The sequence below is a fragment of the Collinsella aerofaciens genome (assembly GCF_039062315.1).
In the GTDB taxonomy this organism is placed as follows: Bacteria; Actinomycetota; Coriobacteriia; order Coriobacteriales; family Coriobacteriaceae; genus Collinsella; species Collinsella aerofaciens_BG.
Genome location: NZ_JBCJBG010000004.1, coordinates 41942 through 99200, shown reverse-complemented (window position 1 = coordinate 99200; position 57259 = coordinate 41942). Strand labels below are relative to the sequence as shown.

The following is a 57259-nucleotide window of genomic DNA, read 5'->3' as shown; positions in this document are numbered from 1 at the left end:
ATGGCACTCACAGGTTTAAAGTCGGGAATGGGGCCAAACAAGATGCGCCCCGCCGCGGCCAACGCCGCCAAAACCAGCGTTGGCATAATCTGGCGCAGGCCCGGTCGCGACGCCTCGTAGCCCGCAAAGAACAACGCAAGCGCCAGCGCCACCACGACAAGCATGGCAAGCGCCGCCTGCTCAACGCCCGCCAGCAACGCCGCGGCCATTACCGCCGGCACCGCCAGCAGCAGTGGGATCTCCAGTTTTGCTAGTAGGCGCGAGACGCAATAATCCGTCATCCCATCACGCCCTGTAGAACACGTTGTCGGCAAAAAAGTCGGTCGGCGGCTCCATGCAGGCAATCTCGCCGTCGAACATCATGGCAATGTCATCGGCAACCTGCTCGGCAAAATCCAGGTCGTGCGTGGCCATGATGACGGTGCCGCCAGCCTCTGCATGGTCACGCAGAGCGCGGGCAATGATGCGGCGGCTGGTCAGGTCCAAACCCTTGGTGGGCTCATCGAGCAATAGCAGCTCGGGGCCAATCAGAAGCAGCTTTGCCAACGCAAGCAGTTGACGTTGTCCGCCCGAAAGATCGTACGGGTGGCGCCCATCCAGGCCCGACAGCCCCAGGCTCGCCGCGCGCTCCCGCGCCACAGCCTCGTCATATCCGCAGGTCGAAGCCCATTCCATCAGCTCATCGCGCACCGTCTCGGCAACCAGCAACGCCTTGGGATTCTGAGGCAGCAGTGCAGCCGAGGCCGCCGCGCGCACCATACGACCACGCTGCAACTTGACCGTCTTGGCCAGCACCGAAAGCATTGTCGACTTGCCGCAGCCGTTACCGCCCACAACCGCATGCACCGCGCCAGCCGAAAACGACGCATCGAGCCCGCGCAGCACCCAACTGCCCGCGCGATCGTAGCGAAACCAGCTCCCTGCCAGGGTGGTAGCCGACCCAGCGTGCATTTTTTGGAGTATTCTGCTTCCATCCGTGCGCGGGAAGGCTTCCGAGCCGTTCTCGAGCGACGTTTGCGCCACAAATTCGGACGATTTGTCCAATTCCGAACTTTTTTTCGCGCTCGATACGTCCCCGGGCGGCTCCAGAGAGCCCAAATTGTCCTCACGCCTGCTGAATACTTTTTTATTTGCACATCGGATGGCACCCCACCCCAACATGTCATCGGAAAACAGCGATTCTCGGCGTCCCAAAGAAGCCATGTCCGCCACTTCGCGCACGCGACCGCCCTCAATCCGGTACGTACACGTCGCATACTCGAGCATCGGGCGCGGCTGATGCGTCGCCACGACAACCGTGCAGCCCAGCTCGCGGTTCACGCGAAACAGCGCGTGCAGAAAATTCTTCTCGGCAACGGGATCGAGCTGAGACGCGGGCTCGTCGAGCAGCAGCACGCGCGGGCGTAATGCCAGCACAGCCGCCAGCGACAGCAGCTGTTTGCGTCCGCCCGAAAGCGTATCGGTGTCGCGTTGGAGCCAATCTTCCAGCCCAAAGAAATAGCTGGTCTCAGCTACGCGACGGCGCATCTCATCACGCGCTAGCCCCAGGTTTTCCAGGCCAAACGCCATCTCGTGCCACACGGTTTCGCACACGATCTGGTTCTCGGGGTCCTGAAACACATAGCCCACACGCTCCGCGGACGCCCGGACATCCATGTCGGCAACGCTCTCGCCCAGCACGAACAGCTCGCCAGCGCATTCACCCGTCGGCGAAATCTCGGGCTTGAGCAGCGAGAGCAGCGTCGACTTGCCCGACCCGGTACCGCCAACGAGCAGTGCAAACGCACCTTGGGGGACAGACCAGTCGAGCCCGTCGAGCACCAGCGCCTCAGCCCCGGGGTAGGTAAAGCTCAGGCCCCGTACCTCAATCGCGGGTACATCAGAGCCGCACGCCACGCCCGTTACCGAGCAGCTATCCAACTGGGTCATCAGCCAAACCTCTTCTCGTCAATCGCGTACAGCACGCAGGGCAGCGCCATCCAGGCCGCATATACGACATAGCCCAGCCACGGCGCCGGCACCGATAGTTGCGGGTAAAACGAATACTGCGCCATCGCGGTCCACGCCACTGCCGTCGTGGCCACGCCAAACAGCGCAAGCCCAACCAGCGCGGCAACATCGCCGCGCCCCAGCCGATACCGCGCGTACGTCGTGCGGCGTGTCGCGGCGCCCCACCCACGGGAGCGCATGGCGTCCGCACGCTCCAGCGAATCCTCCATGCCCCAGCCCATCAGCACGCTCGATGCCCGCAGGCGCGAGCGCACGGGGTCGGCCGGCGCGCGGCCAGGCACATCAATCGCATCCTGCACCGCCAGCACCGTACGACCGCGACGCAAAAACTGCGGGATAAGCCGCATACACATCGAAATCATGAGCGCGATCACCGGCGCGGCGTTACCCAAAAGCGCAAGCACCTTGTCGTAGCCAAGCGTCGACGCCGCGGCCTCAAACCACAGTACGCTCGCCACAAACAGCCCGCCCATGCACAGGCCGTAAACCATGCTCTCCAGATACACCGCACGCATGCCAATACGGAACAGCTCCGTCGAGCCCGAGGCGCTAAACAGCGGATTGAGCACCGCGATGATCAAAATCACCGGCAGCTGCCAGCGAAGCGCCCCCAACGTGCGCGCGGCGCCGCGCGTCGCAAGCCCGTACGCCAACCCGCCCGCAAGCGACAGCGCAATCAGCACCGGTTGCATCGAGAACATGGTGAGCCCCAACGTCAGCACCATGTAGAGCGCCGGCACCGCCGGATGCGACATCGAAAATGCCGCGACGGGCTCGTTGCCCGATTCCTCTCGCATGATATCCACGGGCACCTCCCATCCCCTTGCGCAAAACGCCAACGCCGCAGCGCCGCCGCCATGCACAACCAGCGCAAACACCACGCCGGCGGCAGCGACATCGGCCGTCACGCGCCAATCGTTACGCGCTCATCATATGCCTGCGGTATCATATTGTGCCGTGTATCGTTTCCAAACACACGTCTCTATAACGTAACAGGAGATCACATGGACGCAACCGCAATTATCCTCGCCGCCGGCGAGGGCACCCGCATGAAGTCGAACCACTGCAAGGTTTCGCACAAGATCCTGGGTAAGCCCATGGTCCAGTGGATCGTCGACGCCACCATCAAGGCCGGCTGCAGCCGCGTCGTGGTCGTCATCGGCAGCCACGCCGACGAGATGCGCGCCCTTATCGACGGCGCCTACGCCAACAGCGCCACCAAGGTCGAGTGCGTCGAGCAGACCGAGCGCCTGGGCACCGGCCACGCCGTAAAGGTCGCGCTCGAGGCCTGCGGCATCACGCAAGGCCCCGTCGTCGTGCTCAACGGCGACCTGCCGCTCATCACCGCCGACACCGTCGCCAAGTTCGCGCAGACCGTCGCCACCGGCGAGCTCGCCTGCACCGTCATGACCATGACCCCGCCCGACCCCTTCGGCTACGGCCGCATCAAGCTGGGTGCCGACGGCCAGATCGAGCGCATCATCGAGCAGAAGGACTGCACGCCCGAGCAGGCCGCCACGCTGCTCGAGTGCAACGCCGGCTGCTACGCCTTCGACGGCGCTCAGCTTGCCGCGCATATCGACGAGATCGGCAACGACAACGCGCAGTCCGAGTACTACCTGCCCGACATGCTCGAGATCCTCAAGGGCCACGGCCAGGCGGTCTCCATCTTCCACTGTGACGACTACCGCGACGGCCTGGGCGTCAACAGCCGCATCCAGCTCGCGCAGCTCACCGCCATCGCGCGCGACCGCATCAACGAGCACTGGATGGCCGAGGGCGTTACCTTCATCGATCCCACGCAGGCCTGGATCGGCCCCGATGCCGTTATCGGCCGCGACACCGTCGTGTGGCCGCAAACGCACCTGATCGGCCACGTCACCGTGGGCGAGGAGTGCCAGCTCGGCCCCAACAGCCGCCTCACCGACACCACCGTCGGCAGCGGCTGCACCATCGATGAGACCATCGCCATCGAGGCCGTCATCGAGAACGGCGTCGACTGCGGCCCGCGCGCCTACCTGCGCCCGGGCACCCACATGCTCGACGGTTCCAAGGCCGGCACGCACGTGGAGATCAAGAAGTCCACGATCGGCGAGGGCTCCAAGGTTCCGCACCTGTCCTACATCGGCGACACCACCATGGGCTCCGGCGTCAACGTGGGCGCGGGCTCCATCACCTGCAACTACGACGGCGTTCACAAGCACAAGACCGTCATCGGCAAGGACGCCTTCATCGGTTCCGACACCATGATGGTCGCACCCGCTCAGATCGGCGACGGCGCGCTCGTTGCCGCCGGCTCCGTCATCACCGAGCCGGTCCCGGCAGACGCGCTCGGCCTGGGCCGCGCCCGTCAGGTAAATATTGAGGGCTGGGCCGCCGATTACCGCCGCCGCCTGCACGAGGACGACGAGGCATAACGTTTTACCAAGCACAAAAGGAGCTGTTCCCATGGGGACGGCTCCTTTTTCTATCGTGACCTGCGCGACCGGATGAGTGGTCGGTTCGTGTCCGTTGACGGTAAAGACGTTATCAAGACTCAATAAGCCCCGTCGCGCGGTTACAATGCAACAAGGCATCTATATGGCATTCGATGTATAAAGGAGAAGGGTAATGCCGATTAATGATCCCGAGAAGTCGGAGAATATGCGCAAGTCCATCCGCGTGTATTCCGGTTCCTCCAACCGTCCCCTCGCTCAGAAGATCGCTGAGTACCTTGGGGTCGAGCTTTCGGGCCTTACGCTAAAGCAGTTCGCCAATGGTGAGATTTACGCCCGCTACGACGAGACCGTCCGCGGCGCCGACGTCTTCCTGATTCAGTCCGTGGCCGGCGGCAACGTCAACGACATGCTCATGGAGCTGCTCATCGCCACCGACGCTGCCAAGCGCGCATCCGCCCGCTCCATCACCGCCGTTATCACCCACTACGGCTATGCCCGCCAGGACCGCAAGGCCGGCCCGCGCGAGCCCATCACCGCCCGCCTCGTCGCCAACCTGCTCGAGCGCGCCGGCGTCGACCGCATCATCACCCTCGACCTGCACCAGGGTCAGATCCAGGGCTTCTTTGATATCCCGGTCAACCACCTGTCCGCACTGCCGCTGTTTGGCCAGTACTACAACGCCATGAACTTCGACACCGACAACCTGGTCGTCGTCTCCCCCGACGTGGGTCGTGCCAAGGCCGCCAAGAAGCTGTCCGACATGCTCGGCTGCGACCTGGCCATCGCCCACAAGGGCCGTCCGCGCCACAACGCCGCCGAGGTCATGGGCATCATCGGTGACATCAAGGGCAAGACCTGCGTCATCAATGACGACATGATCGACACCGCTGGCACCCTGTGCGCCAACGTCAAGGAGCTCAAGGCCATGGGCGCTGGCGACATCTACGTCTGCGCCACCCACGGCATCTTCTCCGGTCCGGCCATCGAGCGCCTGAACGACGCCCCGATCGTCGAGTGCGTCGTCACCGACGCCATCCCCGTCGAGGTCGGCGGCAAGATTAAGACCATCTCGGTCGCCGAGGAGTTCGCTCAGGCCATCTCCGCCGTTTACCACGAGGAGCCCGTCTCCACGCTCGTCGGCGGCGACTTCGCACTGTAGTCGCTCGACCCTCGCATCCCTCCGGAAGCTCCGGACACACCTGCGGGGTTATCACGCGAACGTCCTCGCCGCTTTGCGGCTGCGGGATGTTCGCTTTGATAACCCCTCCCGGCGTGTCCGGGGCTTCCTGCTGTCTCGGGGCAGCTGTTTTCTGAAATGACTTTGCTGCAACCTTTCCTCGCCTTCGGCGGGCGTGGTAGCCTTTGTCGTTGACTGAACTTTTATGTGTAACGAAAGGACGAACATGGCAGCTGCACAGCCGCTTAAGATTCGCATGGTTGCCGGACTTGGCAACCCTGGCGATGAGTATGCCGAGACCCGCCACAACGCCGGTTTTAAGGCGATCGACGAGCTGGCCCGTCAGGCCGGCGTCACGTACTGGAAAAACCAAGCAGGCGCCGAGGTCGCGCTCATCAACATCAACGATGCCGAGGAAGAGAACGGCAAGCGCCAGATTGTACTGGTCAAGCCGCAGTCGTACATGAACACCTCGGGCGGGCCCATCTCCAAGCTCTGCCGCGAGTACAAGATCAAGGCCGAGGAGCTGCTCGTCATCCACGACGAGCTCGATATTCCCGCCGGCGACGTGCGTGTTAAGGTGGGCGGAGGCCATGCCGGTCACAACGGCCTGCGCTCCATCATCGACAAGATGGGCAGCCGCGACTTTAGCCGTATCCGCACCGGCATCGGCAACCCTCCCGGCAAGATGGCCGTGGCAGACTACGTGCTCAAGCAGCTGCGCGCCCGCGAAGCCGAGGATTTCCAGGACACCTGCGCCCGCGCCGCAGATGCCGCCGGTCTGGCCATCGTCCACGGCGTAATCTACGCCCGCGATCACGTAAACGGCGCCGCTTCCGCCAACGGCAAGCACTAAAACCTACCATTTAGAGATGTTTATTTTGGCAGGTTTCATCTGCGGAAACGCCGCGGCGGCTGCGTCGCAATAAACCCTGTGCCGCTATACATATGCAACGCTCCAAAGGGGGCCGGCCTCACCGAAGCGCGAGGCCGGCCCCCTTTGCCGTTTTGCCTGATAAAACCTGCCAAAATAAACCTCTCCCCCTTTGGCAGGTCGAAGTGGATAAACCCTGCTCCCAACCGCCGAAGACACACGTAAGTGACATGTCCATGAGGGTATAATTTGCACCGTATGTCTGCACAACGCCTGTGCGCGTACGGTTTTACTCGGGCTACCGTCCATTTCCGTGGAGGCACGGTTCGGCAGCCCTAACAAGAGAGGGGTTCTATGTATAAGATCCTGGAGAAGACGCAGTTCTCGGAGAAGGTGTTCAAGTTCCGCATCGAGGCGCCCGCAATCGCCAAGCATGCGCACGCTGGACAGTTCCTCATGGTTCGCGCCAACGAGACGGGCGAGCGCGTCCCGTTTACCCTGGCCGGCTGGAACGGTGACGAGGGCTGGGTCGAGTTCATCTTCATGGTGATCGGCAAGACCACCGAGATGCTTTCCACCTACGAGGCCGGCGAGTCGCTGCGCGACGTCGTGGGCCCGCTGGGCGTTCCCACCGAGATGGCCGAGGGCCCCTGCGCCGTCATTGGCGGCGGCGTCGGCCTGGCAATTGCCTTCCCGGTCGCCAAGCACCTGGTCGAGACCGGCCACGAGGTGCACGCCATCATGGGCGCCCGCACCAAGGACCTCCTGCTCATGGAGGACCAGTTCCGCGAGCTCCTCGACGAGGACCACATCCACATCACCACTGACGACGGCTCCTACGGCGAGCAGGGCGTTGTCACCGCTCCGCTGGAGCGTCTGCTGCAGGACAAGGCCGTGAGCCAGGTCTTCTGCGTCGGCCCCGTTCCGATGATGAAGTTCTCGACCCTCACCGCCCAGAAGTACGACACCCCCATCACCGCGTCGCTCAACCCCATCATGGTTGACGGCACCGGCATGTGCGGCTGCTGCCGCGTCGAGGTGGGCGGCGTGACCAAGTTCGCTTGCGTCGACGGCCCCGACTTCGATGCCACCCTGGTCGACTGGGATGACCTTCGTGCCCGCCAGGCCGCTTACCGTTCCGAAGAGGGCGAGTCCCTCAAGGCCTATGAGGAAAAGAGCTGCGCATGCCACTAGTTAACGGTCGTTTCGTTGCCGATATGAAGTCGCCCCGCACCCCCGATAACGAGGAGCCGGCTGCCGAGCGCGCCTGCGACTTCCGCCCCGTCGACAAGGGCTTCACCGAGGAGATGGCGCTGGCCGAGGCCGAGCGCTGCCTCAACTGCAAGAAGCCGTTCTGTGTTGAGGGCTGCCCCGTCAACATCAACATTCCCCGCTTTATCGAGCAGATCCGCGCGAAGGACTTCGGCGGCGCTCTCGATACCATCCGCGAGGACTCCATGCTTCCCGCCATCTGCGGCCGCGTCTGCCCGCAGGAGAACCAGTGCGAGGGCAAGTGCATCCGTGGTAAGAAGTCCGAGCCCGTGGCCATCGGCCAGCTCGAGCGCTTCCTGGGTGATCGCCCCGAGCTCGCCTCCACGCCCAAGATGGCCCCCAAGAACGGCAAGAAGGTCGCCGTCGTCGGCTCCGGCCCGTCCGGCATCACCTGCGCCGGCGAGCTCGCCCGTAACGGCTTTGACGTTACCGTCTTTGAGGCATTCTTCACCGGCGGCGGCGTGCTGGTCTACGGCATCCCCGAGTTCCGTCTGCCCAAGGCGGTCGTCAAGCGCGAGATTGACGGCCTGGAGGACATGGGCGTCAAGTTTGAGTACAACTCCGTCGTGGGCAACATGGCCACGGCCGAGGAGCTGTTCGAGCAGGGCTTCGACGCCATCTACGTGGCGACCGGCGCTGGCCTGCCCAAGTTCCTCAACGTCCCCGGCGAGAACCTGCCCAACGTCTTCTTCGCAAACGAGTACCTCACCCGCGTGAACCTGATGAAGGCCAACAAGTTCCCCGAGTACGACACCCCCACCAAGCACGGCAAGAACGTCGTTGTCTTTGGCGGCGGCAACGTGGCTATGGACGCCGTCCGTACCGCCAAGCGTCTGGGCGCCGAGCACGCCATCATCGCTTACCGCCGTACCGAGGACGAGATGCCCTGCCGTCGTGCCGAGCTGCACCACGCCAAGGCCGAGGGCGTCGAGGTTCTGCCGCTCGTTTCCCCGCTCGAGTTTGTCGCTGGCGAAGACGGCTCCGTGTGCGCCGTCAAGGTCCAGAAGATGGAGCTCGGCGAGCCCGACGAGTCCGGCCGTCGTCGCCCGGTGCCCATCGAGGGCGCCATCGAGGAGATCCCCTGCGACGTCGCGATCTCGGCTATCGGCACCAACGCCAACCCCTTCGCAAAGAAGATCGGCGGCAAGATGGAGCTCAACAAGTGGGGCTACATCGTCGCCGACGAGGAGACCGGCCAGACCACCGATCCCCGCATCTGGGCCGGCGGCGACATCGTCACCGGTGCCGCTACGGTCATTCTGGCGATGGGCGCTGGCAAGAAGGCCGCCGCTTCCATCACCAAGAGCCTGCTGGGCGAGTAATCACCCTCAGCGCTAGCCATTAAACGGCAAAGTCCCTGTCGAGCACACGCTCGGCGGGGACTTTTTCTATGCCGGCCGTCCCACCACCACAAAGGTGCCTGTCCCCTTTGTGGTGGTTTTGGTCGGTTAGCCTTCGAGTTGGGCCACCTTGTAGCGGTAGGCCGCGGCGATGACGTCCTTGCAGCCTTCGCGGCCCAGCTTGGCGCGGTTGACTACGATATCCTTACCGCTCGTCATCTTCCATTTGCCGGCACTGTAGCGCTTATAGAACGCCTCGCGCGCCTTCTGCTGCTGTTTGACCAGCTTGGCGCCCTTCTTTTTGTTAAGGCCACGCTTTTTGCGCACAATCTCGACGCGGTCCTCAAAGGGGGCTGTCACCAGCACGGCAATGTGGTTGGGGTTGTTGCGCAGCAGATAATCGGACAGACGACCCTCGATAATGCAGCTCTCGGTCTCGCCCAGATCCAAAATCACCTGGCTCATCTTTTGGAACAACTTATCCGAGTACGAACGCGCATCGTAGCGGTCGGGTAGGAACGCCATGTTCTCCACGGCCAGACGCTCGTCGTAGGCGGCCATCTTATCGAGCGACTCGCCCGCGCGCAGCGATGCGCGCACCAGCAGCTCGTTATCGTACAGCGGAATCCCCAACTCGTCGGCAAGCATGCGACCAATCTCGTGGCCCTCGGCGCCAAAGTCGCGCGCGATGGTAATGACCACAGGATTCTTCTTATTCTCCAGATCGCTCATCGCGATTCCTTTCTAGCAAATGAGAAATAGGCGATTCCTGATTCCCATTTTGTCACTTACGACCGTCCTGGTTTCCCAAGTGCGGCAGATTGCCCCGAAAGAGGAGCGCCGCGTACTAAATGTACGCAAGCGACGATTGAGGGGCAAGGTGCCGTGCTTGGGGAAGCAGGACTATGCGGCCACGATGCGGCGCTGATAGGCTCGGACCAGCAGCGAGATACCAAAGTTGAGCACAAAGTACATCGCAAACACCAGGCCGTAGAGCATAAGCACCTGCGACAGATCGATCGCGTGGGCCATCACAACGTTGGCCGTGTACATGAGCTCAGCCACGTTAATGCCCGAAAGATACGAGCTGTCCTTGATGACGGTCGTGCACTGGCTAAACAGCGCCGGAATGATCGTCTTAAACGTCTGCGGCAAAATGATGTAGCGCATGGTGGCAAAGAAGCCAAAGCCCTGGCTCTGTGCCGCCTCAAACTGGCCGCGCGGAATCGAGTTAAGGCCGCCGCGCACAATCTCGGCCATAACAGCGCTGGTAAACAGCGTAAAGGCGATGGTCGAAATCACAATGTCCAAACCCTGCACCGTAAAGTAGATAAACAGGATCCACAGCAGGTTTGGCGTGCAGCGGAACAGCTCGATATAGGCGCTCACCAAAATACGGAACGGGCGGGGCGCATAGCTCTTAACGAGCGCCAGCACCGTGCCAAAGATGAGCGAGAAAAAGATCGACAGCGCCGAGATCTCGATCGTCTTAACAAAGCCGCCCCAAATGTAGAGCAGGTTGGTCGCGTTGAAGATTTCCATGCGCTAGGCCTCCTCTACGTTGTCGAGCCCCAGCTCGGCCAGGCTCACGCCGCGCGGACGCTCCTTGGAGCGGCGCTCGAGCCACTGCACCAGCATGGCGAGCGGAAAGCAGATGATGAAGTACATAAGGCAGCAGACGATATATCCCTGCAGGTAACCGTACAGACTCACAAAGTTGTCGGAACGGTACATAAGGTCGCCGCCGGCCACAAGCGCCAGCACCGACGTGTTCTTGACCAGGTTGAGCGCCTGGTTACACAGCGGCGGCAGAATGATCTTGAACGTCTGGGGCAGCACGATGTACCAGTACGCCTGCGCACGGGTGAAGCCCTGGCTCTGGGCCGCCTCCATCTGACCGCGCGGAACCGCCTCGATACCAGTGCGGATGACCTCCGAAATGTAGGCCGCGTGATACAGGCCCACGCCCAAGAAGCCCAGCACGAACGGCGCGATGCGCACCGGCTGGTCGGCACCGGTTATGGCCTGCAAAAACTGCGGACCGGCCATGTACATAAAGAGCACCTGCACGGGCAACGGGGTGTTCTGGTAAAACTCAACGTACACGCGGCTTATGGCACGCAGCACACGCGAACGGGTGGTAGAGAACACACCCAGCAGCGTGCCCAGCACCAGCGACAGCAACAGACCGGCAACGACCACCTGTAGCGTCACGCCAAAGCCCTCCCAGAAGGGCCCCATGTTTTGAAATGTCGTCGACCAACGGTCGGCGTCAAATAATCCTTCGAGCATTTGATTCCTTCCTTGGACGATGCGCCTATACAAGACCCCAGGTCTTGACCTCTTGGTCGAGCCAGCCGTCGGCCAGGCGATCGCAAATCACCTGATCGACCACGGCCGAAAGGTCGCAGCCCTTCTTGGTCGCCACGCCGTAGCCCTGTTCGCCAAACTTGACCTCGGGCTGCAGCAGCTCAACGGTCTCGTTCATGTAACCGGCCAACGTGGAGCGGTCCATGGCAAAGACGTCGATATTGCCGGCATCGAGCGAACTCTTGATGATGGGGTAGCCGCTAAAGGCCCTAAACTCGGGCTTGCAGCTAAAGCCGTTGTCCTTGATCATCTGCTCAATCAGTCCCTGCGTGGTAGCACCCTGGCTCACGCCAATGACCTTGCCGTCCAGATCCTCAATCGAGGTAAAGCCCGAACGCTTCTTGACCATGAGTCCCACGTAGTCGGTGCGGTACGGCGTCGAGAAATCCCAGCTCTTCTTGCGCTCGTCGGTGATGGTGTAGGTCGCCGCGACCACGTCAAGCTGGCCGTTATCGATCAGCGGGCCGCGCGTCTTGGGCGTTACATCGGTAAACTCGACAAGCTCCTGGGCGCGGGCCTCCTTGTAACTCACGCCAAAGACGGCAGCAGCGATCTGGTAGCACAAATCAACTTCCATGCCCTCAAAGCGGCCCTTGGCGGTGTCGTAATAGCCATAGCCGGGAACGTCCTTCTTAACGCCGGCATTCAGATGGCCACGTGACTTGATGGCCGCAAGCTTGGACCCCTTGTCGGAGCCCTCGCCGCTGGTGGAGTTGCCGCAACCGGTAAGCGCGGTCCCCGTCAGCGCAAGCATGCCGGCGCCAGCCAGCTGCAAAAAGTGACGGCGCGACACGGCCGCCCTCGTCATATCCGTCATGTCCATCACCGCGCCTAGTGCAGAATCTTGGACAGGAACTCGCGGCAGCGCGGGTTCTCGGGGTTATCGAAGAAGTGCTCGGGCGTGCCCTCCTCCAGAATGCGGCCGTCCTCCATAAAGATGACGCGGTCGGCCACCTGGCGCGCAAAGCCCATCTCATGCGTCACGCAGATCATGGTGATGTCCTCCTGCGCGAGCTCAATCATAACGTCCAGAACCTCCTGGACCATCTCGGGGTCGAGCGCCGAGGTCGGTTCGTCAAACAGGATGATGGGCTGCTTGGTGCACAGGGCACGGGCAATGGCGATGCGCTGCTGCTGACCACCCGAGAGATTCTGCGGATACTCGCCGGCCTTATGAGCCATGCCGACGCGCTTGAGCGCGGCGATGGCAATCTCGGTCGCCTCCTCCTTGCTCTTCTTTTGCAGCTTGATGGGTGCGAGCGTCAGGTTGCCGAGCACCGTCATGTTGGGATACAGGTTGAACTGCTGAAACACCATGGAACTGTACTTGCGAGCCATCTCCAGGTGATTCTTTTTGGTGAGCGGCGTGCCGTCGATGACGACCTCGCCCGACGTGGGCTCCTCCAGATAATCGACGCAACGGATGAGCGTCGACTTACCCGAACCGGAAGGCCCGATCATTACGAGCTTCTCGCCGCGCTTGACGGTGAGATTGATATCTTTGAGCACATGCAGGTCGCCAAAGTACTTGTTGAGATGCTTGATCTCGATCATGTCTGCCATGAATGTCCCTTCCCTGCGTTTACACGAGTTGAACTATTGTACGGAAAGAACCACGTTTCCGCAGCCCACACTACATTCCCGTAAAGAACCCGCAACCTTTAACCCACTCATTGGGGACAGACTTAAATGAGTACCTGCTCATTGGGCACTCATTTAAGTCTGTCCCCAATGAGCGCCCAGCCCAGCAAAAAGGGGCGCGACCATGACGGCCACGCCCCCTCAACATCAACTATGTACCGCTCGGCCCTTACGCAAGCTTTGCGCCGACGATCTTTGCCGCGGCCGGCTTGTCGAAGTTGCCGCCGGTGGCCTTGCCGAGCGCGCCCATGACCTGGCCCATCTGCTTCTTGGACGTGGCGCCCAGCTCGGCGATAACCTGCTCGATCAGGGCCTCGAGCTCCTCGCCCGAAACCTGCGCGGGCAGCAGGCTTTCCAGAATCTTGACCTGCTCGGTCAGGTTGTCGGTACGCTCCTGGTCGGTGCCGGCCTTGATGGACATCTCCAGCGTCTCGCTCGTCTGCTTGATCAGACGCTTGATCATGCTGTTGACGTCTTCCTCGGTCACATCGCGGCGCTCGTTGACCTCGATATTCTTCACCTCGGCCTTAACCTGGCGAATGATGGACAGGCGAACCTTGTCCTTGGCCTTCATGGCCGCGATCATTTCTTTCTGCAGCTCTTCGTTGGTCATCTGCAAATCCTCCTCAATAGCGTGGGCGGCACTCGCGCGAGCACCGCCCCATGATTACTCAGTCGTCGACGAATCGTCGGTCGAACTCTTGGTGACGCCCTTCAGGCTGACGTTGTATGGCACGTCCTTGGGCATGGGGTTGACGGTAATGTCGGCGTCCTTCTTGTACTGCTCCAGCCACTCGCTGTACGCGGTGCTGGCCGCCTGCGTCTTCACCACGTTGGAAACGTATTTCTTGATGGCCTTGGGCACCTGGTTGATGTCATCAACCTGATTATCGACATGGAAGTAGTCGGTGCACTTGATGACGTGGTAGCCATAGGTCGACTCGACGACTTCGCTCACGTCGCCCTTGTTGAGCCCCTCGAGCGCCGTCTGGTAGCTGTCGACGAAGGTAGTGAGCTTATCCCAACCCACATCGCCCTTCTTCTCCTTGGAGCCGGTGTCGTCGGAGTACTGCTCCACGGCATCCTCAAAGCTCAGCTCGCCGGAGTTGATCTTGTCCAGGCACTCCTGTGCCTTGGCCTTGGCAGCGGCCTTGTCCTCGTCGGAAGCATCGGAATCAACCTTGATCAGGATGTTCGACGAGCGGCGGGCATCGTTGTAGTTAGACAGGTTCTCGTTGATGTAATCGACGATCTCGCTGTCCTTGGGCTTGCTCGTGGGCGCGACGGCATCCTTGAGTTTCTGCTGCGCCAGGCTCTCCTTGAGCGAATCCTTGTAGGTGTCCTCGGTATAGCCGTAGGTCTTGAGGGTCTTCTTAAAGGCCTTGGCACCGCCCGCGCTCTTGCACGCGTCCTTCCAGGCCTTCTCGACCTCCTCGTCCGACACCGTCACGCCGTTCTCCTTCTGTGCCTGTTGAAGCAGAATCTGCTGCGTGTAGGAGTCGATAAGTTGCTTGCGGTACTTCTTGGGCGTGAGGTCGTTGTCAACCAGATACTGCGCCCAGTCCTTGTCCTTGGTGTAGCCGTAGGACGTGCGCATGCTCATGATCTGCTTGGTCACGGTGTCCTCGGTGAGGTTGGTGCCGTTGATAGTTGCAGCAACACCGCCGGTCAGCTTGTAGCCCGAGGTGTCCTCGGCCTGCGACATAAGGCCGGAGCACGCCATCGCCGAGACGGAAAGCAGCATCGCCAGCACGCCGATGACCACCAGGACGATCTTGACGGTCTTAGACACGTACGTCTTGCGCTGCTTCTTGCGAGAGCTGGAGGCAGCGCGGGCCTGCTGCTCGGGCGTCGGCGCGGCCTCGGAGTTCTTTTTCTTATTTGCCATAGTTGGCCTTTCGCATAACGAATCGAACAAACGCCATTGTGTCACAACGCAGCCCCCGCGGCACGCTTGGTGCATTGGGGACAGGTTAATTTGCACCATTTTGGTGCAAAGGGGACAGCTCTGGCAGCCGGCAGTTAGGGACAGTCCCCAAGTGCCGACTCAGCCCCACCTTAGAAGTGGCGGCGGATGGCGTCGACCATGCCCTGGGGCGTGGTCTGGCCGAGTACGTCGGCTGCGGCATCGGCGTCCATAAAGATGTTCATGAGCGCCTGCAGGGCCTCGACCTGGCCGCCCGGCTCGGCAATACCCAGATTGATGACGATCTGCGCCGGCACCGGAGCGCCCATGCCAGCCATAGCGTTAAATGTCACGGACGTGGCGGGCTTCACCACCGCGATATAGGGCTTGGCCACAAACCCCGGATCGGTATGCGGAATGGCAATGTTTGCCGCCGGCATGGCAAGACCCGTGGGATAGGCATCCTCGCGCGTGCGAACGGCGTCGAGCCAACCGTCGGCAATGTAGCCACGTGGTGCAAGCTCGCCCTCGAGCCGCGCAAACACCTCATCCGGCGTCGCACACTCCCAATCAAAAAACACCAGCTCAGGCGTAAACAGAGCTTCGTTATCCGCCATGCGCTCACCTCTCTCACCTAGTCACCTGCGACGTTCTTGAATGACTAGTCGTTAAAGACCGTCCCCGATGACTACCCAAAAACAAAAGGTGGCCACGCGCGCCTTGGCGCCAATGACCACCCTGACTACTCGGCTAAATTGTACTGTGCGCCGCTAGCCGCGAGGCGCGTCAATTGCGACCTTGCCGCTCTCCAGCACGTGGACGCGGCCGTCGGCGAGCATTTGCACGACCTCGGGATACAGCACGTGCTCAATCGCGTGGATGTGCTCCTCGAGCGTGTCGACATCCCAGCCCTCCTCAACAGCCAGCGCACGCTGGGCGATGATGGGACCGTTGTCGTAGATCTCGTTGGCAAAATGCACGGTCACGCCAGTTACCTTGACGCCGCGCGCAAAGGCGTCGCCAATCGCATGCGCACCGGTAAAGCTCGGCAGCAGCGCCGGATGCAAGTTGACCACGCGGTTGGGAAACGCCGCCAACAGAGGCGTGTGCACCATGCGCATGTAGCCGGCCATGGCCACATACTCGCAGCCGCGCTCGAGAAGCTCGTGCGCGATGATCTCGTCGGCGGCAATAGGGTCGGCATAGACATCCTTGGACAGTGTGAGCGTCTGGATGCCCGCGCGCTCAGCGCGCTGCAAACCCTTAGCCGAAGGACGGCTCGACACCACAAGCTCAATCGACGCATTGAGCTTACCAGCGGCGATCAGATCGATCAGCGCCTGCAGGTTGGTACCCGAACCGCTGATGAGCACACCGAGCTTGAGCGGCTCAGCCGTATCGGTGCCGGTCGGACGGGTGTAGGGCACAAAGCCCAGGCTCTCGGCAGCAGCCATCTGCTCGTTAGCGCTCATCGGAGTACACGACCCTACCGGAACCCTCGACGCACTCGCCCACGCGGAACGGCTTCTCGCCCAGCGCGACCAGGGCCTCGGTAACCGCGGCCTCGTCCTCGGGGGCGACGATCAGGCACAGGCCAACGCCCATGTTGAAGGTCTTGCATGCCTCGTTGGGCGCAAGCTCGGCCTGGCGCGACACGTAGGTGATGACGGGCGGAACGTCCCAGCCCATCTCGACACCGTTGCGGGTGACCACGGCGTCGACGTCGTCGGCGAGCGCGCGGTTGAGGTTCTCGGTAATACCGCCGCCAGTGATGTGGGCGATGGCGTGCACGTTGGCGCCGCCGCGCAGCAGCTCTAGAATCGGCTTGACGTAGATGCGCGTGGGGGCCAACAGGGCGTCTGCCAGCGATGCGCCGCCGAGTTCCTCGAGCGGACGGCTCAGCTCCTCGGCCTTAGCGGCGGCCCCGGGCGTGCCCGGCTTAATGCCGTCGACGCCGATGACCTTACGCACGAGCGAGTAGCCGTTGGAGTGCACGCCGGTGGAAGGCAGGCCCAGAATCACGTCGCCGGGGCGGACGTTCGCGGGGTCGAGCATCTTGGGGCGATCGACGACACCCACGGTAAAGCCGGCGAGGTCGTAGTCGGCAGGAGCCATGACGCCAGGGTGCTCGGCCATCTCGCCGCCCACGAGCGCGCAGCCCGCGAACTTGCAGCCGTCGGCCACGCCCTTAATGATCTTTGCCATGTGCTCGGCCTCGATGTGACCGATGGCAACGTAGTCCAGGAAGAACAGCGGCTCGGCGCCCGAAGCCAAAATGTCATTGACGCACATGGCGACCAGGTCCTGGCCCACCGTCTCGTGACGGTCCATGATCTGGGCGAGCACGAGCTTGGTGCCCACGCCGTCGGTGCCGCTGATCAGGATCGGATCTTCCATATCCTTAAGCGCGGCGGCCGAGAACAGGCCACCAAAGCCACCGATGCCGCCGATAACCTCGGGGCGGTTGGTGTCCTTGACCATCTGCTTAATAGCGTTGACGGCGCGGCCGCCCTCGGCGGTATCGACGCCGGCGTCCTCGTACGTCACATGCTTGCTGTCGCTCATCTGAGCCTTCCTCTCCCACTACCGTGGCGCCGCGCGGGCGCCAAACGGTGCTCATAGTTGTGTTCATTTCGGCGTGTGCCATAACAGCACACGCCGTCATATCAATAAAACAGCAGGTAAAACCTACCAAAATGAACCTGTCCCTACATGGCAGGTTTTAGGCCTCGCCGTGCTCCTCTTCCCAGCTGCGGTCGTCGTATTTCTCGACCACGGCGTCGTCGTCAAAATGCAGCGGCTTATCCAGGTTGCGGGGCTTAAAGCCCTCCATAAACTTATCGCGGCCAAAGCTCTCGGGAATCGCCACGGGGTAGCGGCCGGTAAAGCACGCATCGCAGTAACCGCCCTTGGGCACGACCTTCAGCAGGCCCTCGACCGAAAGGAAGGCCAGCGAATCGGCGCCGATGTACTCGCAAATCTCGTCGACTGTCTTGTTGGCGCTGATAAGCTGCGACTGCACGTCGGTATCGATACCGTAGAAGCACGGCCAGATGACCTCGGGCGAGTTGATGCGGATATGAATCTCCTTGGCACCGGCGTTGCGCAGCATCTTGACGAGCTGCACCATGGTGGTGCCGCGCACGATGGAGTCGTCGATGACGACCAGGCGCTTGCCCTCGATGTTGTCGCGCAGCGGGTTGAGTTTCATACGCACGCCCATGGCGCGCAACTCCTGCGTAGGCTCGATAAACGTACGGCCCACGTAGCGGTTCTTGATGAGGCCCTCGCCAAAGGGAATACCGCTCTCGTGCGAATACCCCTCCGCGGGCGGCAGGCCGGAATCGGGCACGCCGATGACCAGGTCGGCCTCGACGGGCTCCTCATGTGCCAGCTGACGGCCCATGTCGTAACGGCAGGCATAGACGCTCTTGCCGTTCATAATGGAGTCGGGGCGGGCAAAGTAGACCTGCTCAAAGATGCAGTTTGCGGGCTCTTCGGCGGCAGGCACGCCCTGCTCGGATACCAGACCCTCGGCGCTGATGCGCAAGATCTCGCCGGGACGGACGTCACGGACGTACTCGGCGCCCACGATGTCGAGTGCGCAGGTCTCGGAAGCAACGACCCAGCCGCCGGCGCGCGTGACATGGACGGCGGAGTCGACCGTCGTGGCGCCGTCTTGCGAGGGCAGCTGCGAAACGGATGCGGCATCGGCCTGGTCCAAACCCTCGTCCACCAGCTTGCCCAGCACGAGCGGGCGAATGCCGTGCGGATCGCGGAATGCGTAGAGCGCCTGTTCGTTGATAAGCGTCATGGCGTAGCCGCCGCGCACGAGCTCCATGGTCTTGCGAATGCCCTCGCGCAGATGGCCTGTACGCTGAGTAAAGTAGCCGATGAGCTTGGTCGCGACCTCGGAATCCGAATTGGAGAGGAACGGCACGCCCAGCTCGATCAGCTGGCGGCGCAGCTCGTCGGTGTTGACCAGAGTACCGTTGTGCGCGAGCGCGATAATGACGCTGTTGATGGTGGAGAGGTGCGGCTGCGAGGCTTCCCAGCTCTTGGCGCCGGCGGTGCCATAGCGCACGTGGCCCACGGCCAGCTGGCCGGAGAGCGTCGACAGGTCGGCGTTGGAGAACACGCGGTCGAGCAGCCCCAGATCCTTGCGGACCATAACCGTGCCGCCATCACCCACGGCGATTCCCGCCGATTCCTGGCCGCGATGCTGCAGCGCGCGCAGACCAAAGTACGTCAGTCGAGCCACGTCGCGATCGGGCGCCCACACACCAAAAATGCCGCATTCCTCATGCAGCTGGTCGGAGTCCGGATCATACGTCGACATGGTCTTCACCTGTCCCGCGGCGCGCTCGGCCGCGTGGATGGTTTCTTGAGACATGGCATCCCCTCAGAGCCTCGTTATTTGGCGTTACCTGCCCTATTATACGCACGGCAAGACAAGCACTCCCGCGCATGAACAGCGCTTTTTAAAAGCCCACCGAGCTTATAATCCGTTTTGCAGCCAAACATTTTATTGGGCAACCGCCTCGGGGCCGACGATCCCGCATACTTCCGTTGCGACGCGTCTCGCCCGCCGTTGGGGCTTGCATTGTTGCAATTGGGACGTTCGTCCTGTCTTTTGGCAGGTCGGCGGCGTATCCTTGTACCTACAGCAAAACGAGAAAGGTTATGTATGGATCGAAACGAACTCGACCCCAGCGTCCCCAGCGCCACGGAGGTCAAGAAGATCCCCCTCATCATTAAGGTGTACGCCGTCCTATGCATCCTGTCCGGCGTGGGCACGCTCCCTTCGGTCGGCGCCTTTATGTGGCAGGTCATCACCGCGCTCATCAACGGCAACGCCGCCGCCAAGCTCGGCGACAACACGCTCGTCGCGGTCGGCCTTATCGTCGCCGGCATCATGCTCTCGGCTGCCAGTGCCGTCATCTTGATCATCTTTGGCCTGGACCTCATCAAGAACCAGCGCCGCAATGCCGCCCGTCTGTCCTATATCCTTATCGCGTTTACCGTCGTCGAGCTTTTGGTTGACGTGATGCTCCAAGGCATCGGGCCCTTCTTGCTGCGCCCTGCCATCCAGCTCGGCATCCTCGTCGCGCTTTCGGCCACCGTCGACCCCACGCTGCGCCAGGAGCGCGAGCTGCAGCGCCGCCTGCAGGAGATGCTCGATCGCGACGCCGCCGCCGAGGGCATGCTCGGGCGCGATGAAACCGGCGAGGGCTACATCAAGCTCAACTACTTCAACCTGTTCTGGGTATTCTTTGTCTGCTGCATACTCGGCTTGATCGCCGAGGACATCTGGCACATGACGGTCGACGACCCGGGCGTCTACCAGAACCGCGCCGGCATGCTGTTTGGCCCCTTCAGCCCCATCTACGGATTTGGCGCCGTGCTCATGACCATGGTGCTCAACCGCTTCTATAAAAAGAACCCCATCATTATCTTTTTGGTGAGCGCGCTGCTCGGCGCAAGCTTTGAGGTGTTCGTGGGCTGGTTTATGCAGACCTCGTTTGGCGTGGTCTCGTGGAGCTACTCGCATATGAAGCTCTTTGGCATGCCAGATCCGCTCGCCGTCCTTACCGGCGGACGTACCTGCACAGGCTTCGCCTGCCTGTGGGGCCTGGGTGGCCTCATCTGGATCAAGCTGCTGCTGCCGAGGCTGCTCAAGCTCATCAACATGATTCCCTGGAAGAGCCGCTACTCCGCTACCGTCATCTTCACCATCATTATGCTGGTCGATGGCGTTATGACGCTGCAGTCGCTCGATTATTGGTATCAGCGCGTCAACGGCACGGAACCGGATATTCCCGTTGCGCAGTTCTACGGCAAGTACTTCGATAATGACTTTATGGAGAATCGCTTCCAGAGCATGACCATGAGCCCCAAGGATGCGACGCGCGTGTAGCGTCCACCGCGCCCAAAACGCAAAATGCCCGCCGGTATCACACGTACCGGCGGGCATTTTTATAAATGAGCCTTCTATCGACGCAAGCCTCTACGCCTCGCGCTCGACCTCACTCACGCATTCGTTCTTGATGGTGCCAACGAGCGTCTGCAGCGCATCGACCACATGCGGGCGAATGTCCCCGCCGATGAGCACGAGCATGATGTCGTCGCCTACGGCAAGCTCGCCGCTTGCCAGCCACACGCGCACATAGCCGATACCCGGCATCGCACGCGTGGCCACGATGGCGGCCTGCACCTTGCTGGCGTCGTAGCCAAACACCATGCCGCCCACCTTGTGGCCCGGCACCACGCCATCGGTCTCGACACCACGCGCCTCGGACTTGGGCGTCGCGCGCACCACACCGTTATGCGTCAGATACATACCGCACGCAGGTGCCGACGAATCGGCCTTGGCCTCACGCAGCCAAGCATCAATCGAAGGCATCGTTTTGCCATTCTCGAGCATCATTTCTCCCTTACCGTCGTCGAGTAGCCAATTTGGAACGGGGCTTTTTAGCTACTCTCGAACAACTTATTCCTCGACCGGCGTGAGCACCATGACAGCACGCGTGTTGCTCAGCGATAACGAACGACAGGTCACAAGCGTTACGACCTTGGTTGCCGAAGCAGCACGATCGGTGGCATCGCTCGCCACGGCAGAGGCACCGTCGAGCATCTCGGACAGGTAGTTCTTGAGCCCGTCGTCGCCCTCAAAATTGCGCGTGCGCGCCTTGGCATACGTGTCCTCAACAACTTTGGTCGCCAGCGGTCGCAGCTTATACGTAGCATCCCGTGTGATGTAATACACAAACTCGATGCTATCGAACGTCGCCTGATCAGTGGTGTCCGAAATCACGTTGAACATCGACCCGTCGTTCATATGGTGGCCGTAGATCGTAGTCTGCTGATCCACCATGCCGGGCGCAGTGTCCTCGTAATCCAAGAAGATGGCACCCGATGCGTTGGACGTGCCATCGAACAACGTGTTGAGGTATTTTGAGTTGTTGTTGGTCTGTACGACGGGATAGTTGATGTTGGTTCCCGGCACATAAATCCAACCCACAATCTCGGGGTTTGTCTGAGCAAGCGCATCGAAGTCGATAATCGGCACGCCGCTGGCGTCCTTATCGCTTACATATTGCTTCTCGATTTTCTGGTACGAATCGCTTGCCTGCTTATAGCCAATCTGCGCGTTGATAAAGATGGCAGCGGCGGCGACAATCAGGCCGATGCCGATGATGATGAGCAGAATGGGAATAATGGAGCGACGCTTTTTGCGCGGCGGCTCGGTGTAATCCGACGGCGCGGCATGCGATGAAGCCCGGGGCGGCTTTTTAGCGTTGCTATAAGATGAAGGTCGATATGCGGCTGGCGCGTCCTGTCGACGATGCGTCGCCGGCGTCACGGGGCGCGGCGCGCGCGGCTGCTGAGGAGAGGATGTCCGACCCTGCTGCGCCGCATGGGCAGCACCCGGCTTCGACGGATCGGGAATCTGAGAAGCCTTGAATCGTTTTCCCTGATAGTCGGACATGGCTCTCCTTATACTGCGGTGAAACGGCGGAACGCCTAGGCGTCGGCCATCTCCTGCTTCATCTTCTCGATAACCTTGCGATACTCGGGGTCGCAGGCGCCTAGAATCTGTGTAGCGTAGATGGCGGCATTCTTGGCGCCATTGATGGCAACGCAGGCCACGGGCACACCCGAAGGCATCTGCACCATCGACAGCAGCGAATCCATACCGCCCAGGTCACTTGTCTTCATAGGCACGCCGATAACCGGCAGCGGCGTAAAGGCAGCCACGACACCACCCAGGTGAGCAGCCTTGCCGGCGGCGGCGATAATCACTTTGATACCGCGATCGGCAGCAGTCGAGGCCCACTCGTGGACCTTCGCCGGCGTGCGGTGTGCGCTCGCAATGACGAGCTCATAGGGCACACCAAGCGCCTCGAGCTCGACGGTGCAGCCTTCCATAACGCCCAGATCGGACTTGGAACCCATGATGATCCCGACAACCGGCTTCTGATCTGCCATAAACAAAGACCTCCTGTTGAGAGCGGCGACGCGGCGGATCCGCGACCCTTAACTACTGAGAGTAGTATAGCTGCTCCCGTCCTTGCGGTCTGTGTGGCGCTTCGCGGGCGGGCCAGGCTTTATCTTCACTCCGGTTGCTTTGCAAAGTCGTTCAGATAAAGCCTGGCCCGCCCGCGAAGCGCCCTGCGACCTACCGGGAATTGCTATGACGTACGTTTGCTGATGAATTGGAAGGAAAGGTCAACGGAGGCTGAAGGCAATTGGTTCAGCGAAAAACCCTGACGAATCTAATTCGTCAGGGCCCCACCAACGCTCACTCGTCGTTCATCGTTAAAGCTAGATATTCTCTTCCGCCCATTTCTCGAAATCGAGTTCTCGTCTCTGAGCAGTTCGGTAGACTTCCATGTCTTCGCGAGCGCCTACCACTACGATGGCCATCTTTTCTTTAATTCTGATGAGGCGGTACACGATTCGAATGCCACTTCCCCTGAGCTTGATTTTCATAAAGCCAGTCAAATCCGTACCTGCCTTGTTTCCAAGAGGCTTGCCGAATCCGCCTTCGTTCTGCGGCAATGGGTTCGTTCTGATTTTTTCTATAGCCTTAAGGACGATCTTTCGTTGGGAGCCGTCCAGACGCTTAATATCCTTGAGAGCATCCGGGTAGAAAGCGATTTCGTACCCACTCATTCAAACTCGACCTCATCCATCTGATCGAGTTCGTCCTGGCTCACGCCCAGCTCTTCCATAACATCAGACAGGGAAACAAGCGCATCATCACTTGCCACAGCCACTCTCTTAAGTGCCAACGTTAACAAGGCGAGGTCCTCCTCCGCTTGCTTCGCTTCCCTATATTCATCGGGTGTCACAATCACAAACGCTGGCTTGTTGTGTTTGAGAACCACAACTGGATTGTCGTCCCCAACCTTCGAAAATGCAGCCGAGCCCTTACCGTGGCTGAAATCGCTAATTGGAACAAGGTTGTCGAGCATCTGCAAAGCAGGCATACATACCTCCTAAAAATGAATTCTTTTTCGAATTCATTTTATCATTCTTTTTTGCTATATTGTACCACGCAACCGAAACAACCTTTTAGGATACGAATCCGAGCTTAGAATGACTGTTGGCCCTCGCACCGCCCTTGCCTCTTTTATTACGTCAAGTGGTATACAGCGAAGCAAAATGGCGATCTAAAGTGCGCGGCACTCACCTCGCATCGCTACAAAAAACAAACTGCTCCCCACCCACTCGGGCAAGGAGCAAGCCTCATTTTTAATCAGACTGAGAACCACGAATGCAGAAACACAGGCGACTTCAGTCCCTTATCGCCGAGAGACGTTATTGTGCAGCCATTTCTTTAAGCTTCTCAGCCATCAACAAACACACGTCTTCCGATTGCGGGTACACGCCAAAATGATCGAAGAAACCATGGTCACATCCGGCATATTCGATGACCTCGACATCGATTCCTGAAGACCGTAATTTTGTAGCCCATTTTTCATCGGGGATACGAAGCGGATCGTATTCGGATGTCACGATAGTCACCGGGGGGAAATCAGTGCAGTCCTCAAGCATTAGCGCAGAAATCAACGGGTCATGAGGAGACATTTTTCCGTGCGCACAAAGTTCGACCATCGGGCCGTCCGAATCGCGAAGATGGTCGATGCGAAAACGCGCAACGTCCTCTTGATCGGCTATCGCAGGAAAATCCTCATATCCCTCGCCCTGTTCGCCCGCAAGGTCGACTTCAGGATAGATTTCGAAGGCATGGGCTACAGCTCCAGCACCCCTGAGCTGAACACACGCATTAGTAAGGCTTCCTCCCGCAGAGTCGCCGGCGACCATTATTTTATGAGGATCGATTCCGAGATCCCCGGCATGCTCGCGCACATAATCAAGAGCAAGAACGCAATCCTCGATCTGCCCGGGAAATGCCGTCTCCGGCGCCAAGCGGTATTCCGGATAAACCACCACTGCACCAGACTTTTCGGCGATGAACTCGAGCTGATGTTCAAATTGCAGAACATTCCCCGCCATAAACGCGCCGCCATGCAGGTAAACTAGCGCTGGACTTGCCTCCTTATGATTTGGTGGCGTCCAGACAAATAAATCTATATAGCGATCGGCCGCCTCCATGAGGACCTCATCGCGCTGAACCTCACCATCGAGTAGGCGGTATGTCGGCTTATCCGGGCGATGACGCATTCCAATAAGGCTCGTCCAGCTCGGAGACATGCTAACATTCCGCATCTTCTTGCGGGATACCTCGAGAATTCGTGGGTCAAGCACATGCTCTCTTTCATCATCAGGAACCGGACGAATTTGAACCTCGAGTCCCCTCTTCTCGGTTATAAACGAGCGACCGGAGATGGCGCCAATCAACGCCTCGTCGTATTGTCTGCCCATCTTAAATCCCCTCTCGGCGATAACGCCAAATCGATATTTCCATAACTTTTGAGATAACGGCTTATGATGTCCTCAGTTGTCGTATATCTATGTACTAAAGAAACTGAAGACCAAGGGGTCCACCATGCCTGCAGCAAAAGACGAGCTCACTCAGCCAGAGCTTCTCTATCAGACCGTTGAAAACGATATCCTCAAGAAAATAGTTTCTGGCGAACTCCCCGGCGGCAGTCAGATTCCCACCGAAACCGAGCTTTGCAAGCAATACAAAGTAAGCAGGATCACCGTAAGACGCGCCGTACAGAATCTCATTGACCAAAACTTGCTCTACCGCCTGCGAGGCAAGGGGACATTCGTAAACCCATCGAAGCTCATCCTGAAACGAGGAACAAGCACCATTTTCAATTTGAGCTCCGACCCCCAATACGGCGATAAAACAACCAAGTCCATCTTGGAAACAGGCTTGATCAAAGCTGATGCCCACATTGCACGGGAGCTCAAAATTGACAACGGAACCGTAGTGCAACGAGTTGCGCGCTTGGTTTATATCGAAAATGCCCCCTGCGCCATCGACACCATTTATGCAACGCAGGGCACTCTACCCGGACTACTGGAGCTTCTCACAGACAATGCCAGTCTTTTCGACCTGATCGCCAACCATTACAGCATCGCAACCGGTATTGAGAAACTCAAAATCACCGCAGGAATAGCGGGGCTCCAAGAAGCAAACCTTCTCGGTTATATCGTTGGAGCCCCCGTGAGCGTTGTCGAGCACGTCACATATGCCTGCAATGAAATGCCGCTCCACTATTCGAAAACCGTTTGGCGAGCAGACGCATCGTCCTTCGAGTTCAGCATCTCAAAAGATGGACGCCTTCTCTAGCCCAAAATCCCCAGGACGCCGAGCACAATACCCGCAGCGAGAATGCCCACAATCTGCCAAATAATTTTGACCTGTTTCTTATTGCAAAGACACATGATCCCGAACGCGCAGAGCGGCAAAAGAGCCGGGAATATCCCATCGAGCGTTTCCTGCAACTTAAACGCGGTGTCGCCGAAGTTAAGAGCGAGCGGAGTGGTAACTGCAACGGTGGTCGCCACCATTCCACCAACTACCATTAGTCCCACAATCGCCAGGCCGGACGTAACTTTGTGCATTACATCAGAATCGTTCAGCTTCGAAATCATGCCACTGCCAAGCGAATAACCATACTGAAGCCCAAACCAGCGAATCAGGATCGTTGGGACATTATAAAGAAGCAGGAACAGGATTGGGCCGAGCAGACTGCCCGAAAGGCAAAGTCCTGTCACAACGCCCGTCGCAATCATGCGAAGCGTACTGGCGATCAGTGAATCTCCAATACCGGAAAGCGGAGCCATAAGCGATGCTTTCATGGCGTTAATTGAGGCGGTGTCAAAGTCCCGATTGTTGGCGTTCTCTTCCTCCATGGAGGCCACAATGCCGGCGACCAGAGGATTAAACGTAACTTGAATATTGTAAAACTCAAGATGACGCTTATATGCCTCGATCCGGTCTTCAGGCTTATCGTATAACCGTTTGATTACCGGAATCATGTCGTAGCAGAAACCAACGTTCATTTGTCGGTCAAAGCTCCACATGATGTTGAGTGGAAAGCTGCGCCAAAATAACGCCTTTAAGTCTTTCTTGGTTATTCTCTTATCGGTCGATTTATTTGACTCCGACGAGAGCTCAAGAACATCATTAGAATTCGTTGTCATCGTCAACCTCCTTAGCGACCGCCGCACTGGCAGGCATAAAAATGTGAGCCATATTGAGAATCCCAATCAGGATCAGCGAAAACGCCACGATACCGATCGTCGGAATGTTTAGATAGGCACTCAGCAAGAAGCCTCCAAAGAATAGGAAGCTCAGCTCCTTGGTGGACAGGATTGACATAAGCTGCGCAAATCCAAGCGCGGGCAGAATACCCGTTGCGATCGTAAGCCCATTCGTAAGCCAATCAGGAATGGCGTCAATCAGTGCCTGAACAGCATCATTTCCAACGTAAAAAGCCACGCCGCAAATCAAGCCAAGCGCAATGATGTAGAGAATTCCATTGGTCCACATAGCGGCTGCAATCGTTTTGGGGTCGTCTTTTTCGGCACCACGATCAGCCCAGACAGCCATAGGAGGCGTAACAACGCTATACATAAGGCTGTCAAACATGCCGGCAAGCACCGCAGTGGGCATAGCAATAGTCAGAGCGGTCTCGGGACCCGCACCCATAGTAATCGCAAAGGCTGTTCCCAAAACTGAACCAACAATTACGTTGGGCGGCACGGCAGCACCAACCTGCCAGACCCCCATGAACGCGAGTTCGAGCTGGAAACCAACAATAACGCCAGTCGGAATATCACCCAAAAAAATACCGACGATCGCTCCGAGGACAATCGGCCGCTCGACCATCGCAGTACCGAGTAAATAATCCGATTGACCTATCGCAGCGGCAAGACCAACCAGAAAAGCCTGAAGCAGCATATTTCTCCCTCTTCCTACAAATCAAAACTTGTTACGATGCGTTTTTTCTCGCTAGCAACCTGCCTTACCTCGAACTCGATTCCATCAGCCATGGCTTTCTTAATTTCATTAATATCGGATTGGGAAAGGCGCACAGCAGGGCCAAGCTCCTTTACGCTATCCCCCAACGGTCGAGCGCCGCCTAAATTCACAGACGTTATTTTTGGACACGCACGCGCAACTTCACAGGCGTCATGTACATTTCCCGCAACAACAATTAGCTCGTATTTATCCACCGCGCTTCCGTTAAGGGCCACGATGGAATCTTCTACACTTTTGACAACCAATTTGGCATCAGCGGGTTTTGCAATTCGCAGCGCTTGAATTCGCTCTTTGCTTGCGGCGTACTCATCTGAAACCACAAGAATAGCGTTTGCTTCAAGCGTTGGATACCAAGAGAACACGGTCTGCCCATGCACTAACCGGCTATCGACGCGACACAGTTTAATCATTTTGCCCCTTTCTCGACTTGAACACAGACAATCATCCTTGACTGCTAATGGCATATTACGTCATATGACGTAATATGCCATTACATAATATCTTGAACGGTTGAATATCGCCGCTAAATGGTATTTATCTCTAAAAACAGGAGGTGCAATCCGTCTAGACACAGTGCGTCGGGGCGAGAGGGGCCGAGTTTCCTCCTGAGCGACTCTGCTTGCAGCCGGAGCGAAAGGGGGAAACTCGGCCCCTCCCGCCCCGGCCGGCCAGGTCAACTACACCGTGTACTGCGGCAGGTCCTGCAGGGCGATGACGTCCATGCCCATGTCGTTGGCGCTGCCGTGACCCTGCTGGTCCTCGCGCACGGCCTCGATGGCACTCACGTACGTGTTGGCGGCAGACATCGCCGTCACGCAGGTCACACCGCGGCGTACGGCCTCGGTACGTAGCAGGTAGCCATCGCCACGCGAACCCGGGCCGTACGGCGTGTTGATGATTACCGCAATCTTGCCATCGGCGATGAGGTCGCCGATGTTGGGGCGCCCGCCGTCGTGCGGGCCGCTAATCTTCTCCACGACCTCGCAGGTCACGTTGCCGCCACGCAGCACGCGCGCCGTACCCTCGGTGGAGCAGATATCAAAGCCCAGGTAGCGAAGGATACGCGCAACCGAAAGGATATGACGCTTGTCGCGGTCGCACACGCTGATGAACACCTTGCCGGCGCTCGGGTCGGGCAGCTTGTAGTCAATCGCCAGCTGCGTCTTGGCGTATGCCTCGGGATAGCTCTTGGCGATACCCATGACCTCGCCCGTCGACTTCATCTCGGGCCCCAGGATAACGTCGGCACCGGGGAAACGACCCCAGGGCATAACGGCTTCCTTCATGCAGAACCAATCGAGCTGACGCTCGCCGCTCGGCAGGCCCAGGCTTGCGATGGAATCGCCCGCCATGATACGCGCCGCGCACTTGGCCAGCGGCACGCCGGTGGCCTTGGAGATAAACGGCACGGTACGGCTGGCACGCGGGTTGGCCTCGATCACGTAGACGGTCTCGCCCTTAATGGCGTACTGCACGTTGACCAGGCCGCGTACGCCCAGCGCCATCGCGATGCGGCGCGTGGTCTCGCGAAGCTTTGCCTGCAGACTCTCGCTAAAGCTGAACGGCGGGATGCAGGTCGCAGAGTCGCCGGAGTGAATACCGGCCTCCTCGATATGCTCCAGAATGCCGCCGATGTAGACCTCTTCGCCATCGCACAGGGCGTCGACATCGGACTCGATCGCACCCTCCAAGAAGCGATCCAGATACACCGGGTAGTCGGGGCTAATGCGCGCAGCCTCGGCCATGTAATCGCGCAGATGCTCGGCATCGTAGGCGATCATCATGCCGCGGCCGCCCAGCACGTAGCTCGGACGCACCAGCAGCGGGTAGCCGATGTGTGTGGCAACGGCCTCGGCCTCCTCAAACGAGGTGGCCTGGCCCGCCGGCGGATACATAATGCCCAGCTTGTCGAGCAGGGCGGCAAAGCGCTCGCGGTCCTCGGCAAAGTCGATGGCATCGGGCTTGGTGCCCATGATGTTCACGCCGCTCTCCTCGAGCATGCGCGCCAGCTTAAGCGGGGTCTGGCCGCCGAGCGTCACCACGACGCCATCGGGGCGCTCAACGTCGATAACGTCCATGACGTCCTCGTAGGTGAGCGGCTCAAAGTACAGGCGGTCGGACGTGTCATAGTCGGTCGAGACGGTCTCGGGATTGCAGTTGACCATGATGGTCTCGAAGCCGCGGGCCGCCAGCGCGTAGCTCGCGTGCACGCAGCAGTAATCGAACTCGATACCCTGTCCAATGCGGTTGGGGCCGGCGCCCAGGATCATCGCCTTGGGCTTGTCCGCCGGCATGGTCTCGTCGGGAGCCACGCACTTCTTGGCATCCGGGCTCGTGCGGTAGATGTTCTCGTACGTCTTGTAGTGGTACTCCGTGGCGCTCGAGAACTCCGCAGCACAGGTATCGACCGTCTTCATGCTAGGAACCACGCCCAGACCCTTGCGATAGGCGCGCACAAAGCGCTCGTCCGAGCCGGTCAGCGCGGCGATCTCGGCGTCGCTCGTGCCGTACTGCTTGAGCAGACGCATCGCGTCGGCGTCGATATCCTCCACACGCAGGCCGCGGATGCTCTCCTGGACCTGCACCATGTCGTTGATACGGTTGAGGTACCACGGATCGATACCGCAGATGGCATGGATGCGAGCGATGTCCCAGCCACGGCGCAGAGCCTCGACCACAAAGAAGATGCGATGCTCGGTCGGGGTTGCCACGGCCTGAGCAAGCTCGTCGTCGCTCAGCTTATCGGCACCCTCTTTGCCACCGGCGCAAATGCCCTGGTGGCCATCCTCCAGCGAGCGCATAGCCTTGCCAAAGGCCTCCTCAAAGGTGCGGCCGATCGCCATGATCTCGCCCACGGCCTTCATACGCGTGGTGAGCGTGGGGTCGGTACCCTTGAACTTCTCGAAGGCAAAGCGCGGCACCTTGACCACACAGTAGTCGATCGTGGGCTCAAAGCAGGCGGGCGTTGCCTTGGTGATGTCGTTGACGATCTCGTCGAGCGTGTAGCCCACGGCCAGGCGAGCGGCGGCCTTGGCGATGGGGAAGCCCGTGGCCTTGGAGGCCAGTGCGGACGAACGGCTCACGCGCGGGTTCATCTCGATGACGATCAGGCGGCCGGTGTTGGGGTTCACGGCAAACTGCACGTTGGAGCCACCGGTCTCGACGCCGATCTTCTCCAGAATGGCGAGCGAGGCCACGCGCATGCGCTGATACTCAAGGTCGGAGAGTGTCTGCGCCGGCGCCACGGTGATGGAGTCGCCGGTATGCACGCCCATGGGGTCGAGGTTCTCGATGGAGCACACGATGATGCCGTTGCCGGCGTGGTCACGCATGACCTCCATCTCATACTCTTTCCAGCCCTCGATGGACTCCTCGACCAGCACCTCGTGGGCAGGCGAGAGCTCCAGGCCCTGGCTCACGATGGAGACGAGCTCCTCGTGGGTGTGCGCGATGCCGCCGCCGGCGCCACCGAGGGTAAAGCTCGGACGCAGCACGCAGGGATAGCCCACGCGCTCGGCGATGGCCTCGGCGTCAGCCACGCTGTAGGCATAGCCCGAGCGCGCGACCTCCAGGCCGATCTCGGCCATGGCCTCGTTAAAGAGCTTGCGGTCCTCGCCGCGCTCGATGGCGGCCAGGTCGCAACCGATCATCTCGACGCCGTACTTGTCGAGCGTGCCGTCCTTTGCCAGCTCGACGGCGGCGTTCAGACCGGTCTGGCCGCCCAGCGTGGGCAGCAGCGCGTCCGGGCGCTCTTTCTTGATTACGCGCTCGATAAACTCGGCGGTGATGGGCTCGACATAGGTGCGGTCGGCAAGACCCGGGTCGGTCATGATGGTCGCCGGGTTGGAATTGACCAGGATAACCTCAAAGCCATCTTCCTTGAGCACCTTGCAGGCCTGGGCGCCGGAGTAATCGAACTCGCAAGCCTGACCAATGACGATGGGGCCCGAACCAATGACGAGGATGCGCTTGATGTCAGTACGTTTCGGCATGTTAGTTCTCCTCGGTCTCGGTCGCGGCGGTCTCGGCGAAATTCCAGCCAGCCAGGCGGTCCTTCGCGGTGTCGATGTCCAGGTAGTTCTCCTCGCCGTCCATGAGTCGCGTAAAGGCGGTAAAGAGATAGTGGGCATCGGTGGGGCCAGGCGAGGCCTCGGGGTGGTACTGGACCGAGAAGCACGGGGCGTCGAGCAGCTGGATGCCCTCGGCGGTGCCGTCGTTGAGGTTCACGTGCGTCAGGCGAATGCGGCCGAAGCGCTCGTTCATCACGACCGGCGCGATTCCGCGGCGCACCCAGACGCGCAGATCTCCATCGGCCGCATGCTCGGTCTCGCCGCCGGAAAGCTCGGGGACAAGCTTGCCCAAGCTGGGGAACAGCAGGCCAAAGCCATGGTTTTGCGCGGTGATCTCCACGCGACGGCTTACCAGGTTCATGACCGGCTGGTTGCCACCGCGGTGACCGAACTTAAGCTTTTCCATCTGGGCGCCGCAGGCCAGACTGATCATCTGATGACCCAGGCAAATGCCAAAGACCGGCACCTTGCCGATCAGCTGCTGCACCTGCTCGTAGGTCTCCACCACGGCATCGGGGTCGCCGGGGCCGTTGGACAAAAAGACACCGTCGGGATTCATGTCGAGCACCTCACTCGCGGGCGTATCCCACGGCACGACGGTAAGGTCGCAGCCGGCGCGGACGAGGCCTTCCAGAATGCCGCGCTTGACGCCGCAGTCGTAGGCGACCACCTTGTGACGGGCAGGAGCGGCAGCCGCAAGTGCAAAGTCATGCGTGGCAGGCAGGTCGACGGCGGCAAACTCGTGAGGCGCGGGGCAACTCACGGTCTTGACCAGATTCTCGCCTACCAGCGTGGGCGCTGCGGCCAGACGCTCGGCAAGCTCGTCGATGTCGAAGATCTCGGTCGAGATAATGCCCATCTTGGAACCATTGTCGCGCAGATGGCGCACCAGAGCGCGGGTGTCGACACCCTCGATAGCGACGATGCCGTGAGCGCACAGGTACTCCGGCACGCTGACGGCCGAGCGCCAGTTAGAAGGCGTGGCGCACATGTCGCGAACAATCATGCCGCGCATAGCCGGAGCGCTCGCGGGGCGCACGGCGTCGCCGGGGAAGGCCGACTGGACGTCGGTCTCGTCGATACCGTAGTTGCCGATCTGCGGATAGGTCATGGTTACGATTTGGCCGGCATAACTCGGGTCGGTCATGACCTCAAAGTAGCCCTCGAGCGAGGTGTTGAAGCAGACTTCGCCGGTCGCGGTGCCCTCGGCGCCGCATGCACGTCCATAAAAAATGGTCCCATCCTCAAGATACAGGATGCAGGGACCGCAGGTGCCCTTGCTGGTTTTGGCCAGCATACGCTGGCAAAGTTCGCTGGGCGCGAAGGTGCGGGCGGCAGTGCCCGCGGTATGGTTGTTCGCCATAATTCTCCTTCCCGGTCTCACAGGACCGGCTTAAAGGTGTGTAGTTAGGCCTCGCGGTATTGTAACCGCAAGCATGCCTCATGGCGTTAATTTCATCGAAATGTTTACGAAATGATAATTATGACTTTCTATGCATAATGATTTTTTAATCCCCGTCCCAGAAAAATCATCCCGCGGGGCTTGTGGCTCACACGGGATGATGGCGTCTTACTTTTTCTTGTCCTGCTCCAGCAGTTCGGACGGCGTTCGGTCGGGCTTACCGCCGCGGAAAATCTCGCGGCCATGCAGACGATGCTCCAGGTCACGTTCGGCCTTTTCCTCGTCAATCTTGGTCTGGCTCACCACCGGGTCCTCAATCAACGACGACACCGAGTTCACCTGCTTCTGAATGCGCTCGGCGATGGTGTCATCCATACTCACGATGCGCATCTTCCAGTCGATATTCGTGGCGTTGGATGAGCTCTTGGTCCACACGAACGTCAGGATGGCGCTCTGGTGGCCGTGGGCGGGAAACATGCCAAAGAAGGAATCGTGCTGAATATTGCTATCCTCGTCGATATAGGCGTGAACGTTATACACCACGCGGTCGATCTTATCGTTGAGCAACGCGTTGGTCGCAAGCGCCGCGGCCTGAATCTGCCCGTTGGACAGCAGCTCGAGCTCGTTGGCAGACGATGTGTCCAACACCGTCACCTCGACCGTGCCCGTACGCTCATCGGCTTCATCGACGGTAAAGTCGAGCGGGAACTGCGTAAAGCCATTGCCCCACTCAAGGCCGCCCTTCAGCGCCGTCGAAACGGTATCGACCGAAACGCTCTCGGACAAGTTGGCGGTGTTCAGACGACGCATCACGCCGTAGCCAATCTGCATGCCCACGATCAGCACCAAAATACCAATGACCACGGCCATCGCGGTCTTCGTAATGGTATGGCTCACCTGCGAGCCCGAAGGATCGTCCTCGGACAGCGGGTCGATATGTTTTGCCTGGCTCGCGCGGTCTTCGCTGCGCAACTGCGCTAGCGCCGCTTTGTCACCGCGCTTGGCCGCTGCCTCCTTCTCACGCATGCGCTCGGTTCGCTTTTTAGCAAGCGTGGGATCCAAGACACCGGATGCATCGATTTCGGAGAATAACTCCGTCACTTCTTCCGGAGTCAAAGGGTTTTTGTCAGCCATAAACTTCCTGTCATATCAATCAGTCGAGCTCGTGCGCACGCGCACCTTCGAACTGCATTCGATAGTAACGGGCATAGGTGCCGCCACGGGCGAGAAGCTCCTCGTGCGTGCCACGCTCCACAACGCGACCATGCTCAACAGTCGCAATCTCGTCGGCATGCTTAATGGTCGAGAGACGGTGGGCGATGATGATCGTGGTACGGCCGCGTGACAGCTCTTCGAGCGACTCCTGAACCGCCTCCTCGCTCTCGTTATCCAAAGCACTCGTCGCCTCGTCCAAGATCAAGATTTTGGGGTTCTTGAGAAACACACGCGCGATGGCAACGCGCTGCTTCTGTCCGCCCGAAAGACGGCTGCCGCGCTCGCCCACGACCGTGTCATAGCCCTGTGGAAGCGACTCGATAAAGGCATCGATGTTGGCGCGACGGGCGGCCTCGGCGATCTCTTCTGCCGTAGCACCCGGCTTGCCGTAGGCGATGTTCTCGCCGATCGTACCGTCAAACAGATAGACATCCTGCTGCACCAGGCCGATGGCACGGCGCAGGCTCTGCTGCGTCACATCGCGCACGTCTTGGCCGTCGATGCTAATGGATCCGGCAGCCACGTCATAAAAGCGCGGCAGCAGCGAACAGGTCGTGGACTTGCCACCGCCCGAAGGGCCAACCAAAGCGATGGTCTGCCCGGGCTTGATGGACAGGTCCATATGGTCGATAACGGGACGCTCGTCGGCATCGCCCTCGCCCAGCTCAACATCCTCGTAGTTAAAGCACACGTCGTGATACTCCACGGCGCCGGCAGTCACCTGCAGATCCGTAGCGCCCGGCTTGTCCTGGATATCCGGCGCGGTCGAGAGCACCTCGTCCATACGCTTAAAGCCGGCGATAGCCTTCTGATACGTTTCGGCCGAATTGACGAGTGTCTCGAGCGGCGTGCAGAACAGCGAAATGTAGAGCGCAAAGGTCGCCATATCGACCGCCTGCAGCTGTCCCTGGGCGACCAGCCAGCCGCCCAGCAGCACCACGATCACGTACAGCACGCCCGAGAGCAGGCCATACGTCGCGGTATAGACGCCCATGGCGTGATACATGTTTTCCTTGGACGAAAGATAGCGATTGTTGGAGGCGCGGAACTTGAAGCGTTCGGTCTCCTCATTGGCAAAGCTCTTGACCACGCGCATGCCCGCCAGCGAATCCTGCAGCTGAGCATTGATGCCGCTGATCTTTTTGCGGTTGTCGCTAAAGACCTCGCGCATGCGCATGTTCTGCCAAAACATGATGACCGCAAACGCCGCCGTCACCACGGCCATGGCGAGCGCCAGCACCGGGGCGATGGTAAAGAGGATCACAAACGAGCCGATAATCTCGATGCCGCAGATGATGATCCACTCGGGCACGTGGTGCGCCGCCTCGCAGATATCGAACAGGTCGTTGACCACGCGGCTCATCATGTCGCCAGAGCTGTTGCGGTCGAAGTACGCAAAGCTAAAGCGCTCATACTGGTCAAACAGGTCCTCGCGCATCTTGGACTCCATGCGCGCGCCCATCACGTGACCCCAATAGCTCACAAAATAGCGGCAGGCGCAGCGGACGACATACATCAGCACCAAGCCCACCGCGATCATGCCGAGCGCCTGCATAATGGCAGCCTGACCCTGAGTAAATAGCCCACCGGTCAAATTGCGCAGAATAATAGGAAACGCAAGGTCAATGGCAGCAAGCACCAGAGCACAAACAGTATCAGCAACAAAAAGCCCCATCTGGGGCTCGTAATAAGACAAGAATCTTCTAAACATGCAGTCCTCGGAGATAAAACAATAACGTAAGACCCTGGGGCAAAATAATCAGTAGTGTTTGCCCCAGGGTCGCCCTCGCTTTTAAAGCTCAGTTCCGCCCAGCCTGTGCGCGATGCTATCGCAGGCCAAGGCGCCTACGACGGTCTTGGCGTCTTCGATCTTGCCGTCGAGCACGGCGTCGATCAGCTCGTGCAGCGGCACCAGGTCCACGTTGACAAACTCGTCATCATCGGGGTTGGGCGCATCAAACTCGAGCTTGGTAGCCAAGTAGATGTGGATAATCTCATCGCAAAAACCGCAGGACGTGACAATCGACGTCAAAAAGCGAATACGACCAGCCCTAAAGCCCGTCTCCTCATGCAGTTCGCGCTTGGCGCAATCGAGCGGGTCCTCGCCTGGATCGAGCTTGCCGGCGGGAATCTCGACCGTCACGCGGTCGATGGCGGTGCGGTACTGACGCACCAGTACGATCTTGCCGCTCTCGGTCAGTGCCACAACGGCCGCCGCACCCGGATGGCGAACGATATCGCGGGCGCTGCGGTGACCGTTGGGCAGCTCAACCTCAAGACGGTGGACGTCGAGGATCTTGCCCTTCCAGGCACACTCCTCCGAAAGAATCTTCTCGTGCAGCTCGGCATCGTGCGGGTCGTCGTCGCCCAGCACCAGCGCCGGCTCGTCAGCGACCTCGCCACCAGGCTCGCCCTCGGCGTGCCCATACATGCGGCTGTCCTCCTCGACGATCTGCGCGTCCACGAGCTCTTCGTTCTTCTCGTCCATCCGTCTCATTCCTCTCGGATTTTAGGCATCCCAGGCGTCGCGACCGCGCAGCGCGCGCAGGCCGATGTCGTGACGCAGGGTCTTGCCCTCAAAATCAATCTTCTCGCAGGCCTCGTAGGCAAGGTTGCGAGCGTTCTCGAACGTGTCGCCCAGAGCGGTCACGGCAAGCACGCGGCCACCATTGGTTACGAGCTGGCCGTCCACCACGGCGGTGCCCGCGTGGTACACGGTCACGTTCTCCATGGCCTCGGCATCCTCAATACCGGTGATGACCTTGCCCTTCTCGTAGCTGCCGGGGTAGCCCGCGCTCGTCAGGACAACGGCCACGGCCCACTCGTCGCGCCAGTCGAGTTCGATCTGATCGAGCTCGCAGTTGGCACAAGCCAGCATGACCTCGACCAGGTCGTTCTTAAGGCGCGGCAGCACGACCTGAGTCTCGGGATCACCAAAGCGGGCGTTGAACTCCAGTACCTTGGGGCCGGCGGGGGTGAGCATAAAGCCGCCATACAGGCAGCCGCGGTAGTCGATGCCCTCGGCAGCAAGCTCGGCCACGGTCTGCTCCATGACCTTCACCATCGTGGCGTGCTCCTCGTCGGTCACGATGGGCACCGGGCTGTAGACGCCCATGCCGCCGGTGTTGGGGCCCTTGTCGCCCTCGAGCGCGCGCTTGTGGTCCTGCGAGGTGGCCATGGGGCGCACGGTCTTGCCGTCGGTAAAGGCCAGCAGCGAGCACTCGGGACCAACGAGCATCTCCTCAATAACCACGGTGTTGCCGGCATCGCCAAAGGTGCCGCCAAAGCACTCGCGCACGGCCTCCTCGGCCTGCTCAAGTTCGGTCGCCACGATAACGCCCTTGCCCGCGGCAAGGCCGTCGGCCTTGACGACTAGCGGAGCGCCCTGCTCACGCACATAGGCAAGAGCCGAAGCCTCGTCGGTAAACGAGCCGTAGGCTGCCGTCGGAATGCCCGCACGCTCCATGAGCTGCTTGGAGAACAGCTTGGAGCCCTCCATCTGGGCGCCCTCGGCACCCGGGCCAAAGCAGGGAATACCCGCCGCGCGCACGGCGTCGGCCACGCCCGCCACGAGCGGAGCCTCGGGGCCAATTACCACGAGTCCGCATCCGTGGCTCTGAGCAAACGCCGCCACGGCCGCAGAATCGCAGTCGTCGAGAACAACGTTCTCGCCGCAGCTCGCGGTGCCGCCGTTACCCGGCGCAATGTAGAGCTTGCCGGCGCGCGGTGATGCTGCGAGCTTAGCTGCCAAAGCATGCTCACGGCCGCCGCTGCCCAACAACAGGATGTCGATGGTTTGAGTGTCCGCCTTCAAGGGTGCCTCCTCTATGGATGAATGGCCCGCTCCGCGCGAGCCCTTTGCAAGCAAATATACCCCTCGGCCGCCCGCCCGGGCTGCAAAGGGGTATATCGCAATAACCAAATAGTCCCGATTACTTCCAGAATCGGTTGATGATCTGCTCGCGACCAGCGCCAACGCCAATGAACGTCACGCGGGTGTGTGCCAGATCCTCGATAAACGCCACGTAGTCCTGAGCCTCTTGCGGCAGCTCGTCAAAGCTGCGGCAACCGGTGATGTCACACTTCCAGCCAGGGAGCTCCTCGTAGATGGGCTTGGCATGCTCAAAGCGCACCTGGTGCTCGGGCACGCTGGTGTAGCGCTCGCCATCGACGTCGTAGGCCACGCACACCTTGATGGTGTCGAAGGCCGAAAGCACGTCGAGCTTGGTCAGGGCGATGTCGGTGAGGCCGTTGACGCGCGAGGCATAGTTGGCGATGGGGCCGTCAAACCAGCCGCAACGACGACGGCGACCGGTGGTCACGCCGTACTCATAGCCCTCCTCGGTCAGCGTGTGACCGGCCTCGGACTCATAGGAAAGCTCGGTGGGCATGGGGCCCGAACCGACGCGGGTGATATAGGCCTTCATGACGCCCAACACGCGGTCGACGTTCTTCATGCCCACGCCGGAGCCGGTGATGGCGCCGCCGGCGGTGCAGTTGGAAGACGTCACGTACGGATAGGTGCCGTGGTCGATGTCGAGCAGCGTCGCCTGGGCGCCCTCAAACAGCAGGTCCTTGCCCTCATCGATCATGTTGTTGAGCAGCAGGCTCGTCTCGGTGATGTAGGGGCGCAGGCGCTCGGCCATCGGCAGGTACTCGTCGCAAATCTGGTCCACGGTGTAGGTGGGCAGGTTGTAGATGAGCTCGAGCTCGGGGTTCACGCGGGCGAGAGCGGTCTCCAGCTTGTCGCGGAACAGCGCCTCGTCCAGCATGTCCTGCATGCGCAGGCCAATGCGGGCCATCTTGTCCTGATAGCACGGACCGATGCCGCGCTTGGTGGTACCGATGTTCTTCTTGCCGAGCTTCTGCTCAAAGGCGCCATCCAGATCGATGTGGTACGGCATGATGACATGCGCGTTGCCGCTAATCTTGAGGTTCTTGGTGGTGATGCCGTCGGCCTCGAACATGTCGATCTCCTCAAGGACAACCTTGGGGTTGACGACGCAGCCGTTACCGATCACCGACACGTGGTCGGAATACATGATGCCGGAAGGCACCTGGTGCAGGCCGTACTTCTTGCCGTTGACGACGATGGTGTGACCGGCGTTGTTGCCGCCCGAGTAGCGCACGACGGCATCGAAGTCGCCGGCGACCAGGTCGCAAATCTTACCCTTGCCCTCATCGCCCCACTGGGCACCGACCAAAACGGTTGACGGCATGTTTACTCCTTACATTCATGGACTGTCTACGCGCCATGCCGGCACGCAGAAGCACAAAACATTCCCAGTATACCCGTGCAACGGGCGCCTGTCCTACTCCTCGGCATGTGCCCCATCAAGCTCATAGAACTTGGTGGATGCCGGCAGGAACATCAGGTCGACGTCGCCGATCGGGCCCGAACGGTTCTTGGCCACGACGATACGTGTAACGCCCTCGTCGGGTCGATCGTCGCGCGAGGCTTCGGCCTCGTCGGCGGAGCGGTCCAAGAACATAACGATATCGGCGTCCTGCTCGATGGAGCCCGATTCACGAAGGTCGGAAAGCTGCGGGCGCTTGCCGGTACGGGATTCGACCTGACGCGAGAGCTGTGACAGCGCGATGAGCGGGATCTTGAGCTCCTTGGCCATGATCTTCAGACCACGCGACATCTCCGAAACCTCGACGGTACGGCTCTCGGAGCGGCGTCCCGGCGGAGGACTCACCAGCTGCAGGTAGTCCAGGATGATGATTGCCTTCTCCTTGTTATGGAGCATGCGGCGGCTCTTGGCGCGAATCTCGGTCACTGTGGTGCCGGGCGTATCGTCAATCAGAATATCGAGCTTGGACAAGGTCTGCGTGGCCTCGTTGATATTGGCCCACTGCTCGGGACTAATGCGGCCCATGCGGAAGTCACTGATCGAGATCATGGCGTAGGCGCAAATCAGACGCTGGGCAATTTCCTTGCCCGACATCTCCAGCGAGAAGAAGCCGACGGTATAACCAGCAGCGGCAGCGTTGAGCGCCAGGTTTAGGGCGAACGACGTCTTACCCACGGCGGGGCGGGCGCCGATGATGATGAGCTGGCCCTCGCGAAAACCCATGAGCATGCGGTCGAGCGATGGGAAGCCCGTGGGCACGCCCGCGGCCTGGCCACCGGCCTGGCACACTTCCTCGGCCTCGTTATAGGCCTCGACCATAAACTCGGTCAGCGTCTTGTAGCTCGACTTGACCTCGCGTGCCGTGACTTTGAGCAGCTTGCTCTCGGCTAGCTCCACGACCTCTTTGGTGTCGGTGGGGGCGTTATAGGCCAGCGCGTTGATCTCGTTGGTGGCGCCGATCAACTCACGCAGCATCGAATCGCGGCGAACGATGGCGGCATGGTGCTGCCAGTTGACGAGCGACAAGGTCTGACCCATCAACTCCAAAATGTACGCTTCGCCGCCCACGGCATCGAGCTTGTTGATGCTTCGCAGGTAATCGATCAGCGAAATGGAGTCGATGGGAATGCGGCTGTTGTACATATCGACCATCGCGGTATAGATGGTCTTATGAATGGGCCGGTAGAAGTCATCGGGCTGCAGCTCGACCTGGGCCTCTTCGACCACCTCGGGCGATAGCAGCATAGCGGCCAGTACATTGGCCTCTGCATCTTGGTTTTGGGGAAGACCCAACTTTGAGCCGCGGTCCTCAACCGTCAGCCCGGTCTCCCTATCGTCATATGCCATGAGCATCCTCATTCATATCGCTTGCGAGCATCCATAGTATCAGCCACGGTCCCAAAACGCGCCGCGCGCCGCCAATCATCACCGAACCAAACGGATGAACGGTCCTGTATATAGGACTTCGACGCAACGTTCACCATGACACTCACTCAGCGCAAAAAACAAAAGGGCGCCCTGGTTTCCCAGAGCGCCCTTCTTAGAACAAGATTGTTGCGTTGCAGCAAATGCTACTCGGCAGCAGCCTCAGTCTCGACCTCGGCGGCCTCGGCCTCGGCGACCTCAGCGGCCTCCTCGACCTCAGCCTCGGCAGCAAGCTCCTCGGCGGTAACGCCGACGAGAACGACAACCTCGGCCTTGATCTCGCGGTACAGCGAGATGGCAACGGTGTGGGCACCGGCAACCTTGATGGGCTTACCGAGCTCGACGCGCTTGCGGTCGATGTCCATACCGAGCTGAGCCTTGATGGCGTCAGCGATCATAGCGGCGGTAACGGAGCCAAAGAGGATGCCCTCGTCGCCGACCTTGACGTCAACGGTGACCGTCTTGCCCTCGAAGGCAGCCTTGGTCTCGTTGGCGGTAGCCAGACGGACGGCCTCGCGCTTGGCGATGTTGTTGCGACGCTCGTCAAGCTGCTTGAGGTTGCCCTTGGTGGCGGCAACAGCGAGCTTCTTGGGGAACAGGAAGTTCTCGGCGTAACCCTGAGCGACCTCTACGACGTCACCCTCGCCGCCCTTGCCCTTGATCTCATCGAGAAGAATAACCTTCATGATGCGTCTCCCTTCTTAGCCGCGGTCGCGGTTGCCACGAGAGGAAACCACGGGGACGGTGTACGGCAGGAGAGCCATCTCGCGGGCGCGCTTGATGGCGTTGGCGATGTCATGCTGATGCTGCGTGCAAGCGCCAGTGACGCGACGGGGCTTGATCTTGCCACGGTCGGTCATGTACTTACGGAGAAGCTGAGTGTCCTTATAGTCGATGAACTCAGTGTTCTCCTTGCAGAACTGGCAGTACTTACGACGCGGCTGACGTGCAGAAAAATCATTAGCCATGTCAAAATACCTTTCATTTGGCAACTTCGGCGAACCGAAGCCGCCTCTCACTCAAAAATAGGTGAACAACCCTTAGAACGGGATGTCCTCATCGTAGACGTCGACCGCGGGCGGCGTAGCCACCGGTGCGGCAGGACGTGCTGCGGGCGCGGGAGCTGCGGGGGCGTAACCGCCCTGATCGTAGCCACCCTGGCCACCACGGGAGCTCATAAACTCGATCTCATCGACGATGACCTCAAGCTTGCTCCGGCGCTGGCCGTCGCGCTCCCAAGAGCTGTAGCGCAGCTTGCCCTCGATCGCGACCTTGTTTCCCTTTGCCAGGAAACGGCTCACGGCCTCGGCGCGGGTGCCGAACATGGTGCAGTCGACAAAGTTGGGATAGTCCTCCCACTCGCCAGTCTGCGCGTTGCGGCGACGATCGTTCACGGCGACGCCAAAGGACAGAACCTGGGTTCCGCCGGCGGTGGCGCGCAGCTCGGGATCGCGGGTGAGGTTACCGGTGATGTTCACTCGATTGATGCTCATAACTCACTACTTCCTCTTGGGGCACAAGCCCAGTCCAAAACGACAGTCTTACTCCTGGTCGTCGCGACGGACGATCATGTGGCGGACCACAGCGTCGGTGATGCGCAAGACGCGATCAAGCTCGGCGATCTGGGTAGGATCTGCGTGGAAGTTGATGAGGGTGTAGTCACCATCGGTGAGGTCGTTGATCTCGTAGGCGAGCTTGCGCTTGCCCCACTCGTCAACGGAGTCGACCTTGCCAGCGCCCTCAGCGATCGTGGTATCGATACGCTTCATAACAGCGAGACGAGTCTCGGGGTCGAGCGACGGGTCAACAAAGAACAGCAGTTCATAAGCCTTCATATTGTCACCTCCTCTGGGCAAATGTGGCTTCAGGTCGTGAAGGTGCGCCTGAAGCAGGAAAAGACTTGGTAATAATATCTTTCAATCTCCCAGGCCGCAAGAATATGCAGCTACAACCTCATGACCTCCACATATGCCCATGCTCGCACCACGTTTCATGCGCATTCCAACCAAATGCCGACCAAGAGCTTGACGGATTTGTGGACAAGATACGGTGCCGCGGGGACAAGCCGAGCCAAGCCGCAGGTCAACGGGCACAAGGCTGTGGTCGCGAAATGCATACCAGTGGTCCACAGCACCACCCAAAGATTTTTTAATTCATTGCCAAGTCGCTTATAAATACCCCTTTTGAACAATTGAGTTGATCAACCACGCTGGTCGGAAGCCGTTTTTTGGCGCCTCAAACCCCACTGCACCGCCAAGCGAGGCCAAGCGTTTTAAAAAATGCCAACTTTTCTGTTTGCACTTTGCGATTCCTCGTGTATACTGACTTTCGCATTTAACGGAGAGTTGTCCGAGTGGCCGAAGGAGCACGATTGGAAATCGTGTAGGCGTCAAAAGCGTCTCCAGGGTTCAAATCCCTGACTCTCCGCCAGTTAATTCCAAAGCAGGCCTTCGAGCCTGCTTTGTTTTTACCCCACGCGGAGGGGTGGCAGAGTGGTTGAATGCGGCGGTCTCGAAAACCGTTTGGCCTGTATAAGGTCACGAGGGTTCGAATCCCTCCTCCTCCGCCATTTAGATTGAGAAAGCTCCCAAGAATGGGAGCTTTTTTGTTATCGAAATACATCTCGATCCCGCGCTTCCCCAAACGTGTACGTCAGCCTCCAAAAACGACATTTTTCGACATCTTTGGAGGCTGACGTACACGTTTGGATTGAGCTCACGGGAGCGACACTATTCGGAAGGTGCCTCCTCGTCTCGCATGCTTTTCCAGTTGCGGATAAGTGCCTTGCGTAGTTCGTTTTGTTTTCTCTGGTACCCGGTGTCGGTACAGCGAGGCATGCCGAGTGCTTCGCGAATGTTGTTCATGGCGCGGTGAAAGGCGAGCTGACTACTGAACTGAGCCGAAGTGAGCGTAACGATTCGATATCCCATTTGGGAGAGAACGGCCTCTCGCTCCGCATCTGCTCCCTTGCGCTCGAGCTCATCGTGAAAACCGCCCTTATATTCGATACCGAGCTCCCTGCGCTTATAGGTCACGAGCGCATCGATTTTGAGCGTTCGAGCTTTGGCGCAATGCCAGAGACGTTGAGGGATCTCGAGCGGTTTGTTGAGTTCGATACCTCGGATGCCAACGCCGCCTTCGCTTGTTGGGAGCGAGAGGGCGATTGCCGAAGCGGTCTCCATAGGCGAGGCCGAGTGATCGTAGATGTGCCTGAGCGCAAGCCGTGCACGTGTGGCACCGGGTTTGCCGGGGTGCCGATCGAGCAGTTCGGTTATTTCATCCTTGGAGGTGGTGGCTGGTTGCTCGGTATAAGGGTCGGCGGGATTGAGCCTCATGCGATAATCGCCGCAAACTTCATAGCCATATTCGAGATATTCGATCCTATCCATCCACTCGGCAGCGAGCGCGAAGGTGAAGGCTTCGTCGGTGATGAAGATTCCGGGCGTCAACTCGTTAATATGCTCGTAGGGAAGATTTTGTCCAAGAATGTGGCAAACGACGCCTTTGGTACGAATTCGCTCAAATTCGAATACAACCGCGATATCGATAGTCTTAAGCATATCGGACGGAATGCCGCAGTCGGTAAGGGCCTGTCGTATGCGCGCAACACGTTGCTGGGTGGAGATGCCTTGTGCGCCTATCTGGTAGTCGTGCCGCGCAAGAGACTGAACCAAATTCTGGGGTGCATGATGGACAAGCCATGCGGTTTTATGCGAAATGAGAACAGGGGTATCCATTGAGGGCCTCTCGCTCTGAGCCGGTATCCAACTCTTATGTCCGTTGAAGTGGGGAAATATACCGGATGTGAGTAAATCAACTCCCTCATGCTGTGAGCTCAATCCAAACATGTACGTCAGCCTCCAAAGATGTCGGAAAATGTCGTTTTTGGAGGGTGACGTACATGTTCTGGACCCCTGGCATTCCAGCAACGCCATGCCCCCACCCGGTCCCGACCGTTTACCGAGCAATAGGGTCGCCAGACCCGTCAACCATGTACTATGTACGGGCATTGTCTAAACCCACGATCCAAAGGACCCCATCTTGCCCGTCGCCGCCGCTATGACCATTACCTCACATGCATCGGATGCCATGGTCGCCATTCCGTTTTGGCTCGAGATGTTCGCTGTTGTCGCTGCATCGATCTCGGGTGTGCTGGTTGCGCGCGAGCACAAGCTCGACCTGGTGGGTGCAGTTGCGCTCGCCGTGGTCTGCGGTCTGGGCGGCGGTCTTTTGCGCGATATGACGCTGCAGGTGGGCAACGTCTACATCCTCAACCAGCCAATGGCGCTGCCGCTCTCCATCGCCACGGCAGCCATCATCTACATTTTCCCGGCAATCGTCGACAAGCCCGAAAAACTCATCCCCTTGCTCGACATCATCTCGGTCGGCATCTATGCGGCAACCGGCGCAGACAAGGCACTGGTTTACGGCTTTGCACCGGCGGTGTGCATCATGATGGGCTTTTTCACCGCGGTGGGCGGCGGCATGCTGCGCGACGGCTTTATGGGCGTGGTTCCGGGCATTTTCCAACGCACTAACTTTTATGCCATCGCGGCCATCGCCGGATCGACAAGCTATGTGTGTCTCGTTATGAGTGGCTTGGTCAGCAATGTCGCCGCGCTGGTCGTATGCGTTGTCGTGACCATGGGTCTGCGCTGGCTCTCGCTGCGCTTTGACATCAAAAGCCCCACCGAAGAAGATATCGCGCGCTTTTTGCACCGTAAAAAGTAGACAGCACGGCACGACCCTTCGAAATGCAACCGAGAGGTTCTTTTAGAGCGCCCGCGCGTTGGGTACCCTGTTAGGTATATGCCGAACACCTAACAAAAGGATCAACCATGGCTTTCAATCAAACCGCGGCGGCGCCGTCACACAAGATGCGTCGCTGCCTGCTTATGGCATTCGCGCTCATCGCTCTGGCGATCACCGCGCTTCCCACGGCGTCGTTCGCCGGCACGGACACCGCAGGCAACGTACTTGCGACCGACAATGACGCCAATCCGTCCGGCGTCGAAGGTGACCTGTACTGGGCAGGTCAGGCCCTCAACTTGGACGATACGTCCATCGACCGCGATATCATCGCCACGGGCGATACTCTCTCGATCCGCGACTGCACGGTGGGCGGCGCCGTCCGTCTGGCGGCACGCACCATCGACATTGCCAAGACCACGGTTGATGGCAGCGTGACCGTTGCTGGCCAGCATGTCGTTCTCAATTCCGACAGCACCGCTAACTGTTTCTACGCGATAGGCGAGACGGTTGCCTTGCGAGGCTCCACCAAGTCGGCAGCGCTCGCGGGCGATACGGTAACCATCGATGGCACCGTCGATGGCGATGTCGAGGTTTGGGCCGACAAGCTCATCCTGGGCAAGAACGCCCACATCACCGGCACCGTGAACGCGCACGTCTCCGAGGACCCCGAGCGCGCCGCGGGAGCCGAGGTCGGCGCACTCAAGATCGACCGCACCGAGAACGAGGATACTTCCACCGTTAACGATGTCATCGGCGGTATCGTCGCCGCGGCACTCTCGACCTGCTTTGTCGCTCTGCTGCTCGAGCTCGTCTTTCCGCGTGCGACTGCCAGCGCCGCCGGTATGCTCCACCAGCGCCCCGTGCCCCTGTGGGTGAGCGGTCTTCTGGGTACGATTGCTATCGTCCCCGCCGTCCTACTGCTAATTATCTCTATCGCTGGTCTGTCGCTTGCCGGAGCCCTCATGTGCGGCGTTATTGGCATCGCGCTGGTGTCGAGCGCCTTTGCGGGGTGCGCGATCTCCCGCATGGTCGGACACAACCAAAACCGCTACGCCATGGCAGCCATCGGCGGCGTGATTGCAGGCGCCCTCACGGGGCTTCCCCTCGTAGGCGGCTTCATCAGCGGCGTGGCCTTTGTCTTTATGCTCGGCTACATCATCCAAATCATCTGGCGCAACGCCCACCTCAAGCCGCAGCAGCCGGTTAACACGCCAGAACTCCCCACCGCTTAGCCGCCAACCACCACAAAGGGGACAGGCGCCTTTGTGGTGGTGCAAAGGGGTCAGGTTACTTTGCACCAACAAACGAAGCGGGGCACCCGGTCGTATCGACCGGGTGCCCCGCTTTTCTTGGAGGGTTCTCTAGTAACTTTTTCAAAACCAATGATCATCAGGTCGGTAGGCCTGCGCGTCACTCGCTACGGAGGCAGTTCGCCATTGAGCAAAAAAGGGGGCAATTATTTTTCACGACGACCGCCTCCCCGCTTGATGACGAGCGCGACAACAATAGCCGTCACTCCGATGGCAGCCAAAACCGCAACCAGCACCAACGTTCTATCTCCCGTCGAGGGCATAAAGCCTCGACTTGCTTCTTTGCTTGGGGTGTTGAGCACCGACAGCTCAATCGAACCCGTCCCGGCATCGGCGGTATCAACCCGCAGAGGACTTTCGGCCGACACGGTCACCTTGGGCTTCGCGGCTGCCACTTGCTTAACGTCCAGGCCCTCAGACGTAACCGTTACCGTTCGTTTGCCCTCAAAGGCGGTGTATCCCTTGGGAGCCTCGACCTCCTCGACGGTGTAGACGCCCGCGTCCACACCGGTCAATTCCACATGGCCGTCCGCGCCCGTGGTGACGCACGCATCGGCATCCGTCGACCACGTGCCGTCAGTCGTTAGGATGCGGCCGCGGTCATCGATGATGCGCAGTTTGGCACCCGCGAGCGGCTTATCGTCTGCGCTTGAACGCTTGATCAGACTGAGTCCCAAGGTGTAGGCGCACGCATCGTCGCTCGGCGTGCGGGTGAAGCCGGCTTCGCCGGACTGGTCGGCAAAGGGAGAGCGCGGGTAGCGCAGGTAGACCTCGTTGGGGTTGCCCTTCGCGATGCCGTGGTTGCACGCGCTGTTGAGCGGTGCATTGTACACGGCGACCACGCGGGCGCCCGCGGTAAAGGCGTCGGCCCCGCCGAGCGCGGCGATGAGGTCGCCGGTGCGCACGGTGAAGGTTCCGTCCGCCGCTACCTTGGTGGCGCACTGGGCCGTGATGTCGGTCCAGCCCTTCGTGGTCTCGGTGCCGGCGCGGCCGTCCCCGCCGGCCGGGACGGCGTCGAAGCCGCCGTCCGCGCCCGCCGCCACGTACACGCGCATGCTCGCGGCCACCTTGGAGGGGTCGAGCCCCGCGCTCATGGTGTCGACGAACCGCACCGTATAGGTGCCGTAGGCGGTAAGACCCGCCGGGACCGTGGCAGAGAGGCGCCAGTACAGGTCGTCGGCGACCGTGGCGTCGGCGGCCTTCTGCCAGGCGGCGGCGCTGTCCTCCAGCACATGCTTTTGGACCTTGGGGGTCGCCGCCTTGGGCTTGACGGTGACGGCGCTGCCGCCCACCAGGGCCATGATCGGCGCGGTGCCGGCCTCGCCCTGGGCGATGGCGTCATCGTCGCCGACGATGAGCCAGTAGCCGCAGGGCAGCTCGGCCGTCGTGCCCGCGTTAAGGGACACAGAAGCGGCACCGGCATTGCATATCGCGCGGGCAAGTTTTGCCGTCAGCGCGGTCGTCATATGCCCGTCGGCATTCAGCCATTCGGCAGCCGCTTGCGCCGTCGATGCCGAGTTATCAAGCCCTGCATCATGAAGCACGGGAAGGGCAGCTTGGCGAACCGTGTCATTCGCCCACGCTACATCAGTTGCGACCTTTTGGTCGGCATCGGCATCGTCGACAACGGTCGCCGAAAAGAGCTGGTACGCGTCATACCGCGTCGCAACCGTACCGTCCACCGTAATGGCTCCAGTGCCTGCCGCGCGGGCCATCCCGGGCAACATCGCAAAAGAGAGCATTGCGACCGTAACTATTGTCGCGATAGCCAACAAGCGGCGGCAAAGCCTACTCACGGCTACCACCTCGACCTTGATCGCGATGGCGACGAGCATGCATCCATGTCGCAGCAAAACACAGCATCGAAGCACCAGCTAAATACGTCATAGTCAAACCAGCCCCGCCCGCCTCAGGTAGCGTAGTCGAGTACCTGTTGGTAAAGGTCGGCGGGGTCGAGGAACCCTCGCCATAGGTGACGGTGGTGTCGAGCTGATTCGTACCGTTGACCACGTTAACCATGACCCTATACTCGGTCCTGTCATAGGTGATGTGATCCTTGACATTGTTCTCGGCGCCCTCGGGAACAACCTCGGAGATGATGTAGCGATACTCGCCGGCCTTGTTGTACTTGACGTTGAAGGAGACATTGCCCTCTGCGTTATTGGTCGCCGTCTGGAGCACTTTGCCCTCGGCGTCCTTAAGCGCGAACGAGAACTGACCTTCCCTGAAGGTTCCGCCTTTAAGCACTTTATTTGCTTTTATCGTCGCTTTGCCTTCAAGGGGCGCGTCATACACCCAAATCTCTACATCTGACGTTATCTCCGTATTGGCATCAAGCAGAGATTTCGCCCTGTTCATGGCTCGCTCGTATTGCTCCTCGTCCGCGTTGCCTTTGAGCAGAATCCATGTTGGTTGGGCGACGCGATATCCAGCAGGCGCCGTCGTCTCCTCGAGGCAGTAAAGCTTGCAGGAAGCCATGGCGTCCGAACTCGTTCCAAAAGTCGCGTTTCCGTTAGAGTCGGTCGTTTCGGTAGAAAAAGCCGTCTTTGCGTCATCAACACCGGCACCGCTCTGCACCTTGTCCATGTCAATCGCATAGAGTGTGAACGTGGCCCCAGCCAACGGCGCAGTAACGTCCTTTTCATCCACTTTGTGGACCACAATGCCGTACCCCGTTCCGCCTCCCGATGCGCCGGCATCTATGTCATATTTACGCTCGTGTTTAACATACCCGTCTGCAACACCTTCAAGCTGAGCCTCGTTGGAAAGGGAAACGTTACCAGACTCACCGGACAGAACTTCATATTCGACTTTCAGGTATTTCTCATCGGGAAGCCTCAACGTCAATCGCTGCTGCTTTCCAGCGCCCTCGCCAATCGAGTCAAGAGCCGTCCCGTATTTTTCTTTTGTCAGCACACGCCATTCGCCGTTATCGTGCTCAGATACGCTAAGCGACGAGGGAATAAACGTTCACTTAGAATCCATCACATCATATAGATCGAGGTAGTCGGTTCCGCCTTTTAGGTCTAGCGCCGATTCATTAACAAAAATTGTGTAGTGAATTCGTTTACTATTACTTACTGACGCACCGGTCTTTGACAATACGTCGTTCTTGATCTGTACGGTATCAGAGCCCGCCTTAAATTCCTTATTATCCGAGCTCGCACTCGCCGAGTTCGTAAGCTCGCCGAGGTTCTTTGACGTGTCGACCACTGACCTCTTGACAGCAGTTGCATACGTCAGCTTCACATAGCCTGTATTGTTACCCAACTTTTCCGTTGGAATCGAAAACGTAACTGCTCGACGATCAACGGCAGGCGTCAGCAAGACACCCGAAGCCTCGGTTTTTTCTCTCTCATGTTCCCATTCGTGGCCGGGCACCGCCGTCCTGTAGGGATTTGAATACAAAGAATATTTAGCCGAACCGGGGATATAACTCATTCCATCAGGAAGCTCATCTTTAACAACGACATCCTTGCCATTGAGCCTGCCTGCGCCATAATACTCACCGGCAGGCGTCTTAGCTCGATTGGCATAGACAGTCCAGTCGACAATCCACGCACCTTTGTCGTTCGAGCCATCCACTGATTTCCAGTCAAACGTCTCATCCCACCGTGCTTGCGAGCCGTCTTCATTTATTTTTACGCTCTTCTCAACCGAAGGCTCCGTTTCGTCTTCAACGTAGTAAAAAACGAAATCAGAATAGCCGCTAAACCCATCGACAGAGGCGAAGTTGGAGTACCAACCAGGAAGTGCGTCGGTCACCGTTTTATACGTAATAACCACTTCAGGGGACTTATCCAGTGCTTCTTTGACTTTATCCGTAATGGTTATTCGGATATTGCAGTTATGCTGGTTGCTGCCCTGTGACGGATCTGCGCCTCGCTCAAAGTCCCAGTCGACACCTTGGTCCAATTCGGTGTCCCCGATGGCAACTACATGCGATTGACCGCCAGTGGTATCCGGGCCCATGGTCTGCTTCCAAGCCGCCAGCATGGTATCTTTGATAAGAACGGATTCTGGGTTTTTCGCATTTACGTAATCACGGAGCTCTACGCGTAATTGCCAAGTTGCCCTTCCGGTCCGCGACGCCTCATCCTTATTAAGCAGTTTTTTGCTTATGGTCTTGCCCGTCCAAGGGCGAGCATAGTATTCGGTACTTTCTCCAGAGGGCTGATCTGAATCTTCTTTTTTCACGGTTGCCGTGTTGCTTACCTTTTCGTAGGATTTCTCATCTTTCAGCTTGGTTTGATAGACGATGCAATAGGTCGCATACCGGTCGCCCTCTTTTGGATTAAACGTATAGCTGAATGAATCCTCCGACTCACCCGGTGTTCCCTCACCGACCTTTTTAGCTTCGTCAGCATTCTCGCCCTTGTAGACCGCGTATTTGCCAATATAAGTTTGTTTGCCATCGAGCCTATCAGTGAAGGTATAGCCGGTCATATCGGCCTTGAGAGACCCCTTGTTGAGTACAACCTTCCAAGTAATAGCAGACGGCGTTCCGGAGCCGGCCTCTTTTTTAATCATGTCATACTGAAATGAATTCGAGGCACCTTCAATCGAAAGAGATTGTCGAGGATTTGCCTTTCCCCAGGTTGCCTGCACGCCGTTCTTGCCTTGCATAGGCATACCATTAGTGGACGGTAGGTCCGCACTAACTGTCGTTTCGTACGTAACGGTATGGTCGCCCTTAGAAAGGCTACCCAGCGACAACGTTGCCTCTTTCCCCTCATTACTCACGGACGAACCGATCGGATTTCCATCAAGCTTGAAGCTGTTTTGGTCAAATTTCAGGTAGTCGCCGAGTGTATCAACCAGCACTACATCCGTTGCATACGACTTAACACTCAGATTGATAGTCCAAGTTATCTTGGCAATTCCAGTAGTGCCATCTTGAGAAAAGACACCCGACTTACTTCCCTCGACCGCGCCATCTTGAATCTCGATAGGTACAGCTTCGCCAACGCCCGGAAATCTCAATTCGACTTTTGACCCATCATCCAGATTTTTGTCTTTGAGCTTGAATTCGAATTTAACCTTTACGTAAAGTGAAGATGGATTGGCGTTGAGATAGCTGGGGGCGTATTTAAAAATGACCTTGTTCTTTTCGATGCGCCAAGTTCCCATCTTTTGCGCATTCTCGGTATCATCAGTCATCAAGTCGCCGCCCGCGTTGTCCTTCACGACAATCGACTCAGGAAAGGTATAAATCGCCTCAAGCCTTTCAGGTGTAGGCCCACAATTCTCATGAAAACGAGCTTCCATAAAACCGTAAATTGTATCGGTTGTCGTAATCGAGGGTGAGCCCTCTTTACCGAGAGGCTGCTGACGATCCTTATCGGCATACAGCCCGACCATAACGTCCGCCGTATTCTCATCAATCGCAATCGGCGTTGGCGTCGTTGCATCCTCGGCGCGCACTGGGGCTGCACCGTGAAAAACAGCGGCGGTGAGGCTAATCAAAATGAAGATCAGGGCCGCCATACCCAGCGACCGTGAGCGGTGTGCGTCCATAGTTGTCCCTTAATTCCTACAACACAGTGTGGAATACGGCGAATCGTCGGATCGAACACAAGCCCCAACATCAACGAGAACCTACCTAGCGCATTGCAAGAACCCATTGGGGGAGCGTCTTCTAAGACGGTTCGTCTATGCCACATGCATAAAATATAATATAGATACCAATCATGTAAGCCGCAGGTCAAAAGGTCTTTTAATTTAATACCAGTTGATATTTATCTGTTAACGGTTTTGCATTAAAGCAGTTATATTCTGTAGAGTTATGTATATGTTTAAACAACTTAACTTTGACCAGAAAGCCGATCGGAGGGGATAACCTCCTTCACCGTGGTGCAAGCGAACCTGTCCCCTTGCACCAAAAAAGGGCGCCGACCATTGCGGTCGACGCCCTTTCTTATTGGCGGTTATAAGCCCCAGCGTTTATTTGTTGACCTGACCGGCGCGGACGGCAGCCTTCTTGCGGTCGGTGGCGTTGAGCAGACGCTTGCGCAGGCGAATGTTCTTGGGTGTGATCTCGACCAGCTCGTCGTCGGCGATGTACTCCAGCGCCTCCTCCAGCGAGAAGGTGCGGGGCGGCACCAGCTGGACGGAGATATCGGAGGTCGAGGAACGCTGGTTGCCCAGGTTCTTGGTACGGGCGATGTTGACGACCATGTCGCCGGCCTTGCTGCGCTCGCCCACGATCATGCCCTCGTAGCACTCGGTGCCCGGCTCAACAAACAGCTGGCCGCGCTCCTGCAGCGTACCCAGGGCATAGGCAACGGCCTTCTCGGTGGTCATGGAGATCATGGCACCGTTCTGACGGTTACCGATCTCGCCGGCGTAAGGACCATACTCCAGGAAGGTGTGGTAGAACACGCCCTCGCCGTGGGTGACGTTCATGATGCGGTTCTTAAGACCCATGATGCCGCGCGTCGGGATCTTGAACTCGAGGTGCGTCACGATGCCCGAGGTGTCCATGCTCGTCATGATGCCGCCGGAGGTACCGAAGACCTCAACGACCTTGCCCGAGTACTCGTCCGGGCACTCGACGACGGCCTGCTCGACAGGCTCCATCTTGTTGCCGTTCTCGTCCTTCTTAAACAGAACGCGGGGACGGCCGACCTGGAACTCAAAGCCCTCGCGGCGCATGGACTCCATCAGGACGGACAGGTGCAGGATGCCGCGGCCCGAGACCTCGACGCCGCTCTTGTCCTCGAGCTCCTCGATCTTCATGGTCACGTTGTTCTCGGCCTCGTTGAACAGGCGCTCCTTGAGCTGACGGGCGCCCACGATGTCGCCGTCGCGACCGACGAGCGGGGAGGTCGAAGCTTCAAAGACGATGGACAGGGTCGGCGGGTCGATCTCGATGGGCTCGAGCTCGACGGGGTTCTCGGGGTCGGTGTAAACATCGCCGATATCGGTGCGGTCAATACCCACGACAGCAGCGATATCGCCGGCGCCGACTTCCTGGCACTCGGTACGGCCCAGGTAGTCGAAGGTAAAGAGCTGCTTGACGGTGGCGGTAGCGCTGGAGCCGTCGTTCTTGACAACCAGGATCTGGTCGCCCTGGTGGATGGTGCCGGAGTACACGCGACCGATGCCGATACGGCCAACAAAGTTGGAGTGGTCGATGGTCACGCACTGCATGGCCAGCGGGGCGTTCTCGTCGACCTCGGGCGCGGGCATATCGTCGATGATCATGTCGAGCAGCGGGTACATGTCCATATTGCCGTCGTTGGGGTCAAGGCGGGCAAAGCCATTCATGGCGCTGGCGTAGACCACGTGCTCCATGGCAAACTCAAGCTGGTCGTCGGTGGCGCCCAGGTCGGCCATAAGGTCCAGGCAGTCGTTGTAGGCCTTCTCGGGGTTAGCACCCGGGCGGTCGATCTTGTTGATGACGATCATGATCTTGAGGCCGGTGTCGATAGCGTGACGCAGCACGAAGCGGGTCTGGGGCATGGGGCCCTCAAAGGCGTCGACCAGCAGCAGGGCGCCGTCGGCCATACGCAGCACGCGCTCGACCTCGCCGCCAAAGTCGGCGTGGCCCGGGGTGTCGATGACGTTGATCTTAACGTCCTTGTACTCGATAGAGATGTTCTTGGCGAGAATCGTAATGCCGCGCTCGCGCTCCTGGTCGTTGGAATCCAGGACGCGGTCCTCGACCTGCTGGTTGGCACGGAAGGCGTCCGTGGCACGCAGGAGCTTGTCGACCATCGTCGTCTTGCCGTGGTCGACGTGAGCGATGATGGCGATGTTCCTCAGATTGTCTACGCGCATGTAGTTCCCCTATCTTCTATCTATATACAACCGGCACGCGTATGCGACCCACCCAGCAATGCAACGCTCGGCGGGAATATTGAGCCTTTTACCGAAAACTCGTTTATTTTAGCGATTTTAGATGAGAGGGGTTTCCTCACCTGCAGGTTCAGGGTCGCTCCACATAAAACCATCGCCGGCGCCCATGCCCTCATACAGCACATATGCCGAAAAACCGCTCTCGAGCGTGGTTTCGAAGAAGCTCACGAGCAGAGCATCGTGATAGCCGCCGTCAATCTCGACGCAGCCGGTGTAGCCGATGGCATAGCGGGCGATACGGCCCAGGCCCTCGTCCTTAAGACCCATCTTGTGCTCGGAAATAAAGTTGGTAGCCGCCTCCAGGCACGCCTCTTCGCCGTCCTCGTCGAGCGCCGCCAGATATCGGTTGGAAGCAGCGTCCTCGATCGCCACAACCACGCCCGGGTTCTCGCCCGCGGCCAGGTCGTCCAAAAAGGCGCCAATCAGATCGCACACCATGGCGTCGAGCTCGGCGGAGACGTTACCGGCGTCCTGCATATCCTGTGCCATCTTTAGACCTTCCCATCGAGTCTGGCGTCGTTACAGTTCTTGTGCCTCGGCGGCGATCTTGGCGGCAGCGTCGCGGGCGCGCATCATATCCATCGCGCGCTTATCGAGCACCTTGATCTGACTGGTCAGCATTACCGCATCGACCACGCCCCAGATCACGAGGCCCGTAGAGATCGAAAACCCAAGCGCACCAACTGTACCACGAAGGCGCGAGCAGATTGCCGCGACAAGGGCGGAGATGACAACCATCTTGATAAACGAGCAGCGGCGTTCGCGAAGCGTGCGGGCCTGCGTCACATAGGCAATGCGAGCCGCCTCAGAAGCCTCCGAGCGCATCTGGGCCTCGCGGGCGATCGCAGCCGCCTCGGCCGACATACCGCCGGCCATCAGCGAACGCTCCGCATCCTGGCCGCCCCGCATTTAGAAGTCATCGGGGGAGAGCGTATGGACGAACTCGTCGAACTTCTCGAACTCCTGCTCGTCGTCAACTTCCTCGGCATGGGCAGAAACGGTGCCCAGGCGATTCATGATGTCATCCTCCACAAACATGGGGGCATTGCTGCGCACGGCAAGGGCAATGGCATCACTGGGACGGGCGTCGATCTTGCGCTCGTCACCATCGGCCAGTACGACGATCGTCGCGTAGAACACCGGCGGCTCGGCGCGAACGATCTCGATGCGCTCGAGCTTGGCGCCCAGGGCACTAACAGTATCGAGCAGCAGGTCATGGGTAATCGGGCGCTCGGCGCGGCCGCTATCGATGCCACGGCTAATGGCAGCAGCCTCAAACGAACCAGTCTGAATGGAAAGGGAACGCAACGGCGCGGACGAGTCCGATTTGCTGCAGCGCTCGCGAAGCACGATAAGCGATGGCACGGGACCGGCGGCCATGACGATGGTCTCTATGTCGACACGAACCATGGAACACCTCCGGTACGTAGCGGTTAACACACGGCAGGGTCGCCGCATTGAATAGCTATACTACCCAATCTTTCGCACAGCACACAAAACCAAAATGAGATTTATCACAGACAAGAAAAAAGCCCCGAGGCAACGCCCCAGGGCTCTTCACAGTTTTGATGGTGGACCTGACAAGATTCGAACTTGTGACCTCCCGGTTATCAGCCGGACGCTCTAACCAACTGAGCTACAGGTCCATCATGGTGGAGGTTAGGGGGATCGAACCCCTGACCTCAGGCTTGCAAAGCCCGCGCTCTCCCAGCTGAGCTAAACCCCCACGGAGACAGTAATAAACACCCCAGCGGCGACTCGGCTCTCGCTGGGGTGTTTATTGCGAAAGAAAGTGGTGGACCTGACAAGATTCGAACTTGTGACCTCCCGGTTATCAGCCGGACGCTCTAACCAACTGAGCTACAGGTCC

The 57259-nt window shown here is 59.3% G+C and carries 52 protein-coding genes and 5 tRNA genes (1 of these 57 only partly in view); 11 read left to right on the top strand and 46 right to left on the bottom strand.

Annotated features, from left to right (window positions below):
• The 3 genes in view from ABCP74_RS03350 to ABCP74_RS03340 are tightly spaced (at most 4 nt apart) and all read right to left on the bottom strand, a layout consistent with a single transcriptional unit that may run on beyond the window.
• On the bottom strand, nt 1-281 hold the beginning of the coding sequence (locus ABCP74_RS03350) for a DUF6580 family putative transport protein (RefSeq protein ID WP_343000743.1). Its footprint begins 433 nt before the window's first position; only the first 281 of its 714 coding nucleotides appear in the window; the start codon lies at nt 279-281; its stop codon lies off the left edge, out of view.
• A 4-nt stretch (nt 282-285) separates the two neighbouring features.
• Complete coding sequence (locus ABCP74_RS03345; protein ID WP_343000744.1) at nt 286-1929, bottom strand: ABC transporter ATP-binding protein; 1644 nt, start codon at nt 1927-1929, stop codon at nt 286-288.
• Nucleotides 1929-2918, bottom strand: a complete 990-nt coding sequence (locus ABCP74_RS03340) for an energy-coupling factor transporter transmembrane component T (RefSeq protein ID WP_343000745.1) — start codon at nt 2916-2918, stop codon at nt 1929-1931. Before ABCP74_RS03340 ends, ABCP74_RS03345 begins: the two co-directional genes overlap by 1 nt.
• Before the next feature lie 96 nt (nt 2919-3014).
• On the opposite strand from ABCP74_RS03340, the gene glmU reads away from it, so the two are divergent.
• From glmU to gltA, 5 genes are all read left to right on the top strand, one after another.
• Nucleotides 3015-4427, top strand: coding sequence for a bifunctional UDP-N-acetylglucosamine diphosphorylase/glucosamine-1-phosphate N-acetyltransferase GlmU (glmU, locus tag ABCP74_RS03335; protein WP_343000746.1), 1413 nt, complete (start codon nt 3015-3017; stop codon nt 4425-4427).
• A 193-nt stretch (nt 4428-4620) separates the two neighbouring features.
• Nucleotides 4621-5607: a ribose-phosphate diphosphokinase gene (locus ABCP74_RS03330; protein ID WP_055251541.1), complete on the top strand. Its 987-nt coding sequence runs from the start codon at nt 4621-4623 to the stop codon at nt 5605-5607.
• Between the two features lie 244 nt (nt 5608-5851).
• On the top strand, nt 5852-6481 hold the full coding sequence (gene pth / locus ABCP74_RS03325; protein ID WP_022094030.1) for an aminoacyl-tRNA hydrolase: 630 nt from the start codon (nt 5852-5854) through the stop codon (nt 6479-6481).
• Nucleotides 6482-6853: 372 nt separating this feature from the next.
• Nucleotides 6854-7693, top strand: a complete 840-nt coding sequence (locus tag ABCP74_RS03320) for a sulfide/dihydroorotate dehydrogenase-like FAD/NAD-binding protein (RefSeq protein WP_006235793.1) — start codon at nt 6854-6856, stop codon at nt 7691-7693.
• Nucleotides 7684-9093, top strand: coding sequence for an NADPH-dependent glutamate synthase (gene gltA, locus ABCP74_RS03315; RefSeq protein WP_022094914.1), 1410 nt, complete (start codon nt 7684-7686; stop codon nt 9091-9093). Before ABCP74_RS03320 ends, gltA begins: the two co-directional genes overlap by 10 nt.
• Nucleotides 9094-9219: 126 nt before the next feature.
• Here gltA and ABCP74_RS03310 read toward each other — a convergent pair whose 3' ends face one another.
• The 11 genes from ABCP74_RS03310 to purF form a co-directional block, all read right to left on the bottom strand.
• The gene (locus tag ABCP74_RS03310) at nt 9220-9843 is read right to left on the bottom strand and encodes a cytidylate kinase-like family protein (RefSeq protein ID WP_055251542.1); all 624 of its coding nucleotides are present in this window, start codon (nt 9841-9843) and stop codon (nt 9220-9222) included.
• A 171-nt stretch (nt 9844-10014) separates the two neighbouring features.
• On the bottom strand, nt 10015-10653 hold the full coding sequence (locus tag ABCP74_RS03305; protein WP_055285379.1) for an amino acid ABC transporter permease: 639 nt from the start codon (nt 10651-10653) through the stop codon (nt 10015-10017).
• A gap of 3 nt (nt 10654-10656) precedes the next feature.
• A complete protein-coding gene (locus ABCP74_RS03300; protein ID WP_035136546.1) occupies nt 10657-11403 on the bottom strand; it encodes an amino acid ABC transporter permease in 747 nt (248 codons plus the stop codon).
• A 25-nt stretch (nt 11404-11428) separates the two neighbouring features.
• Complete coding sequence (locus tag ABCP74_RS03295; protein ID WP_082435536.1) at nt 11429-12304, bottom strand: transporter substrate-binding domain-containing protein; 876 nt, start codon at nt 12302-12304, stop codon at nt 11429-11431.
• Between the two features lie 8 nt (nt 12305-12312).
• On the bottom strand, nt 12313-13044 hold the full coding sequence (locus tag ABCP74_RS03290; RefSeq protein WP_022094215.1) for an amino acid ABC transporter ATP-binding protein: 732 nt from the start codon (nt 13042-13044) through the stop codon (nt 12313-12315).
• A gap of 247 nt (nt 13045-13291) precedes the next feature.
• Complete coding sequence (locus ABCP74_RS03285; RefSeq protein ID WP_006235801.1) at nt 13292-13735, bottom strand: GatB/YqeY domain-containing protein; 444 nt, start codon at nt 13733-13735, stop codon at nt 13292-13294.
• Between the two features lie 54 nt (nt 13736-13789).
• Nucleotides 13790-15010, bottom strand: a complete 1221-nt coding sequence (locus tag ABCP74_RS03280; RefSeq protein ID WP_217107384.1) for a peptidylprolyl isomerase — start codon at nt 15008-15010, stop codon at nt 13790-13792.
• Nucleotides 15011-15180: 170 nt separating this feature from the next.
• A complete protein-coding gene (locus ABCP74_RS03275; RefSeq protein WP_217107383.1) occupies nt 15181-15645 on the bottom strand; it encodes a PTS sugar transporter subunit IIA in 465 nt (154 codons plus the stop codon).
• Between the two features lie 153 nt (nt 15646-15798).
• Nucleotides 15799-16500 (bottom strand): phosphoribosylglycinamide formyltransferase, encoded by a 702-nt coding sequence (gene purN / locus ABCP74_RS03270; RefSeq protein WP_217107382.1) that lies wholly within the window; start codon nt 16498-16500, stop codon nt 15799-15801.
• The gene (purM, locus tag ABCP74_RS03265; protein WP_343000747.1) at nt 16490-17593 is read right to left on the bottom strand and encodes a phosphoribosylformylglycinamidine cyclo-ligase; all 1104 of its coding nucleotides are present in this window, start codon (nt 17591-17593) and stop codon (nt 16490-16492) included. Before purM ends, purN begins: the two co-directional genes overlap by 11 nt.
• A gap of 157 nt (nt 17594-17750) precedes the next feature.
• On the bottom strand, nt 17751-19421 hold the full coding sequence (gene purF, locus ABCP74_RS03260) for an amidophosphoribosyltransferase (protein ID WP_343000748.1): 1671 nt from the start codon (nt 19419-19421) through the stop codon (nt 17751-17753).
• Nucleotides 19422-19715: 294 nt separating this feature from the next.
• Between purF and ABCP74_RS03255 the strand changes: the two genes are divergently transcribed.
• Nucleotides 19716-20945: a putative ABC transporter permease gene (locus ABCP74_RS03255; RefSeq protein WP_117634672.1), complete on the top strand. Its 1230-nt coding sequence runs from the start codon at nt 19716-19718 to the stop codon at nt 20943-20945.
• Between the two features lie 90 nt (nt 20946-21035).
• Here the strand turns inward: ABCP74_RS03255 and ABCP74_RS03250 are convergent, their stop codons facing one another.
• The 6 genes from ABCP74_RS03250 to ABCP74_RS03225 all read right to left on the bottom strand — a co-directional run bounded on the left by ABCP74_RS03250 (nt 21036) and on the right by ABCP74_RS03225 (nt 25420).
• Nucleotides 21036-21455, bottom strand: coding sequence for a molybdenum cofactor biosynthesis protein MoaE (locus ABCP74_RS03250; protein WP_343102191.1), 420 nt, complete (start codon nt 21453-21455; stop codon nt 21036-21038).
• 63 nt (nt 21456-21518) lie between these two features.
• Nucleotides 21519-22517, bottom strand: a complete 999-nt coding sequence (locus ABCP74_RS03245) for a class B sortase (RefSeq protein ID WP_343000750.1) — start codon at nt 22515-22517, stop codon at nt 21519-21521.
• A 35-nt stretch (nt 22518-22552) separates the two neighbouring features.
• A complete protein-coding gene (gene purE, locus ABCP74_RS03240) occupies nt 22553-23017 on the bottom strand; it encodes a 5-(carboxyamino)imidazole ribonucleotide mutase (RefSeq protein ID WP_055310286.1) in 465 nt (154 codons plus the stop codon).
• Between the two features lie 336 nt (nt 23018-23353).
• Nucleotides 23354-23704 carry a type II toxin-antitoxin system RelE family toxin gene (locus ABCP74_RS03235; RefSeq protein WP_343000751.1) on the bottom strand — a complete coding sequence of 117 codons (351 nt, stop codon included), beginning with the start codon at nt 23702-23704 and terminating at the stop codon, nt 23354-23356.
• The gene (locus ABCP74_RS03230; RefSeq protein WP_195521035.1) at nt 23701-24021 is read right to left on the bottom strand and encodes a type II toxin-antitoxin system prevent-host-death family antitoxin; all 321 of its coding nucleotides are present in this window, start codon (nt 24019-24021) and stop codon (nt 23701-23703) included. The genes ABCP74_RS03235 and ABCP74_RS03230 overlap by 4 nt, the downstream gene beginning before the upstream one ends.
• Before the next feature lie 331 nt (nt 24022-24352).
• Nucleotides 24353-25420, bottom strand: a complete 1068-nt coding sequence (locus ABCP74_RS03225; protein WP_217107378.1) for an alpha/beta hydrolase — start codon at nt 25418-25420, stop codon at nt 24353-24355.
• A gap of 124 nt (nt 25421-25544) precedes the next feature.
• On the opposite strand from ABCP74_RS03225, the gene ABCP74_RS03220 reads away from it, so the two are divergent.
• A complete protein-coding gene (locus ABCP74_RS03220) occupies nt 25545-26300 on the top strand; it encodes a GntR family transcriptional regulator (protein ID WP_343000752.1) in 756 nt (251 codons plus the stop codon).
• Here the strand turns inward: ABCP74_RS03220 and ABCP74_RS03215 are convergent.
• The 15 genes from ABCP74_RS03215 to rpsF form a co-directional block, all read right to left on the bottom strand.
• Nucleotides 26297-27157 (bottom strand): PTS system mannose/fructose/sorbose family transporter subunit IID, encoded by an 861-nt coding sequence (locus ABCP74_RS03215; protein ID WP_343000753.1) that lies wholly within the window; start codon nt 27155-27157, stop codon nt 26297-26299. The two genes, ABCP74_RS03220 and ABCP74_RS03215, sit on opposite strands and share 4 nt — an antisense overlap.
• Nucleotides 27141-27917: a PTS mannose/fructose/sorbose/N-acetylgalactosamine transporter subunit IIC gene (locus tag ABCP74_RS03210; RefSeq protein WP_006235817.1), complete on the bottom strand. Its 777-nt coding sequence runs from the start codon at nt 27915-27917 to the stop codon at nt 27141-27143. The genes ABCP74_RS03215 and ABCP74_RS03210 overlap by 17 nt, the downstream gene beginning before the upstream one ends.
• Nucleotides 27918-27931: 14 nt before the next feature.
• The gene (locus ABCP74_RS03205) at nt 27932-28408 is read right to left on the bottom strand and encodes a PTS sugar transporter subunit IIB (protein ID WP_006235818.1); all 477 of its coding nucleotides are present in this window, start codon (nt 28406-28408) and stop codon (nt 27932-27934) included.
• Nucleotides 28409-28675: 267 nt separating this feature from the next.
• Nucleotides 28676-31990 carry a carbamoyl-phosphate synthase large subunit gene (gene carB / locus ABCP74_RS03200; protein ID WP_343000754.1) on the bottom strand — a complete coding sequence of 1105 codons (3315 nt, stop codon included), beginning with the start codon at nt 31988-31990 and terminating at the stop codon, nt 28676-28678.
• A 1-nt stretch (nt 31991) separates the two neighbouring features.
• Nucleotides 31992-33431, bottom strand: a complete 1440-nt coding sequence (gene carA, locus ABCP74_RS03195; RefSeq protein ID WP_343000755.1) for a glutamine-hydrolyzing carbamoyl-phosphate synthase small subunit — start codon at nt 33429-33431, stop codon at nt 31992-31994.
• A 207-nt stretch (nt 33432-33638) separates the two neighbouring features.
• The gene (locus ABCP74_RS03190) at nt 33639-34604 is read right to left on the bottom strand and encodes a hypothetical protein (RefSeq protein WP_343000756.1); all 966 of its coding nucleotides are present in this window, start codon (nt 34602-34604) and stop codon (nt 33639-33641) included.
• 19 nt (nt 34605-34623) lie between these two features.
• Nucleotides 34624-36396, bottom strand: coding sequence for an ABC transporter ATP-binding protein (locus ABCP74_RS03185; RefSeq protein WP_343000757.1), 1773 nt, complete (start codon nt 36394-36396; stop codon nt 34624-34626).
• Between the two features lie 81 nt (nt 36397-36477).
• A complete protein-coding gene (locus tag ABCP74_RS03180; protein ID WP_195363837.1) occupies nt 36478-37173 on the bottom strand; it encodes an NUDIX domain-containing protein in 696 nt (231 codons plus the stop codon).
• 21 nt (nt 37174-37194) lie between these two features.
• Nucleotides 37195-38499, bottom strand: a complete 1305-nt coding sequence (gene purD / locus ABCP74_RS03175) for a phosphoribosylamine--glycine ligase (RefSeq protein WP_343000758.1) — start codon at nt 38497-38499, stop codon at nt 37195-37197.
• A gap of 118 nt (nt 38500-38617) precedes the next feature.
• Nucleotides 38618-39904 carry an adenylosuccinate synthase gene (locus tag ABCP74_RS03170; RefSeq protein WP_055251352.1) on the bottom strand — a complete coding sequence of 429 codons (1287 nt, stop codon included), beginning with the start codon at nt 39902-39904 and terminating at the stop codon, nt 38618-38620.
• 93 nt (nt 39905-39997) lie between these two features.
• A complete protein-coding gene (dnaB, locus tag ABCP74_RS03165) occupies nt 39998-41395 on the bottom strand; it encodes a replicative DNA helicase (RefSeq protein ID WP_006235827.1) in 1398 nt (465 codons plus the stop codon).
• 218 nt (nt 41396-41613) lie between these two features.
• Nucleotides 41614-42153 (bottom strand): 50S ribosomal protein L9, encoded by a 540-nt coding sequence (rplI, locus tag ABCP74_RS03160; RefSeq protein WP_343000759.1) that lies wholly within the window; start codon nt 42151-42153, stop codon nt 41614-41616.
• A 15-nt stretch (nt 42154-42168) separates the two neighbouring features.
• Complete coding sequence (rpsR, locus tag ABCP74_RS03155) at nt 42169-42435, bottom strand: 30S ribosomal protein S18 (protein WP_006235829.1); 267 nt, start codon at nt 42433-42435, stop codon at nt 42169-42171.
• A gap of 72 nt (nt 42436-42507) precedes the next feature.
• Nucleotides 42508-42960, bottom strand: coding sequence for a single-stranded DNA-binding protein (locus ABCP74_RS03150; RefSeq protein ID WP_006235830.1), 453 nt, complete (start codon nt 42958-42960; stop codon nt 42508-42510).
• Nucleotides 42961-43008: 48 nt separating this feature from the next.
• Nucleotides 43009-43302, bottom strand: coding sequence for a 30S ribosomal protein S6 (gene rpsF / locus ABCP74_RS03145; protein ID WP_006235831.1), 294 nt, complete (start codon nt 43300-43302; stop codon nt 43009-43011).
• Between the two features lie 504 nt (nt 43303-43806).
• Between rpsF and ABCP74_RS03140 the strand changes: the two genes are divergently transcribed.
• Both ABCP74_RS03140 and ABCP74_RS03135 read left to right on the top strand, forming a co-directional pair.
• Nucleotides 43807-43897: transfer RNA gene (locus ABCP74_RS03140), tRNA-Ser, on the top strand.
• 48 nt (nt 43898-43945) lie between these two features.
• A tRNA-Ser gene (locus tag ABCP74_RS03135) sits at nt 43946-44036 on the top strand.
• A 160-nt stretch (nt 44037-44196) separates the two neighbouring features.
• Here the strand turns inward: ABCP74_RS03135 and ABCP74_RS03130 are convergent.
• Nucleotides 44197-45204 (bottom strand): hypothetical protein, encoded by a 1008-nt coding sequence (locus tag ABCP74_RS03130; protein ID WP_343000760.1) that lies wholly within the window; start codon nt 45202-45204, stop codon nt 44197-44199.
• Nucleotides 45205-45508: 304 nt separating this feature from the next.
• Between ABCP74_RS03130 and ABCP74_RS03125 the strand changes: the two genes are divergently transcribed.
• Together ABCP74_RS03125 and ABCP74_RS03120 are read left to right on the top strand one after the other, a co-directional pair.
• Complete coding sequence (locus ABCP74_RS03125) at nt 45509-46198, top strand: trimeric intracellular cation channel family protein (protein WP_343000761.1); 690 nt, start codon at nt 45509-45511, stop codon at nt 46196-46198.
• Between the two features lie 107 nt (nt 46199-46305).
• Nucleotides 46306-47451, top strand: coding sequence for a DUF8173 domain-containing protein (locus ABCP74_RS03120; RefSeq protein WP_343000762.1), 1146 nt, complete (start codon nt 46306-46308; stop codon nt 47449-47451).
• Nucleotides 47452-47675: 224 nt separating this feature from the next.
• On the opposite strand, the gene ABCP74_RS03115 is transcribed toward ABCP74_RS03120, so the two are convergent.
• The 10 genes from ABCP74_RS03115 to ABCP74_RS03070 form a co-directional block, all read right to left on the bottom strand.
• Nucleotides 47676-49325, bottom strand: coding sequence for a SpaA isopeptide-forming pilin-related protein (locus ABCP74_RS03115; protein WP_343000763.1), 1650 nt, complete (start codon nt 49323-49325; stop codon nt 47676-47678).
• Nucleotides 49318-50445, bottom strand: a complete 1128-nt coding sequence (locus ABCP74_RS03110) for a Spy0128 family protein (protein WP_343000764.1) — start codon at nt 50443-50445, stop codon at nt 49318-49320. The genes ABCP74_RS03115 and ABCP74_RS03110 overlap by 8 nt, the downstream gene beginning before the upstream one ends.
• A gap of 54 nt (nt 50446-50499) precedes the next feature.
• Entirely contained in the window at nt 50500-53046 is a 2547-nt protein-coding gene (locus ABCP74_RS03105) for a hypothetical protein (RefSeq protein WP_343000765.1), read from the bottom strand.
• A 426-nt stretch (nt 53047-53472) separates the two neighbouring features.
• Entirely contained in the window at nt 53473-55311 is a 1839-nt protein-coding gene (gene typA / locus ABCP74_RS03100; protein ID WP_006235837.1) for a translational GTPase TypA, read from the bottom strand.
• Nucleotides 55312-55428: 117 nt separating this feature from the next.
• Nucleotides 55429-55878 (bottom strand): hypothetical protein, encoded by a 450-nt coding sequence (locus tag ABCP74_RS03095; protein WP_089572580.1) that lies wholly within the window; start codon nt 55876-55878, stop codon nt 55429-55431.
• Nucleotides 55879-55908: 30 nt separating this feature from the next.
• Nucleotides 55909-56298 carry a hypothetical protein gene (locus ABCP74_RS03090; protein WP_343004406.1) on the bottom strand — a complete coding sequence of 130 codons (390 nt, stop codon included), beginning with the start codon at nt 56296-56298 and terminating at the stop codon, nt 55909-55911.
• The gene (locus tag ABCP74_RS03085; protein ID WP_343000767.1) at nt 56299-56799 is read right to left on the bottom strand and encodes a bifunctional nuclease family protein; all 501 of its coding nucleotides are present in this window, start codon (nt 56797-56799) and stop codon (nt 56299-56301) included.
• A 159-nt stretch (nt 56800-56958) separates the two neighbouring features.
• Nucleotides 56959-57035: transfer RNA gene (locus ABCP74_RS03080), tRNA-Ile, on the bottom strand.
• A 4-nt stretch (nt 57036-57039) separates the two neighbouring features.
• Nucleotides 57040-57115 (bottom strand) — tRNA-Ala (locus ABCP74_RS03075).
• 67 nt (nt 57116-57182) lie between these two features.
• Nucleotides 57183-57259: transfer RNA gene (locus tag ABCP74_RS03070), tRNA-Ile, on the bottom strand.

Excerpts from the sequence above, each read along its gene's own strand:
- ABCP74_RS03345 (WP_343000744.1), bottom strand. The coding sequence starts at position 1,929 with ATGACCCAGTTGGATAGCTGCTCGGTAACGGGCGTGGCGTGCGGCTCT.
- ABCP74_RS03090 (WP_343004406.1), bottom strand. The coding sequence starts at position 56,298 with ATGCGGGGCGGCCAGGATGCGGAGCGTTCGCTGATGGCCGGCGGTATG.
- ABCP74_RS03280 (WP_217107384.1), bottom strand. The coding sequence starts at position 15,010 with ATGGCAAATAAGAAAAAGAACTCCGAGGCCGCGCCGACGCCCGAGCAG.
- ABCP74_RS03215 (WP_343000753.1), bottom strand. The coding sequence starts at position 27,157 with ATGACAACGAATTCTAATGATGTTCTTGAGCTCTCGTCGGAGTCAAAT.
- carB (WP_343000754.1), bottom strand. The coding sequence starts at position 31,990 with ATGCCGAAACGTACTGACATCAAGCGCATCCTCGTCATTGGTTCGGGC.
- ABCP74_RS03255 (WP_117634672.1), top strand. The coding sequence starts at position 19,716 with ATGGATCGAAACGAACTCGACCCCAGCGTCCCCAGCGCCACGGAGGTC.
- ABCP74_RS03285 (WP_006235801.1), bottom strand. The coding sequence starts at position 13,735 with ATGACCAACGAAGAGCTGCAGAAAGAAATGATCGCGGCCATGAAGGCC.
- ABCP74_RS03220 (WP_343000752.1), top strand. The coding sequence starts at position 25,545 with ATGCCTGCAGCAAAAGACGAGCTCACTCAGCCAGAGCTTCTCTATCAG.
- ABCP74_RS03120 (WP_343000762.1), top strand. The coding sequence starts at position 46,306 with ATGGCTTTCAATCAAACCGCGGCGGCGCCGTCACACAAGATGCGTCGC.
- ABCP74_RS03150 (WP_006235830.1), bottom strand. The coding sequence starts at position 42,960 with ATGAGCATCAATCGAGTGAACATCACCGGTAACCTCACCCGCGATCCC.
- gltA (WP_022094914.1), top strand. The coding sequence starts at position 7,684 with ATGCCACTAGTTAACGGTCGTTTCGTTGCCGATATGAAGTCGCCCCGC.
- rpsR (WP_006235829.1), bottom strand. The coding sequence starts at position 42,435 with ATGGCTAATGATTTTTCTGCACGTCAGCCGCGTCGTAAGTACTGCCAG.
- ABCP74_RS03085 (WP_343000767.1), bottom strand. The coding sequence starts at position 56,799 with ATGGTTCGTGTCGACATAGAGACCATCGTCATGGCCGCCGGTCCCGTG.
- typA (WP_006235837.1), bottom strand. The coding sequence starts at position 55,311 with ATGCGCGTAGACAATCTGAGGAACATCGCCATCATCGCTCACGTCGAC.
- ABCP74_RS03275 (WP_217107383.1), bottom strand. The coding sequence starts at position 15,645 with ATGGCGGATAACGAAGCTCTGTTTACGCCTGAGCTGGTGTTTTTTGAT.
- ABCP74_RS03330 (WP_055251541.1), top strand. The coding sequence starts at position 4,621 with ATGCCGATTAATGATCCCGAGAAGTCGGAGAATATGCGCAAGTCCATC.
- rpsF (WP_006235831.1), bottom strand. The coding sequence starts at position 43,302 with ATGAAGGCTTATGAACTGCTGTTCTTTGTTGACCCGTCGCTCGACCCC.
- rplI (WP_343000759.1), bottom strand. The coding sequence starts at position 42,153 with ATGAAGGTTATTCTTCTCGATGAGATCAAGGGCAAGGGCGGCGAGGGT.
- ABCP74_RS03290 (WP_022094215.1), bottom strand. The coding sequence starts at position 13,044 with ATGGCAGACATGATCGAGATCAAGCATCTCAACAAGTACTTTGGCGAC.
- ABCP74_RS03130 (WP_343000760.1), bottom strand. The coding sequence starts at position 45,204 with ATGGATACCCCTGTTCTCATTTCGCATAAAACCGCATGGCTTGTCCAT.
- ABCP74_RS03095 (WP_089572580.1), bottom strand. The coding sequence starts at position 55,878 with ATGGCACAGGATATGCAGGACGCCGGTAACGTCTCCGCCGAGCTCGAC.
- purM (WP_343000747.1), bottom strand. The coding sequence starts at position 17,593 with ATGAGCGACAGCAAGCATGTGACGTACGAGGACGCCGGCGTCGATACC.
- ABCP74_RS03250 (WP_343102191.1), bottom strand. The coding sequence starts at position 21,455 with ATGATGCTCGAGAATGGCAAAACGATGCCTTCGATTGATGCTTGGCTG.
- ABCP74_RS03230 (WP_195521035.1), bottom strand. The coding sequence starts at position 24,021 with ATGCCTGCTTTGCAGATGCTCGACAACCTTGTTCCAATTAGCGATTTC.
- glmU (WP_343000746.1), top strand. The coding sequence starts at position 3,015 with ATGGACGCAACCGCAATTATCCTCGCCGCCGGCGAGGGCACCCGCATG.
- ABCP74_RS03185 (WP_343000757.1), bottom strand. The coding sequence starts at position 36,396 with ATGTTTAGAAGATTCTTGTCTTATTACGAGCCCCAGATGGGGCTTTTT.
- ABCP74_RS03245 (WP_343000750.1), bottom strand. The coding sequence starts at position 22,517 with ATGTCCGACTATCAGGGAAAACGATTCAAGGCTTCTCAGATTCCCGAT.
- ABCP74_RS03190 (WP_343000756.1), bottom strand. The coding sequence starts at position 34,604 with ATGGCTGACAAAAACCCTTTGACTCCGGAAGAAGTGACGGAGTTATTC.
- ABCP74_RS03305 (WP_055285379.1), bottom strand. The coding sequence starts at position 10,653 with ATGGAAATCTTCAACGCGACCAACCTGCTCTACATTTGGGGCGGCTTT.
- ABCP74_RS03105 (WP_343000765.1), bottom strand. The coding sequence starts at position 53,046 with ATGGACGCACACCGCTCACGGTCGCTGGGTATGGCGGCCCTGATCTTC.
- ABCP74_RS03310 (WP_055251542.1), bottom strand. The coding sequence starts at position 9,843 with ATGAGCGATCTGGAGAATAAGAAGAATCCTGTGGTCATTACCATCGCG.
- ABCP74_RS03180 (WP_195363837.1), bottom strand. The coding sequence starts at position 37,173 with ATGGACGAGAAGAACGAAGAGCTCGTGGACGCGCAGATCGTCGAGGAG.
- ABCP74_RS03205 (WP_006235818.1), bottom strand. The coding sequence starts at position 28,408 with ATGATTAAACTGTGTCGCGTCGATAGCCGGTTAGTGCATGGGCAGACC.
- ABCP74_RS03320 (WP_006235793.1), top strand. The coding sequence starts at position 6,854 with ATGTATAAGATCCTGGAGAAGACGCAGTTCTCGGAGAAGGTGTTCAAG.
- purF (WP_343000748.1), bottom strand. The coding sequence starts at position 19,421 with ATGTCTCAAGAAACCATCCACGCGGCCGAGCGCGCCGCGGGACAGGTG.
- carA (WP_343000755.1), bottom strand. The coding sequence starts at position 33,431 with ATGGCGAACAACCATACCGCGGGCACTGCCGCCCGCACCTTCGCGCCC.
- pth (WP_022094030.1), top strand. The coding sequence starts at position 5,852 with ATGGCAGCTGCACAGCCGCTTAAGATTCGCATGGTTGCCGGACTTGGC.
- purN (WP_217107382.1), bottom strand. The coding sequence starts at position 16,500 with ATGAGCGCTAACGAGCAGATGGCTGCTGCCGAGAGCCTGGGCTTTGTG.
- ABCP74_RS03225 (WP_217107378.1), bottom strand. The coding sequence starts at position 25,420 with ATGGGCAGACAATACGACGAGGCGTTGATTGGCGCCATCTCCGGTCGC.
- ABCP74_RS03235 (WP_343000751.1), bottom strand. The coding sequence starts at position 23,704 with ATGAGTGGGTACGAAATCGCTTTCTACCCGGATGCTCTCAAGGATATT.
- ABCP74_RS03300 (WP_035136546.1), bottom strand. The coding sequence starts at position 11,403 with ATGCTCGAAGGATTATTTGACGCCGACCGTTGGTCGACGACATTTCAA.
- ABCP74_RS03295 (WP_082435536.1), bottom strand. The coding sequence starts at position 12,304 with ATGGACATGACGGATATGACGAGGGCGGCCGTGTCGCGCCGTCACTTT.
- ABCP74_RS03170 (WP_055251352.1), bottom strand. The coding sequence starts at position 39,904 with ATGCCGTCAACCGTTTTGGTCGGTGCCCAGTGGGGCGATGAGGGCAAG.
- purE (WP_055310286.1), bottom strand. The coding sequence starts at position 23,017 with ATGGCAGATCAGAAGCCGGTTGTCGGGATCATCATGGGTTCCAAGTCC.
- dnaB (WP_006235827.1), bottom strand. The coding sequence starts at position 41,395 with ATGCTCATGGCATATGACGATAGGGAGACCGGGCTGACGGTTGAGGAC.
- ABCP74_RS03210 (WP_006235817.1), bottom strand. The coding sequence starts at position 27,917 with ATGCTGCTTCAGGCTTTTCTGGTTGGTCTTGCCGCTGCGATAGGTCAA.